Genomic DNA, 57,671 nt, shown 5'->3' with positions numbered 1-57,671 from the left:
ACGTGCTGAAATGAACGTGCAGCACTTACTGTCGCCTTTACCCAGTACTGCTTTGGCGCGGAATGAATTGGTAGAACGGGAAGTTGAGCGCGGCAATTATAACGCAGCCTACGGTTTATTACATACTTACGCATCGTTATCCTTAAAAGAAGGAACCATCGCCCGAACGCTAGACTTGCTGCAAAGTGCCCTTCAACATGCGCAAAAAACATCAAACACATCCGATGTAGCTGTTATTCAATATAATCTGGCCAACATTTATTTATACGACAAGAATATTCAACAGGCAGGTTATTTTCAAGAAGCTTACTATAAAACAGCTGTGCAGCAGAAAAGTATTATTGATCAGGCCAATTCCCTGTTGAAAATAGCACTTATTCAAGCACACGACAAAGATTACCGTTCTGCGGAGAACAACATCATCCGCAAGGCTATTCCATTGCTAAACCGGGCGAAAGCCTACGAACAAAAAATCATCGCTTGGCAAACCTTAGCCCGAATTTACCAGTTACAAAATAAACATACGGAAGCCCAGTGGTTTCTAATTCAGGCACGAGATCTGGCGAATAGCAAAAACTTCAGCGGAGAGCTTGCGGAAATTGAATATATGCTGGCATCCTCCAAATTTGTCCAAAAGAATTATAATGTTGCAAAAAAGGAATTTCTGCAAGCGGACGAACTGGCTAAATCAGAGGATAACAAACTGCTCCAGCTGGCTATTGCGGACAAGCTGGGCCAGATATACATGACGCAGAGCGACTTCAATAATGCCGAAGCCACACTGCATAGCTATCAGGATTTGCGGACGGAACTTTTTGGCAAAGGGCAGTAGCATGTCTCTTTGGCAATAAGGCATCTCAGTCTACATAATCGTTCACCTTAGGGCGGAGAAAATATAATTGGATCAGCAGCGCGATCAAGACAATTCCTGCGAGTGTGGCAAAATCTTTTCCTAAATGCCCCGCATCCGAAGATCGTCCGAGAAAATCCGTGATATATGCACCGGAGAAAACACCGACCATATTCATCAACCCATAGGCTGTTGCCCGATATTTTGAAGACACAAACTGGCATAAGATGGGCATATTATTCGCATCAAACATACCGAATCCTAAACCGAAACAAAGGGCTGCAGTGACAACATGAAAGAGCGAATGACCAAAACCTAACAGCAATAACGATGGAATCGTTAAAGCAATGCCGATAGCACTCGTATAAATTCTACCCTTTATATTGCGTTGTACCCATCTATCGGATAGAATCCCTCCACAAATAACCCCTATAAAGGACGAAACAGCAATTGTAATCGTCGACAATGGTCCCGCACTAGACATAGGAATATCTAGATTTTGTGCAAAAAGTGTCGGAAGCCAGTTTTTTGTTGCCCACCCAGGTAAGCTTGGCACGGCAAAATAAAAAAGTATAACCCAAAAGGAAATATTGGTAAACAATATAGCCAGTGCTTTAAAGGCAAACGGACGTTGTTTCTCCAACTTTTCTTGCGCAGTCTTTATACTATTAACAGCAGATTTAGCTTCTCGTAAGAAAAATATCAAGATAATAGCATATACTATTCCTATAAGCCCAAAGGCACGAAATGCGGTATGCCATGTAAACGCTTCTGCTACCGTCGCACCAAAACCTCCAAGTGCCTGCCCCATATATAGTCCCGTCATATGAATACCAACAGCTAGGGATCTCGTTTTTTCCTGATGAAAATCAGCTATGAGAGAAAGTCCAGCAGGAATATACAGTGCCTCGCTTACCCCCATGACAGCTCTTAACCAATAAAGCTGTTGAAAAGTATTCGCATACCCCATGGCAAAAGTTACACCAGACCAAACAAATAAACTCCCCACGATAAGCCATTTTCGATTGAATTTATCCGCTATACCTCCCGCGACAGGACTCATAAAACCATATATCCATAAGAAAATAGCCATTAAATGGCCAAAGTTTGTAGCCGATTGTAATTCAACAATGTCAGCTTCCATACTGGGTCGCATTGTAGCCAACATCTGTCTATCCATGTAATTGAGCAATGCAACAATCCACAAAAGGCCTACAACGACCCAAGGGTAATATTTTGAATTTTTCATCAGCGTATTTGTTTAATCGGCAATATGCCACCATTAGCGAATCGCCATGTACATGTGTCGCGAACGCACTTATTCAGAGGTTTTAATGGCTTCCGCGACAACAACTTTTGTTGTTCTCACCGAGGGCCTTATCTCACCACCAGGGATTATAGCTTTGTTATTCCATACCACTAATGGTGTAGTTACAGCTGCATCACTGGGTTGAACGCCAACCTCGGTCCAATTATTATATTTTGTACTGTACGACAAAACAGTTTTTGAAAATCCCTGATGTTTCTCCTTTTTTGGATTTATTCCAATCTGTGAACCGCTATCCCCACCAAAAACGACCAAGTTGCCGTTACCTACAGCAAAAGCCGGACTAGGCGCCGCAACGATCGCGTGTGGCAAATCGGCAATTCTTTCCCAGCCCCGCCCGACTGTGTACTTATAGGCATCTTTTAGATACTCACGATCACCATTCTTCAGGTGAGTGCCGCTAAATAGATAAATTGCGCCATTCTGTGCGCCCGCAATAGCAAGCATCCGCGAAGGTCCAGGCCAAGAGTCCAGCACTTTCCATGTTGTCGCAGATTTATTGAGGTCTAAAGACCAAAAATTGTTCTGCGTTTCCTTCGATGTAGGATCCAGCGTACCACCCAATACATATACCACATTATTCAGGATCACGCCTGTCGAATTGGCTACAGGCTTGGGTAAGTCAGGGAGATGTTTAAAGGTAACATTCTTCCCATCATATTGAAGCAATCGTACCTCAGCTATATGCTTTTCATGCGTGCTCCCACCGATTAAAATCAATCCTTTATCACATGTAATCGAGACACCGTACCCTAACGCAGTCGGTAAATTTCCGATAACTTTCCATTCACCGTCCGGGCTATCCAACGCAAAAATTTGATCATGCCATACTTTTTTGGAACCTGTCCAGGGAGCACCTCTATCAGGAAAGTTTGCTCCTCCTGCAACAATCAATGTATTATTCCATATTCCTGCAAAAGAACCCGCAAAACCGATATCGTCGGGCACATTTGCCAATGTGTCCCATTTAAAGGAAATATTTATCTGGGCATAAACCGATGTAACTGCCATATAGAAGATTATACTTATAAAATAAAAGAATTTCATCGCATTAATGATTTAGCACAGAAGCTGTCTCTCTGCATTGATCTACCTGCTTAAAAAAATCTTTTGCTTCCAAATCTTCCTTTAGTCTTTTTCTTTCTTCCGATGTTAGACCAATCAATGGTAAACGGCACGAACCTAGTTCAAAACCGCCCATATCTACGATGGCGCGCTGCGCTGGAATGGGCGAAAATTTACCCAGAGATTGCACCATTTTGATAGAAACCATTTGTAATCTACGGGCTTCTTCCATATTTCCATTTTCAAAGTTTTCAATAATCTTGTTATATAATGGTGCGGCAAATGTATATGTACTTCCCACCGCTCCTTTCGCCCCTACAGCCAATGCTCCTAAAAGCATTTCATCTAAACCATACAAGACATCATATTTACCATCTTTATAGTTCACGCAAGCCTCATATTCATGCAATGTAGACGCCGTATATTTCAGTCCCGCAAAGTTAGGGATCATCTCTTCCGCCAGCTTTATGAGTTCCAGCATATCCATGGATATGCCTGTCAAATGGGGAATATTGTAGTAATAAAAAGGTGTATTCGGGGCCGCAGAAGCAATTTCGGCTAAGCTTGTCACCAAAGCCTTCACTGACGCCGGTTTAAAGTAAAAAGCCGAGACCGAAGAGAAAGCATCTGCCCCCACCTGTTCTGCATGCGCAGCTAATTTACGCGCTTCTTTTATCGAACTATGCCCAACGTGAACGATCACTTTAATCCGCTTACTTGCCGCTTTCACATAGGCTTCAACGATTGCCTGTCTTTCCTCGACTGTCAGATTTGGCCCTTCCCCGTTTGTTCCACAGACAAACACGCCCGAGACGCCATCATCAATCAATTTTGCCACTATCTGCGGAATAATCGCCAAATTAACTTCACCATTTTCATTATAGGCCGCAAAAGTAGCCGCAACCAATCCTGTAATTTTTCCCATTATCATTCTATTTCGTTTGTTATTTCATACAGCGTTATATTATTTTACGCTTTTAGTAATTTTTGTTTTTATTTAAGGATATCTTTTAATTTAATAGCTTGGAAAACCATATCCGCTTGACTACTCTCATAAAGAATTCCAATTGTTTCATTATCTATACTCGTTAAGCAGGAATATCCTCGACTGTTAAATTCGTCCAACAACAGAGAGGAGTCGGCTCCAGACCACAGCATCCCATCGTCATAACTGTGTTTAATAGTCATGTTATGCCGCTTTGTCTTTGACGCAGGATTTGAAAATAAAAGGACAGATTTGTGCTTGCTGCCCGCTTTATAGTCATGCCGAATGATGCTTGCCATACAAACAGGTTCAATTAAAGCACGATGCGAAGTAGGATGTACAGACCAATTTTCACCTAAATCTTTGGTGACAGCAATAGCTCGTCCATTGGAATCATCTATTCGTCCTTTATTTGAATTCGCTCTCATATTCAACATAATCGATCCGTCGGAAAGCTCTACGGCCATACATTCAGTAGTCGACTCATTCACAGCGGGTTTGCTGGATTTCCAAGTTTTTCCACCGTCTTTACTATACGTGATATTTGAAAAGGCTTCGCCGGTTTCGTCTCTTCCTTGGGTTGGGAATACCAACGTACCATCTTTCAAGGTAATTCCTTGGCCCGGTGCCGGAGCCCACAACCACCATTCTTCCTTCTTCCCCATCTCCGTGATATTCATAGGATCCGACCAAGTTTTGCCGTCGTCGGTACTTTTTACAATCAGGAATTGCGAAGTTTGCTTCACCCCGAATCCTGGCTGAGAACCTTTCGTCCGCCACTGGTGATTCCACTCATCACTTTGTTCATTTAAATCCTCGACCCATTTACCCTCCGCATTGATCACTCCATGCATCCACAAACCAGCGATATAAATCGCATCGGAATTTTTATCTACGAGAATACACGCATCCGAAACCCCATTAAACTTCTCCGGCAAACCACCCCATTCCCCCATATCCATAACGATCTGTATGGGCTCCCATGTATTTCCATTGTCTTCACTTCGATGAATGCCAATGTCCATATGTCCCTGCAAATCACGACCACTGTCGTAACGGGCATCAAATATTGCTATCAACGTTCCCTTATTTGTTTGCGCCAAACCCGGAATTCTGGAGGTATGTACCGCATCTTGCTTATGCTTCCGAACGGCAACCCCAATTCGTTGCTTAATTCCATTATCCTTCTTATTGGCTCTCTTGTTTTTCCCATCAATTTGAACAGATAACAAGCTAGCGTCAACAAAATTTAAAATGTTTGCGTCGTCATTAAGTTCATAAGAAAGCCAGAAATAGTTGTTCCCTTTTTTTAAAAGTTGATCGCTTTCAAGCCTTAGCTCTCGGCCCACATTATGTGTGGTTGAAACCAATATCGCCTTCGTCGTTTCCATATTCCCAGGAAGAGTATCCTGCCCGTAATAGTAGACACGAGCTGCTTTGATATCTTTCAGATCTGTTGTCCCTTCTGTATCCAAGCGGATGCCTGTCAGCTTACGACCTTCCGAAGGGGAGACAATATTAATTCGGATGATGGGGTTATTTGCTTTCTTTTTTAATACCGGCAGTTGAAACTGATCGCTTGAGATTTTGAAATCAGCGGGAGCAAAAGCAAAAAGCGATAAGATAAAACAAGAAAACACTGCACTAACTAAAACACTAATCTTCATTTTTGTTGACTTAACTTATTTACTATTTATTTATTCCTTGGCTCCGCAGAACCGTTTAATACCCACGTCAAATTGAATTTGTGAAAATCAATCGAACGGTTACTAGTTTCCGAGCTTCCGGTATTTTCGTTAATTTCGATCAAAGCACCAATCTCATTATCTTTAGTCTTTACCATACTAGAATACCCGCCTTTCCCTTGGCTTTGTGCCTGTTGTTCGGTTAGGGAATCGTAAACTCGTCTATCAATAGGCCAAGTCTTACCTTCGTCATAACTTAACCTAATCAACATCCGACCTCTCGTTGTTGTACTCGCAGAATTCAAGAAAAGTATCCTATTTCGGTTCCATGTAAACCTCAGTATTGATGCCTGATTGGCCGGATCAGAAAGGGTTCCATCCGAAGTCCAGTTCGAAAAGTTCGATATCGTCCCAGTTGCTACCCTTCTTGTTTTGGAAAGCTCCCATTGGGTTCTGACCGGTCTATCGTTTCTAATTAAACCTCCATTGGCTTTTTCAATAATCGTTCCCTCACTCGTGCCCGAAGCCAAAAGCTGATATTTCCATGTCTGACCATGGTCATCACTGTAAATATTTCTACCTATCGCCGGAATAATCAATCTTCCTACGGCCTCCACCTGTGTTTTCTGAATTCCAATACCAGGTCCTATGGCATCCCATGTGTAATTACGGGGTAACAAGGTAGACGTTAAGTCCACAGGAGAAGACCAGCTATTGCCGTCGTTGTCACTATATGAAGCGAATACTTTTCGTTCTCCCCAACTATCGATTCTTTCAAAGCCATCCGTACCAGACTGATTATGATAACCACTATTCCAAGACATAAACAACCAAACGCGCCCGTTGGATTCATCCACTACCGCAGTCGGATTTCCCCAGGTACCATCCCCTTCGCTGACAACAGTTTTTAGAGCTGACCACGTTTTTCCATTGTCTTTAGAAGTTTTATATACTAAATCAATATTTCCATAATCGCGATTATTTCCTTTCCTTCCCTCAGCAAAAGCGATCAATGTACCCGTTGCTGTCCGGATAAGTGATGGTATCCGATAAGAATGATATTCCTCTGTTCCCCCGTCGAAGAGTTTCAACTGGGTGTGTGTAGGCGGAGCCTCCAACAAATCATTGTCCAGCGAATCACGGTTCGATGGAGTATCTGGTTTCTCCTTTGGTACACCTTCTTTTTCACAGGAAGAAAAGCCAGCCAACACGCCTATTAGGATCAAAAAAAACTGTATAGGTATTTTATTCATTATAATGTATCCCTGTTTAAAAGCAGTCCGGAAGCAAGAACTCCCGGACAAAGCTATCGTAGCTAAAAATTATAAAGAGCTGCTACCTCAGCCGCAGTTAACGCCTTATTATAAATCACCAAATCATCCAACATACCGTCAAAGTAGTTACTATCGCTCGTAGCCCCTCGTTGCATTCCTATCTTAAAGTCCCCACCATTGGATACGTTCTTAATTCCTTTAGTAGAAGTAACCTCTTTCGCTTTTACGCCATCAATGTAAACGGTTGTTTTCAAGCCACTCCGCGTCGCAACCACATGGTGCCATACATTATCATAGAGTTTACCTTTCTCTGCTTCACTCATACCGAGGAATGATCCCCCATTACTATCCTCCGTAGCAAATCCGACGAGCTGGCTAGTTGTGTTTGCACCTAGACGTAGCCACGTCTGATTATCTCCACTACCTTGATCACCACTTTCCTGCCAGATCATCATGCGCCTAGTCAACGTTGTTTTCACCCAGACAGAGACAGAATAATCATTCGTTCCAAAATTCATAGCTGCATGATCCGCCACAACCAATCCACTGCTTCCATTAAACACAGCTGCATTATTCTCATGTGTTTTTCTATCAATCCCGGCGCTCGTAACCGTGCCCTTTACGGTAGGGACGAACTTATGGGGTCCCACATCATTCAAACTACCTCCGAATGGGAAATAAGCAGCTAGTTGATCGCCGGGTACAACCGAAATGTATCCTTCTCTAACCTTCTCTTTCGTTACGGCGATATTCGTTCCGCTTAACTTCACTTTATATCTACCAGGCCGAGAATACGTAACGGTAGGATTTTCATCCGTACTAGTGGCTGGTGATCCGCCTTCAAACTCCCATAGCCAATTGTTTACTGACCCTACCGAAGAGGCTGTAAACGTTATGCTCTGACCCTCGTAGGTGCCCGTTGCGCTCGATGTGAAATCCACACTTAAATTGCTGGCGTCTAATACTTCGATAAAGTTCTCCTTAATTTCCACGTCCGAGAAATCAGGATTAGTTACTGTCAACTTTGCCTGATAGATGCCGACTTCATTAAAATGAAGTTTCGGATGCTGTTCGGTCGATGTCACTACGACACCTTCGGCCGAAGTAAATTCCCATTTCCAGTTTTCAATCAATCCGACCGATAAATCCGTAAAGCTAACCTCGTCGCCCTGTATAATTATGGTTTGATCAGCTTCAAATAAGGCCTCAACGCTGTTGTAACCAACAGCAATCTCTTTCGTAAGAAGTGAAGTCCCTCTACCATCCGATATTTCTAGCGATACCTCGTAATTCCCGGGTTGTTCGAACACCACCGTTGGGCTCGAAAGAACAGATTCTCCGATGTTACCACCTTCAAACTTCCAGTTCCACTTGGTAATTTTCCCTGTCGAGATATCTGAAAAAGTAACAGGCTCTCCCACCCGAATCACCTCCGATTCGGCTACGAAGTCCGCCTGCAATCGCTCTATATCATTTTCTTTCTTACAGGAATAAAATATTCCCAGTAATGCAATATAGATAACTAGTGAAAATTTAGTTGTCATAGTCTATAATTGTTAATTAGTACATTTATTACTTAAAGTCACTTAGTACCAACAGTTTAAACGCAATTCCTTCGTATGGTCTGCCGGTACCTCCTTCATAAACGAGCGCTAGGTTACCATCTTTTGTCCCCGTCATATCCGAGTAGGCTGAAGGGCCTGCGTGGACCTGTGTCTTTTTCGCCCAGCTTGAACCACCGTCAGTACTGAGTTTTACGGTCATATTTTTCCGTTCTACACTCGCTGCATTTGCAAAAAATAAATGGTGCTTACCATCGAAGAGATCGGAAAAGAGGCTTCCTTGACAAATAGCATCTACTAAAGAGTAGTCGGTTTTCATCTCACCCCAAGTTTCCCCACCATCGTCACTTATACAATATTTCCGCACATTTCCTGAACTAACTCTATGATTCATGATCAGCCGTCCATCCGACAGTTCAGCCACGGTGCATTCGCCTACTTTATCCGCTGTTGTCCGAGCGCCCGGCTTCCAGGTAAGCCCGTTGTCATCCGAATAAATGGCGTGAGAATAGTCCTTCCGTTGACCATCCACGCGTACGGTATAATAATTAGGCGCTACCAATCGCCCCTTGTAGGTCCCTTTTGTAATCTGGATACCATGGACAGGACCGGTTCCGTACCAGTCCCATTCAGGAGCTTTGACACTCGATGTAATTTCTACAGGCGCGCTCCAAGTCATTCCCTCATCGTCGGAAGACGTGTAATACGCCCTTCTAGTATCCTCACCCTGTCCGGTAGTCAGGTCACCCCAGTCATCACTACCATGGTTCCAAGTCATCAATAGATGGATCTTCCCCGTCACTTTGTCGACAATAGGAACCGGATTCCCACACGTATTCATACCATCATCCCAGATCGTGATCATATTTCCCCATGTTTTTCCGTTATCCTCCGATATCTTCAAAACCATATCAATATCACCCGTATCCCCGTTGCTTCGCAACTTTCTGGCTTCGGCGAAAACCAACAGCTTGCCGCTGTTTGTTTTGACAATAGCAGGAATACGATACACCTGAAAACCACCTGTATTCTCTTTGAAAATATAATTAAACGTATCTTCTGGATCGTCGTCGTCATCTTCCCCTTTGTTATCGCCTGGTTTGACGACAGGCTGAGGTGTTTCCGATTTACAAGCGACAAACGCTCCAACCATCGTTAAACAAAACAATAGAATAATAGTCGCTGCTAACTTTTTCCTTAAAATCATCTTTTTTTATTTTTATTTTTCGTAACCATCCGTCTGTTTCAACTCAGGGTTCCTATCAATCTGTATTTTCGGAATAGGAGAATATAAAGGAACGGTCGTCCCGCTCAAATTAGGAACCTCACCATATACATCGATCGTACCACCAAAATGAAATCGCAATAAATCAGGCCAACGCTTGAGCTCCAGATAGAATTCCCTAAACCGCTCCCGAAGAATAGCTCTCTCCACCGCAATCTTATCCGTTGCACCTGTATAATCTCCAATTTTGGCCCGGGCTCTTATTTTATCCAATTCGTCTATCGCTTCGCCGGTACGATTCAAGGCAGCCAAAGCTTCAGCCTTAAATAGGATCATCTCGGCCAAACGATAAACCACGATGTCCGAATCATAGTAGCGGTTTCCTGCATTTACACTTCCTCGCATCTTGTTATCAAACCAACCGATAGATACGTCGCCGGGCGCAACAGCTTCTATAATAGATTTTGACCGACGGATATCCGAGGCATATTCTTTAAAAACGCTCTGCAATTTCGGAGACGGTGCATATTGGCTGCGGGCTCCACTTCTGGCAAAAGCAATATCACCTACATTGACAGCATTCTGTACAAACACATCTCGTGGTTTCAACTGACTACTGTAATGATCACCTTTCTCATCCCGATGCATATAGATCGAAAAGATAATCTCTCTCCCATTTTTACTCTCATTGTCAAATATTTTTTCAAAATCTTCTTCCAAACTTGTTCCAACGCTTGCAGCATCCGCAGCCACAATTACCTCCAGTAGATCCGTATCCGTACCATTTAATACCTTCGCCTTCCACAATAGAACATCTGCTTTTAAGGCATAAGCAGCTGGTTTGGAAGCTCTGCTCTTATTTTTAAATCCGCTTTCCGGAAATAATTCAATCGCTCTGTTTATATCACTTAGCACCTGATCCATGACATCTTCCTTGGGTGCTCTGGGAAGTTGCGGCTTGCTGTCACTTTCTGTAGGTTCCAGTTCTAACGGTACATCCCCCCAGATACGCAGTAAACTAAAATAGGTATGCGCACGCATAAAGTAAGTTTCGGCTAAAATACGGTCCTTATCTGCCTGTATTCCGAAATTAATTTGTTCGGAATACTTCAATAATAAATTGCAATGTTGGATGACACCATAAAAACTAAGCCAGTTGGGAGCATTTTGGTCGGTCAGATTTTGATTCCAAGCATTTGAAGGACCGCCCTCCATACCGGGGACGAAAGAATCCCCTCGATCCTCAAAATAATTGGTATTATTGTTCACATTTCTAAATTGATCGTAGATTCCAAAGAGATAACTTTCCATATCCCCTTGGCTTTGCCAATAGTCATTGTTCGTAATATCAGAGACGGTATCCACCTCTAATAAGCTATCACAGCTGGAGCACACTAAAATGCCGATAATAAGCGTGTATATGTTAATGTAATGTCTCATTTCAGTTGAATTAAATTATTTGATTTTTAAAACGTAGCGCGCATTCCAAAGTTAATCTGTCTTGGTCTTGGATATGTACCATAATCAGCACCATCAAATATCTCCGGCATCATACCATCGTACTTCGTTATATAACCAAGATTATAAACCCCGCCAAAAACTTCTAACCCCTGCACTCTTGCTTTTTTCAAAAACTCATTTTTCATCCGGTAACTTAAAGACACTTCGCGAAAAGCGAGGTAATCTCCCTTGCCATAATAGCGACTGTTGTTGCTCCCCCCACTTGTATTTCCAAGCCCATTATCCCAACGCATATGATTCCTAAAGTTATAATCGTAGTCACTTTGCACCGTATACTTTGGGTACTTCGCATCATGCCCTTCTGTTTGCCAGCTTTCGGTCATCGCTTCCTTAAAAGCATTGTTATTGTTCCGGCTACTTCCCATGACGTTTCCTTTAAAACCGTTGTCGATAACGTGACCGACAGACCAGTCTATGACGAAACGTAACGACAACCCTTTATAAGAGAAATTATTGACCATACCTCCCATTTTATCCGGTCGGATATACCCCATAAAGACCATATCGTTGTTGTCTAATACACCATCACCATCCAAATCTTCGAAATTTGCGTCACCTGCTGTTTTCGTTCTTCCCGAAGCATTTCGATCCAGTGGCGCATTGGCAGCCTCCGCGTCCGTTTGATAAACGCCGAGGTAATGATACGCCCATCTTCCGCCGAAACGTTCCCCTTCCGCAAGACCACCTACCTTTTTATAGTCTCCTAAGACAGGGTCGTAAACGAAGTTACCGTTTATTCTATTTTTATCCTCTTCATTTTCAGGAAGTTTAATCACCGAAGCACGGTTAAAAGAGAACGTGGTACTCAAATCCCATGTAAAATTCTCATTTCGGATCGGAGTGGCCTGCAATTCCACTTCAAAACCACGATTACGGATAGATCCATAATTACTTTTGATAGAACCAAAACCGAGCTGCGATGAAAGTGGCTTATCAAATAGTCGATGATCGGTTACTTTATTATAGTAGTCTACCAAGACCGAAACTCTGTCACCAAACAAACCTACATCCAAACCTGCGTCAAAAGATGTTGTACGCTCCCATACTAAGGTATTATTCATCAGAATAGTATTCAATATGCCCACATTACCCATATAACTATATCCGGTCTGATAACGTCCACGAGAGTCTAAGGGATTGATATTATTGTTTCCAGTTCTTCCCCAGCTGCTGCGAAGCTTTAAGCGTGACACAGCTGTATTAGAAAGGGCTTGGAAGAAGTCTTCGCGATGCACGTTCCATGCGGCCGACATACCCGGGAAATAACCCCACAGTTTATCTTTGGCGAACCTAGAAGAACCGTCCATCCGCATACTAGCAGATAGTATATATTTGCGATCATAGTCATAGTTGACCCGGCCATAGTAACTCAACATGGCTTCGTATCCTTTGCTTGTAGTTACACGTTGTGTCAATTCCGAAGTCGCGTTTAATGTAGGAATATGGTCCGTCAATGCTTCTCGACCACTTCCAGTCATACGGTAGCTATAATCATGGTAATAACTTCCCCCTAAAATTGCACTGAAATTATGTAAACCAGCGAATTGTTTATCGTAAGATAGTAATCCATCCGCCTGAAGATGTCTGTCTAAGTTATGTCGCGCCGAAGCCGGTCTGTTTGTTACGGTCTCGTTGTACGCCTCGAAGTAGTTTTCGACACCTTCTGCGCTAAAATAATATACGGAAGGTTTAAATGAGAGTCCAGGGATGATATCCCAGTTGGCACCCACTTGAAAACTCGTTCGGTATACCTCGGCATCGTTATATTTCGTTTTATAATAGATCTCGTGCAGGCGATTTCTGAACGACGAAACACCTTCCCCTGGCGCCGGCAAACCATCCTCATAATAAAGGCGATAGGTAGGCGGCATCAATACACTTCTTGACAACACCCACTCATAGTTGTTAGGTGTATTGGCATCCCGCAGTTGATAAGTAAACTTCGTATTTACACTCCATTGGTCACTCAATTTAAAATCACCATTGAATAAAGCACTGTAATTTTTGTAATTGGTGCCCCGTACAATTCCGTCCTGATTTAAATACCCCAAACCAAAGTAATACCTTGCTTTCTCGGTACCCCCACTGATATCAAAATCGACTTCTTGCTTCCCTCCTACCTGAAAAGTAGCCTCTTGAAAATCGTTATTTTGAAAAATCAATTTCTTGCCCGTAGCGGGGTCAATCATCGTTTCCCAACCTTGATTACCTAATAAGTCCGCTACATAATCCTGACCGTAATTTTGAAGGTATACGTCCAGAAACTCCAATGTATTTTTTGAATTTCTCGGATTACCTGTTGACATGCCATACCGGCCACCGGTAAGATAGAAATCTGGATTTGATTTATTAAAATCCATCGTATTCTTACGCGTCAGATATACGTAGTCCCGCGCATTCAACAACGGTAAACGACTCAGCTGTTCTTCAATCCCGTGTGTATATCGCACATTAATTGTTGGCTTGCCAATTTTACCCGTTTTCGTCGTCACGATAATAATCCCATTTGCTGCTCGTGCACCGTAAATAGCCGTCGAGGCTGCATCTTTTAAGACAGTAATGGACTCAATATCATCCGGATTCAGGTCACTTATGCTACGGGTCCCCTGAGAGACCAGCCCATCCACAATAAATAAAGGAACATCACTTTCGGGAGACGTCGAACTACCACCTCGTATAAAGATCTGCGGGCTAGAACCAGGTTGACCATCAGAAACTTGCAAAGACAGGCCAGCGACTTTACCCTGAAGTTGAAGCATCGGGTTTTGCCCGGGTGCCTTGTCAAACTCTTCTTCGCTGATGCGAGTCACCGAAGTAGCCACCGTTTCCCGGCTCTGCACGCCATAACCGATTACGACAACCTCGTCTAAAGATTCCGATTCCGGCTCTAGCGATACGTCTACCCGACTCTCCTGAGTAACGGCTACTTCATAGGTATGGAAACCTATATAGGTAAAAATGAGCACGCCGCCATCTGATGGCACATCGATCGTATATTCTCCATTGCTATCGGTCGTCGAGCTCATCGACAGGTTTTTCAACCGAACACTGACTCCCGGTAACGCAAGCCCGCCATTCTTCGAAACGACTTTACCTGTAATCCTGAAATTAGTTTGTTGGCCAAATGCGACAGAAGAAAGCAAAAAAAACACAAGAAATAGGGTGCTTAAAACGTTTGTTTTCATCTTAATTTAGTTTATAATTTAATGTTTATATGTTCTACATATCAAATGTATGCATTTAAACCATAAAACAAAAAAAATTTTGATTAAATTTTCATTAAATAGTTAGTAATTGGTTTTTTGGACTTAAAAATCCCTTAAGCGATCAAGATGGGGAGCAAGATGTTCCAACATACCTTTATTGAAATCTTCTTTGGAACCATGCTTTAGTATTTCAACTAAATCTAAATGACTAACTTTGCCTCTAAGTGGCTTATCCTCCATGGCTGTGACATAACCAAAAATAGGGAGTAGCATAATCTGAAAACGCTTTAATGTTTCGTTCCCCGTAATTTCATAAAGCTTTCCATGAAAGGCTATTTCTTGTTTAATCCGAAAAGTGTTGTCCTCAATGTCTTGGGTTTTAGCAATTCTTTCGAGTTCTTTAATATCTTTATCTGTCCTTTTTAGATACAATAGTTCCGCGAGCCCCATTTCTAATACGAGCCGAAGTTCAAATATATCCTTCAGTGTGGTATGATCCATAATAATGGGGTCTAGTACCTTCTCGAAAGAACCCAAAATATCTGGATGCACAAATACCATCCCTCTCTTTTTCCGTGATTCGATCAAGCCAAGCATCTTCAAACGGCTAAGCCCTTCGCGAACTACATTTCGGCTCACGCCTAAAGCCTCGGCCATCTCAAGTTCTTTTGGCAAGGCATCGCCTGGCTGGAATGCTTTTTTCTTTAAAAATTCAATTAACTTAACCTCTACAATATCGGCCATGGTCGGCGTGGATATTTTTTGTAAATCGCTATTTAGACCTCTAGTACTCATCTTACAAATATATAGCAAAATTTTATATTGTTTATATGTAGAACAAGATAGATGAAAAATCGATATCCTGCCCGTGAGGGAAAGCACATAGAACAATCATAACGGTAGCGGACCGGATTCACGGGAGATTATTTTATAATTTTTAGAGGTTATAAAGAGTTTATATAGTGGTTTAATAGAGGGTTTATAGAGGTAAACCACTATTATCTCCCTATTTTATCTTTTTATAATTTTATTTTACCTACTTTAGTATTAGTTTTATCAATATATACGTTATACACATTTTACGAAGCATCACATAAAAAATACAGATATGGCAATTCTTAAAGATGGAATACATGGGCCTTTCTCAGGTAGAGTTGGAAATGTCGTGGGCTATGAATTAAATGGTCAAGCGATCGTCCGCAGCCTCCCATCCCGTCCTAAACGTAAGCCGACCAAATTGGCAGCGCTAAATCAACAACGGATGAAAGTGGTTTCACAATTTCTTCGTCCTATTAAACCGATTATCAATTGGGGATATAAGGATCTGGCTCCTTCTGGCAGTCGAATCGGCTCTTTTCAGCAAGCACAATCCTACATATTTAAAAATGCGTTGGATTATGATGCAGATAATGAAAACGCTCCGTACGTCAATCCGGAAAAGGTATTGCTCTTCCGTGGAGAACAAACACCCCCAAGGAACCCTCAGGTGAGGCGGGAGGGAAAAATATTGGTTTTTGAATGGGACTCGTCGTATACCGGCCTCCGTGACGAAATATTTGTCGCAGCCATTTACGATGGAAAAAATATATTCGATTTGTTGTCTTCAGGCCCTGATTTATCAGCTCGCTCCTATGCATGGGAACCGTTTGGCAACACGATGATGGGAAAAGTCCCATTTCACGTTTACGTGGGGTCCAAAAACACGCTAACCGATAAGTTGTCTGACTCGGTGTATCTGGGGGTAGTGTAAGAGTTAGATCCCGGGACACAAACAGGAAATTGAATGGACTTTGATTATGCGAGACTGCATAAAAAAAGTCCTTTTTTCTCAAAAAAGGACTTTTTTGGATTGTGGGAGATACTGGGTTCGAACCAGTGACCCCCTGCTTGTAAGGCAGGTGCTCTGAACCAGCTGAGCTAATCTCCCAAGGTTCTTATGTGGAGAATACTGGATTCGAACCAGTGACCCTCTGCTTGTAAGGCAGATGCTCTGAACCAGCTGAGCTAATTCTCCAAGCCTTTTGCTTATTGCGTGTGCAAATATAGGGGTAAAATCTGATTTGCAAAATTATTTTTTTAATTTTTTAAGTATGAAAGGGCAACCCGTTAATTGTTAAGACCTCGCGTCTTCCGTTGCATAGCAGCCATCGCAATCGACGCGCGTTTATACATCGGATCGACCAGCTCGATCAGCCGCCGATAGGATTCAAATACTTCCTTCGCAAAATCCAAGTTTCGCTGGTACATGTCAGACAACTCCCCATAGATCTCCAAAAAAAGCTGTTCCTCATCGTCCAGCGAAACGATATTAACCGAGAGCTCCTCATAGCGCGGGTACACATCGTCGAATATACCAAAATACCGACCATGCACCGGCCAATGCTCTTGGTATTCGTCGGCCGGATCGATCAGGTCTATTTCATTATTGTAGCGTTGGGTCATGTCATCCACTAAGGTATACAAATCCTGCACCCCTAGATTGTGCTTTTCTAGATCCTGAAACAAACCTGTCACGTCAATAGTAAATTCACCATTTATTTCAGGCAGATTCTTTCCATCGGATAAGCCCAGGCTGTCTTCCCCGAATGCCAGACTTTGATTTAAGCGGTGGGCTTCCATGTCGCTTTCGGCCGTTTGTTCCCGTACGGCCAACAGCCCTTTTGCCAAATACTCCAGGCGCTGCTTCAGATCCCAGACTACATCATGTGCTTCGTAGTAGCGTGCTAAAGCTTCTTTTTCGTAGTCTGGCTGCTCCTTGGCGTCATCAAATTCCAAGATAATATCTTTTAGCAGGTGTGGGCGAACAATTGTCTTTATATATGTTGTCTATTTATTTTCCAAAAAGTGGCTATCCCACTCCGAAGAGGACATCATATCCCGTGATGCAGGGATAGCCAAGATTACGTATCAACGTTTAAAACACGTACGAACGCACGACATCGCTATAGGTCATCTGCGGGTTCCTACCGATATAAGCGACACGGAACTCATACTCCTGTACCGGTTCCAGTCCGGTCATGGTCACTTTAGATCTGGAGCTTATCACCCTTGTCCATTCGGCGTCGCTGTTTTTCTTCCGGTATTCAAACTGATAGGCTAGCTTACCCTTCCAGTAGGCAGTCTTCAGCGTGGTTACCCCCGATATACGCGCATTGACTTCTACCGAAAGGAACTTTGGCTGTGGTGCCGGTTCGGGGCCGATGGTGCCTCGTGCTGACGGCTTAAAGCCTGCCGCTAAAATAATTGCTGCATCGCCGTTTGCCTGACGCTCTACATAGAGGTACAGGTGGTAGACCATGGTCTTCAACGCCGCAAAAGCCTGGTTTTTGAGAACGACAAAACGCTTGTCCCGATACGCCGCATCGGCCTGCGCCTGCTTGACTTTGGCCAGCGCCTGTTCCAGATCGGCAATGCTCGGATCTACATCCGTAAACAAATCTGCGTTTTCTGTTAATTTAACAATGATGTTTTCAACGAATCTAACAAACTGTGCTTCTCCGTTACTGGTTCCCCCAGTTTTTAATGTTACTTTACTCATGATACTTTTTTTTGTTAAAAATTAAACTTTTTGTAACCCTTTCGCAACATCATGTTTATTTATGGAATCCAACACGTTTTCATTGATATACGCCAATGCCTTATGGTACAGCCCCAGCCGGCTTCGTTCGTTTTGGTCTGCTTGACGATCTAATTGTCGACAGTATTCCTCCAGTAGCCGACAAACGTCCAACAAGAGTTCGCCCTTACCGCGGAAAGGAAGATATTCCGGTCTGCTGAGTCGATGCCACGCGTCCCGTAGACTATGGTTGATACTGATATCCGGCTCCCAATAAGCGTTCGTGTTGGGCGATTCGTTCGCGTAGGCTAAGCTCGCCAACATCGGAAACTCTTTGAGCAAATTGCCTACGGCATCGATTTTATAACCGATAAGCACGGCCCACTGCTTTCCCTGGTTCAGCAGCAACGGAACTTTTGTGTCGCTGTCGAAAAAGAGATACAGCGGTTATCGCTCAAAGGCAGGCTGTGGGGTAAATAAAGTTGGGAGCTGTTCATAAATTGGTACAATTGCCAGAAACTAATCTCACCCATAGCGGGGTCAACGCGAATTCCGTCTGGATCAATAGTTCCCTTTAATTCCAGAAGAACGCATTCTTCCAGTTCCATAAAAATGGCCTCTAGATTGTTACCTATACGATAATGATGGTTTAAGGGCAAAAAAAAAGGTAGCCGCCCCCGATCGTTCTTACTGACGGGCTGATATCCTGCCGGAAATCAAAGAATTTAGATTGGAGCATGAAAGGTTCTTCACTTGTTTAGTTACTAAAGATAACTAAACAAATGAAGAATAAGAAATTTTCTACAAAAAACCTTTTTTCATCAACGTAAGTGCGTAATCAACAGCTCTAGCTGTCAGTGCCATGTAAGTCAACGAGGGATTCTGTGTAGCAGTGGATGTCATACAAGCGCCATCAGTTACAAAGACATTTTCACAGCTGTGCAGTTGGTTCCATTTATTGAGCAATGAGGTTTTGGGGTCGTGCCCCATACGCGCTCCCCCCATCTCGTGGATATCATTTCCGGGGCGGCGATCGTCGTTTCTCGTTTTAACGTTCTGGAACCCGGCAGCCTCAAACATCGCTGTCATCTGCTCAAAATAGTCTGCTCGTATTTTCCAGTCATTGTCGTCATATGCTACATCGATATGCAGCAATGGAACTCCCCACTGATCCTTTTTTGCCGTATCGAGCCACACTTTGTTGTTTTCTTTAGGAATAGTTTCAGCCATCATATGCGAACCTACCCGCCAATTTCCCAGTTTTGGATGCAGTAATCGATCTTTCAGTGATGGACCGACACGGGAAGTATCCGTAGACGGGTTCCTGCTGGCATTAAATGTCGCTGCCCAGCCCCGTAAGAAATCGGTTTCCTGTCTGTAAACATTGCGGAATCGGGGTATGTATCCCCCTCCGGCTGGATTTCTCCCATCGGTACGGTATGCCAACTCACCATCGTATTCGCCGGTTATGACCGCCGTATAACTGTGGAATGCGATATACTTACCAAGCAATCCATTATCGTTGCCCAATCCATTAGGAAAACGGTTTGAAATCGAGTTAAGAAGAATCAGGTTGCTGTTCAAGGCGGAGGCATTGACGAAAATCACCCGGCTATAAAAATCGGTTGCTTCCTTGGTATTGGTGTCAATTACCCGCACCCCTACCGCCTTGCCCTTTTGCTCATCATATATGATGGATTCCACGACAGAAAACGGCCGAAGAGTCATATTACCCGTTTTCTCTGCCCAGGGCAACGTAGACGCGTTGCTACTAAAATATCCGCCAAAGGGGCAACCTCGCTGACAAAGGACACGATTTTGACACTGGACACGTCCCTGTTCTAGATGGATGGGTGCCGGCTGAGATAGATGGGCACATCTCGCGCTTATTACATGACGGTTATCGTATTTCGATGCTACGATACGCTTAAAATGATTTTCTACTGCGTTTAGCGGATAAGCGGGCAAAAAGTCCCCGTCAGGAAGCTCAGCCACACCATCCCGATTGCCTGCGACACCAATGAAGCGCTCTACATGATCATACCATGGGGCGAGATCGCGATAGCGTATCGGCCAATCCACAGCAAATCCATCTCTGGCCGGGCCTTCAAAATCAAAATCGCTCCACCGTTGCACCTGTCTCGCCCATAAAAGAGATTTTCCTCCTACTTGATATCCCCGAATCCAATCAAACTCTTTTTCCTGAATGTAGGGGTGTTCATCGTCCTTGACAAAAAAGTGTGCGGAATCTTCTCGATAAGCATAACAGCGATTGGCAATCGGATTCCTTTGCTTATCTTCATACGGCATTTCTAACCGATGCTCAAACTCATAAGGATACATATTGGTTGTAGGGTAGTCCTTTACATGCTTTACATCCCGTCCTCGTTCTAAAACCAGTGTTCGTAATCCCTTTTCACAGAGCTCCTTGGCCGCCCATCCGCCGCTAATTCCTGATCCGATGACAATAGCATCAAAAGTCCGTTCCTTTATGCTATCTATATTGATATTTGCCATTCCTTAAATTACGTCCTTTATATTTATTCAAACTTTTGCATATCCATTATAGCGTCCGGGAACTAATTCGTATATCAGCTTATTTTTCATTACATACGCCGAATTCAAATATCCCTGTATAGCTCTTCTTTTTGTCATCATAAAAAAGCCAGACAATGGATGTGCCTTATCTTTTTCGATATCCATCAGGTAAGATTGTCGTTGATCCGAGCTAGCAAGCAAAAAAGACTTTCCGACAGTATCGTTCATCTCCTGATCCCAATCCTTCAGTCCTTGAACAAAAACCTGCTGGTCTTCTTCGCTATGGCAATCGTCAATCATTTTTAGTACAAAAAGGTGTAGATGAAGTGTTCTTCCTCCCGGACTATCGGTTTCGGGTATAATGGATTCCACTATTTCGGCCAGGAGATTTTCTTGCTCCGCATTAATATGCAGTTTACGTAGGGCGATAGAAGCTTTATTCGCCCTTCCCCAACATGATGGAAACAGTACTATTCCGCCTGCTATGAAAAATAATTGCTTTAGAGCTGTTCTACGTTGCATATGTTGATTCTTTGAAAAACGCTACTTCTTTAATTCCAAAATTAGAAGACAATCATCCATCGCAGCTGGCGGATTGAATTCCACAGGCCCTTTTGATACTACTTTTTCTTCATGTTGTATCTCACCATGACGAGGATCAAACCAACTGACTTTATAAACGGTGTCGGCAGATAAGGACAAATTCAACACAATCACTTGATTAACTGGCGTGTAGACACATACACAGGACTTATCCGCATTCGTCGCTGCCCTGATGTGTGATGTCCCGTGCCGATTAATACCATAAATTAATGATTGATCCGGAATCTGGGTTGAAAAACCCCAACGTTCCATAAAAAACCGAAGATGCTTTATTTGTTCGGCGCCCGGCCTTGTGAGTGCTTCCTGCCAGGTATACAAACTAGGAATCACCCATTTCTTCCCTGTGCCTACAAATTGCCATACGGCGTTATTCCCGTAGCTAAATCCCATTGCCCCCGACAAAAGCCCCCAATATGCCTGTTGGCGCACGTCTTTATCAGTAAAAAATCCTGCCTCGAAATAATCCCTGTTTATGATTATTCCCGACGTATCGAATACCGACCCGATAAGTTCCTCTGGTGATCTTTTTGATAAGTATTCCCAGAACTTTATAGGAATATCTTCGTAGGCCGGTTCCGCGTCTAGAAACGGCTTTTGCGGATCTAACAGACGGTGTGCCTCTGCATATTGATAGCCGGGTATCGATCGGCGGGCATGGCCCGTTTGGTACATATTAAAATCCAGCCAAGTAGATTTATGAAACCAATAAGCAGAACTGCTTTCTCCAGCCGGATGATAACTTATCAATTGCTTGGCATCATTGCCTGCCCGGACTCCTTCCGCTAGCTTATCCCAAATAAGCCTTGCTTGATCATTATCCACATTACGGTCTCCTCCGAGTACCCAGATAATGGGTTTATCTTTATAGCGGTCACCAAGAAAGTTACCGTATTGATAGGCATTTTTAGGCGTGAAGATATAAGAACGGTTACCATCTCTTGCATTTTGAACATTATTCCCCCAGGTAGGTAATATCGCTAAACGAAGTCCCAAACTTTGTGCCTTGTTGATGACATAATCCACATGTTCAAAGTATCGAAGGTTAGGCTTAGCCGGATCCTGTCTGTACAATGGAACTTCACCATAGGCATTAGGTAGCGTTAATCCTTCATGTTCCGCTAATATTACCGTATAGATAACGGTGAATCCTTGTTTCATCCGCACCGTTAAATAATGATCTACCTCTTCTCTATTTAATTTATGAAATAATTCCCATGCTGTGTCGCCAATCCATATAAATGGTTTTCCTTCTGGCGTTTGTACATAGTTTTTCGATGGTGCGACAACGAGCTGTTGGGCACTACCCACCTGCACGTGGACAACGATCAGCATACATATCGTGATCCAAACCGGTTTAATTATTGCCATTCTCTTTTTGATCCTCTTTATTATACTTATGATTGCGGTTTAACGGGCCGCAATATATTTATCGGTACCTGCGGAATCAACGATTTACTTACTTTTTCCGTTATCTGCGATTTCGCTAAGCGGAATTTGCCATTTGCTACTATAGTATCGGAGGACACCGCTATCATCAAATCATAAACACCCTTTTCTGCCACCCAAGCAGAAGCGCCCGTATCAAACGAAGAAAGCATACGAGGGGTAATCTCAAAACGAAGCGTTTCGCGCTCACCGGGTTGCAACAATCTCGTTTTCGCAAAAGCTTTCAGTTCCTTTTCGGGATGTTCCAATTTACCTGAAGGTGCCGTTGCATATACCTGGACGACCTCTTTTCCCGGATATCGACCTGTATTCTCCACCGTAACCAGCAGTGTCGCACTTCCCCCTTTTCCTTTTTCAATTTTGAAATTAGTATAGGTAAAGGACGTATATGAAAGTCCAAAACCAAAGGGAAACGATGTTGGAACACGAAATGTATCATAATATCGGTAACCTACATAGATATCCTCTTCATAAACAACTTCTGTTGGATTCCCGATAGGGGTACCAGGGAAGTTTTTGGCAGAAGGAGCATCGGCATAGCGTACGGGAAATGTAGTGGGGAGTTTTCCCGAGGGGGTAAATTTACCACTGACTAAATCCGCAACAGCGTGCCCACCCTCCTGGCCAGATTGCCAGGTCAACAATATACCATCTACTTTATCCTTCCAAGATGCCGTTTCCACAACACCACCAACGTTCAGTAGAACAACTACTTTTTTACGTTGAGCATGGTATGCATCCGATACACGATCGATTAATGACAGCTCCTCGGTTGTTAAATTAAAATGATCGACATGACGGTCACCGCCCTCACCAAAGATGCGCATAATCGTGATAATGGCCATATCGGTTTCCTTGGCGCTTCTTTCAATTTCATGATTATCCCACGCTAATTCACTTAAAATGCTATCCCTTGGGGGCATGGCCGTTATGAGGCTATCTGCCTTATCCCGCAAGGGCTTTCCTTTTTCCAGATGGCTCGTATATTTTTTTTCTAAAACCGGATCTAGTTTAAATCCGGCCTCCTTCAATCCTTCCGCAACAGACACGGCATGCTCATAATTGACCGCTCCGCTCCCTGTTCCCCCGGGCAGATTTTTGTAGCTATAATTGCCAAACAAGCCTATTGATGTAGATCCGGCTTGGATAGGCAACGTCTGCTGTTCATTTTTCAACAAAACCATACTCTCCCGCGCTACCCGTCGTGCGACTTCCTTACTCTTTTCAAAATCGGGCTTCTCCGTATAGGGATAATCTTTTACCGTACCTGTTTTTAATGCTACGTTGAGTATATTTTCTATATTTTGGTCGATTACGTCCATACTAAGATTTCCGTTGCGCAATGCATCTGCAATCGTATCCGTCCATACTTGTAACCCCGGCATCAGCAAATCATTATGCGCTTTCATCTGTTCAACCGGATCGTCTCCCCCATACCAGTCCGTTAGCACAAAACCATTGAATCCCCATTCTTTTCTCAGGATATCGACGAGCAATTCTCTACTTTGCGGCGTATATACACCATTTATTTTATTGTAAGAGGACATGACTGTCCAAGGTTTTGCTTCTTGTACCACGATACGAAACCCTTCTAAATATATCTCCCGCAATGCGCGCTCGGATACGATGGTGTTGATATACCGTCTGCTCGTTTCCTGATTATTGGCTGCAAAATGTTTTATAGAGGCTCCTACGCCTTGGGATTGTATTCCTTGCACATATGATGACGCCATTTTACCTGTCAATAAGGGATCTTCGGAATAATATTCAAAACTCCTCCCGCCTAACGGATCCCGATGAATATTCATGGCAGGGGCCAGTAAGATATCCACGCCATATTCAAGCGCTTCGTGTCCCATGGCTTCCCCTATTTCCCTAGACAGCGAGGTATCCCATCCTGAAGCCACCAATGTGGCAACTGGAAAAGCCGTAGCGTAATACGTTTGGCTGTCACCTGAACGTCTTGGCGCAATACGTACACCCGCCGGCCCATCAGACAGATAAATGGGTGGTATCCCTAAACGCAGAAAAGGATAGGTATATCCACCTACTGCTACAATATTTTTCTGTTTTTTGCCCGGCAAGGCGGTTGGATAGACTTCCCGACGTTTTGCTCCCGTCACCATCAAAGCCTTCTCGTCTATCGTCATCGCCGCGATGACATCCTTTAAAGGGTCTATACCAAATTGCGGGTACTTTTGTTGGGGCAAAGCCTCTTGCATAGTACCGATTAGCCCAAACATGATAGCGATGAAATAAAATCCTATATTTTGATTATTCTTTTGCATAATTTAGTTTTCTTCTAAGTACTTCGTCGGTATCTTATCTTTTTAAAAGCTTAAAAATTTCATTTGCGATCAACTCATGCCCTAAGCGATTAGGATGGTTAACGTGCGACATGAGCGGTGCTATCGTTCCCTTGTCTTTAAATACGGATTCAAACGCCGTGTAAGAATCAACAACGGGCAATCCATATTTTACCGCTAACTTTCTAACTTGCTGGGCATGCTTGCTCAGCAGATTTCCCGTATTTCCCATATCTTGCCGCTGATCGGGCGACGGTGTGAGTAGCACAACCGATTTGTCTTGTGCTTTTGCCTCCCTAATCATTTGTTCCCAGGCCACATGCGCCCGTTCCAAACCCAATCCTAAATCATTCAGCGCGTAGTCAATAAATATCACATCCGGCCGATGAGGCAATACATCGGATGTGAACCTAGCAGCACCTTTTTCAGCATGTTCTCCACCAATCGATGTAGTAATGATGTTAATCACCGCTTTTGGGTATTCTTTCTTTAGCAGACTAAGTAGGATATAAGGATAAGAATCTAACGTATGCACTTCCTGATTCGACCAATAACCAGATGGAACGGAATGTCCATGGAAAACAAGATTTATCGTTCGGTTATGCGGAAAGACCTTCGTCAGCTCCTGTTTCAGTGCTGCGAGATTATCTATAGCGCCTTTTTGTGCATTGGCATTGATAGCCAAGCACATAAAGAAACAAAATGTATAAAAAAACACTTTCTTCAACATTGTGTATTCATTTAATCACCACGCGACGGTGACATGCCCCGTCACATCTTTGATTACAAAATGGTGTCCGTATTTCGGGTCCCCCAATTCAAACGTTTGCTGTCCCCTCTTCCACGGATAGCCTGCGTTGAGGTACGCTCTAAAATTTTCGGCAGTGATATTCTCTTCCGGATAGATTCGAAGTGTCGCGTTCTTCAATCCAGCTATCCGAATTCTCCTGCTGATTCCCAATTCGCCCGAATGCATCTCTTTGGATGATACGATTCCGCCTTCTTGCTCTACAAAAACACGAACCTCGTTGTGCCAAGCGGTCGGGAGTTGATATGTGGTCATACCATTTTCTATTTTGCTATCATACCCATGTAATATGGGAGCTCCTTGTGGAAATTTAAATTTTTGCACTACCGTTGTATTTGGAGCATATCCCGAAAAGAAAAAGCCATTGTGACTGCGCGCAATACTGAGCATGGGACTCTTGATGGAAATATCATCTTTTTCAAAGGAAAACAAATAATCAAACTCTTTCAAGGCGTGGCGTGCCAGTTTTGGACTAATCGCCCATTCTTCTGGATTGTCCGGCCTCAAAAGCATCCCTCCTTGGAAACTACTCGAATTTGTTCCTCGGATATACACCACTTTACCGCCTTTCCAATCCGGTAGTGATCTCGACCATACTTGATCTCGCTTCTCATTTCCTTGCGTAACATGTACCAAACGCTTCGTATAGAGATCTTTCGTATTGGCAATAGCGGTGCGCATACTACCGCCTGAGAATAGCGGATTGTGTTTAATATTCGTAGGGGTATCGCCCTGCACCTTATCGAGTTCGATATGGCTGGTTAAGCGAAAATTGCCTTCTAATCCGCTCATATTTTTAAGGTTCAACAGATCTTTAAAAGCGTCGCTGGCTCGATCCGCAGGTCCATATACCATAACTTGTCCGCCGTTTTTAATAAACTTTGTCAACACATGCTCCTGCTCGGAACCTGCATCAGGAACGATGGTCAGTATAATGGATTCTCGGTAATAGTCAGGATCCGATTTCAACAACTTCGCAAAATTGGTCGTCGACGTGATCGTGTTTAAAGGCAATCCGTGGTTGATCGCTTGCCTGATAAACCAATCGCCATAGTATATTTCCGGTAACAGCTCCTGCTGCTTTTTTGCCCAATCGTGATATTCGTCAAACGGATATACCCAGACCAAGGGTCCGGCAGCGGTGGGTGAGTCTTCCCGACCTCTTAAAATATGGGGAATTACTTCATTTGGAACGACATCCGGAATGTTTCCGAACGAATCATCAATCGTCAAAAAGTTCAAGGTAGTAGGAAGGCCAACTTGGCCTTTTTCGTCAATCCGAGCTACGGACATCGGCATGTAGATATCGTGCGGAAAACGCCCATACCTATCCAACCAAGGGCTATTCAGCCACCACGGATCGTGGGTATAAAACCGATAGACATAACGATCGTCCGGCAAATCGGCAATATGGGACATATACCCCACCATCTCCAGTCCAAAATCACCATCAATGGCTGCCCAAGGAGAATTTGGCGGCGGCAGGATATCGAATCCCGACTTGTATATGGCCCTCAAATCCACCCCATCCCGTGCCAGATCGATGCCAGTAGAAAGATTGGAGCCTCTGGTCTGGATTTCGAAATCAGGGCACTCCTTTCTGAATAGCGTCCAAAAATTAATAATCTTTTGGCGCGTATCTTCCAATTTTTCTTTTAAAAAGCCTTCTCCTGTAAAAACCGCTCCGGTAGAAGACCAAGGCTCTACACCAAATCCGAACCCATTGCTTAACCAAAGAAAATCAAAGTTCAAATCTTGTAGGAAATGCTGGCTTTGTTTACCAAAAAAAGTTCCAAATGGTGTTTGATCTGGTATTCCGTTGGGATACGCCGCGTACGAGACATCATCCGCATGTAACACCGCATAACAACTGACAAATGATTTGTGCCCCATGGCGTTGCCTTCCAATATTTCAGGATGCCTCACGTATTTAAATTCAGATTTAGCAAATTCAGGCCCGGGATCAAAGGTCGCACCTATTTTTATCTCTTTGCCCGTTAATTTTCTCCCCTTTTCACGCAAGATTTCGATAATCAACTTCAGATCTGCATAGGAAAAATCGGGCGGGTTGTCCATATAAAGATACGCCCGCTCGTGTAGGGAAAGTTCTTTCGGGCCAGCGCCTATTTCATGATTCGTGTTGGGATTTCCGATGTACTTCGCCCACTCTAGCGATTGATCGAGTTTACCGGTATATTCCAATATTTCTGAGCCATCGGATATCCATAGCATAACAGAAACGGTATCTGTATGAACCAATAAGTTCGCCCATTGCCTAAACATGTGTTCTGCTACCTGCTCGATATATGCTCGACCTTTCTGCTTAAATGGTTTCAACGATGTCTCCAACGTGATATTTTGAAACTTTACAGGCTTTTTGGGATACTTCTCCAACCAGGAAACAAATAGCATGTAGAGTGGAAATAGTATCAATGCCAGATAAATTTTTGAGCCCTTCATATTATCTTATTTTACAAAAACAGTTTCTATATTAAGGTATCTTCCGATCTTTAGGATGGTTTCTGCATGATGCCCTATACCCAATGCAAAATGATGTGTAGGCCCTTCAGCAACCCAATTTTTCAAAAATTGACGTATATCTTCTCCAAAGAATCCACGTGTATTGGTATTTCCGGTCGGCGGTATAGGCCCTGCAACAGATTCACCTTCCGCTACGATGAATTTGAACCGCCCATCAAATGTAGAGCTGATGCTTAACATGGTAATCGGCCCTTCTTTAATTTTAAATTCTACGCCTGCCCCAAACCCCGGTTTACCATGATATTTTTTTAGGCTTCTTAATATCGGCTTACCCTCTGCAATCGTAACATTGTGTGGCCCATCATGACCAACCAACACAAAATTTTCGTTGAAATCTACTGGATGAAATTCCGCAAAACTACCGCCAATACCCAGTCGATCCATCACCATCATGGCTATACAGGTTTTTAAATCAGATTCTCCACACATCGGAAACCCCGCTGCAGTAAGAAGAGAGTTTCCGACAATCAAGTTTGACATGACGAGTTGCTCCGTACTTTGTGCTGCACCTTCATAATAATAAGCCAGGCCATCTAGTTTCTTCGTCACCACAAAAGCTTTCAACGCTAACGATACTCTTGCTGCTACTTCCAGATCGGCAGGTTTAAGCTTATCCGATATCGGATCGGAAACCGGATCCGGGGTATCAAAGAAATCCAGTATAAATTCCTTTTCTCTTTCCAGATCAATCACATCGACCTCCTGATATTGCTGAATAATCTCATGCGATTCACATTGCACCACATGCAAGCCGAAGTGGGCGGTCAGCATGGTAGAGTCGGTGTGCATGTCCAACATCGCTTCTATAGGGTGTCCAATATGCCCGATCCTGGCATCCTTCAAGCTGTGCAATACATTAGCAATGCGACAGTATTTACCAATCTCATCCACGGCTTCTGCATCATCATATAACGTCCCGATAATAACATCGGGTACCGGACGCCCCAACCGCACGGCAACTCCCGTAAATTCAGGCAAGGAACAAATATCATCGTTAAAAAGCTGCTTATAGGTAGACGCCTGTTCGTAATTAAGTGCCTTATCAGGTTGTAGTGCTACCAAGATTAATGGTACTTGGATGTTCTTTACTATTGCTCCGAAGGTACTCGAAGTAGCATAAGTAAGCATATCGCAAAAAATAAGATCCAGATCGGCACCCAAGAGCCTGGGGACAAGATCATACGCCGATTGCGCATCATCTACCATACCGAAGTCGACGACTTCGACATCAAATTGCTCTACCATGCTCATAAACACGGCTTGTTTCTCCTGCATATCAGCAAGCAGTCCATCAAATTGTGCCCAATATTTAACATATCCTACACCAAAAACTCCGATACGCGCCTTGCCTACTTTCTTTGATAGTGGTTTATAGAAGGCCGTATTTGAATCCAATTTTATTTCCATAATTATAGTTTATACTTAACGCACTAAGTTATTTCACTTCAAACATAATCATTAAATGATTATTTCACAAAAAAAATCCAACTATTTTATTTCGTCTTTAAAACAATGCTTTAATCCGGGGGAGAAACACCAAAAAAAGGAGAAAACCTAGGGGATACATTAACCCTGCCGTGACCCATAATGGTGTATACGAATAGCGTGTCACGATTTCTCCGATAAACGGGTTTATCAACAAACTAGACAACGCACCCGCAGTGCCGGACAGCCCTACGACGGTCGATGTCGCTTTACTTCCGAAAATATCGGAAATAGCGGTAATATAGTTCGTAATCCAAAATCCATGTGCAAATAGTAACAACGTTAGTAAGGCTATGGCAAACTGATAAGACCCGACGAACGCGATAAAAGGTGCACAGAGTGTCAATCCCGCCGCTATTCCCATAACCCATTTCCTTGCTTTATTGATGGAAACACCTCGCTGTATTAATTTGTCAGATATCCAACCGCCAAAGATGTTCGAAATTCCGAGTGCCAAAAAGGGAATCCAGAACAAATCGCCGATACGTTCAAACGACATCCCTCGATATTCGCTTAGGTACTTAGGCACCCAAAACATTAAGAAATACAAAACCGGATCAAGCAAGAATCGTATACTGACAAAAACCCATAAATATTTGTTTTTCAAAATGCTTGCAAAAGAAACACTTGGAGATACGATCTTTTCTCTTTGCGTACCGATATATCTTTTCCAGGGAATCAGTAACCAGCCAACCACCCAAATCATCCCAACGATAGCCGGAATAATAAAGCTTGCTCTCCAACCAAAGCTAGAGGCTACATAGATGGTTAAAGGTGGCGCCAAAACGGCACCGATTGCTGACCCACCAATGGCAATACCGTTGGCCATTCCTCTTTTCTTTTCGTCGAACCATTCATAAACGACCTTCGCCGCTCCGGGGAAACACCCACCTTCTCCGAAGCCTAAGAGAAACCGGAAAGCAATTAACTGGTAGAAGTTCTGCATAACTCCGTGCAGAAAACAAGCGATAGACCAGATCAATACCGCCAGTCCCAGACCAATTTTTCCACCGACAGTATCGATAATACGTCCCCCTATGGTAAACATTAACGCATAACTGACCAGAAAACTCGTATTTATCCAACCATATTGTACATCTGTAATGTGGAATTCCTCCTGGATTTTAATTATTGTCATGGACAAGACTTGTCTATCCAAAAAATTTAATCCTGTTGCAATAAAGACCAGGACCAACACTAACCATGCTATTTTATTCTTCATCTTGTTAACGCATTAAGTTGCAGATCATCAAACATAGTGAACACATTTGTTACACAAACTAATTATTTTATATTTGTAGCAGAATCGTTTTATATTATATATGGATCCCAAATTTATTCTCATCAGCGAAGAAATCATCAAACGCATCAAAGAAGGCGATTTAGCGCCCGGCGATAAGGTTCCTTCGGAAAATGAGCTAATCAAAACCTTCAAAGTCAGCAACACAACGGCACGGAAGAGCCTCTTAAACTTAGAGACACTTGGTTGGGTACGCCGAATTAAAGGCAAAGGCACATTTGTACTTAATCGCACCGGTGACCACAAAATTGTTCGCACATTGGGTTCGGTCGAATCAACGCGGAGGGGGTTCAATGAAAGTTTATCACAAGAAGGGTTCGCGCCTAAAAATATTGTCATTGAAAAAACGATATTACAAGAGGGTATTTCTACCATGATTCAACATAAACAACTGACGCTCGAAGGTCCGGTTTTGAAGATCCGCATCCTTCGTTATGCTGATGACGATATCCTGAAAGACGAAACACGCTATATATCCCTTAAACAATGTCCCAAAATCGAGCGTGTCTCGCCCGAAATTTCTTTTTTCAAAACATACGAGCAAACCTATCATATCAAAATAAAAACGATAGAGCAAACGCTTAAGACAACGATATTTGACACCAACACGCCGGATAATTACTTTGAGAACGACAAACCTCTCCCTATTTTTATCCTGGATGGAGCTGTCATAGCAGAGGACGGAAACATCATTGAAATAGAACATTCTTTTTATAGCGGAGATAAATACCAGTTTGGCGTTATCGCGCACCCTAATTACTAAATCACTTCTCATTGACTTTCAAGTATTTTAAGAGTACTTTTAGCTGCGGACGATCTATCCCATCTCTTGGCTCTATCGCTAATTTGTACGTGTTCCACCAAGGTCCCGCAGCCCAGTATGTTCCATTCACGCCATTATCTTTGAGGTAGTTCAGCATATTATCAAGCGTCACCAACCAACGAGGATCATCATCGGGAACCCCGTATTCCCCGACAAAACCTTTTAAATTATTTTCTTTTAACCATTCTACAAACGGGCGTGCCCGAACAATACCTGTTTCTGGCGTTGTTCCTTCCTCGTCATAGGTGCCTTTATATGTTCCGGAAGCGTCTTTATCAAAATAGAGATGCCCTTCAAAAATCAGGTTAGTGGATGGATCTACCAAATCTTTCAGTTTGCCACTGGCTTGTTGCCAACGGTATGTCGAACTCCAACTATCGCCTCCTACCATAATCGGCGTATTCGTATCCATTTCCCGGATCTTAAAAATAGCCCGTTGTGCTATAGTAAACCAAGGTACCGAATCTAACATGCCATGGGGTTCGTTCATCAATCCGTATGCCCAGATATTTTCTTTCGTGCGAAATCGTTCGGCAAGTTTTCCCCAGACATCTGCGAAGTGTTTGATGGGCAGATTGGCTGAACCGATAATTTCCCGAGTACCATTTACAAATCGACGTCCATAATTATGCATATCCAAGATAACCCAGAGGTTTCTTTCCCGCGCGGCATCGACAAAAGCAGTCATTCTGGCAAGTTCCGCTTCATCCAAAGGGCCGTCCAACTCATGCTGTAGCCGCTCCCATAAAAATGGCAGGCGGAAAAGGGTTAATCCTTTTGATTTGAAGTAATCCAGTTCGGCAATGGTGGGATAGGTATAATCACGATTGTAAACGCCCGGTGTTTTCTGGTGCGCAAATTCAGCTCCCGCTAAGTTTACCCCAAAAGGAGCTTCATTACGATCCGGCATATTTAAGTCAGCCTTTACCAACCGAAAGCGGTGCGATTGCGGCTGATTAAACTGATATATTGTCTCCGGTAATGCTTTCGCCTGCTTTTCCAAATCCGTCTGGTGGGGTTTGTTTTTCAAATATGTCTCAAACAGGCTATGGAATGTTTCGTAGCGGGCATCTTTTGACACCTGTAAAAAAGAAAGGTATTCCGAAATAAATGTTTTAATCGGCTCAAGATCTCCACCCCATAGCTCTTTGGGAAGATAACTAAATTCTACAAATTTAATTTCTCTCAACTGCCGCTGTACATTACGATAAGCTACCGCTTCCTTCAAGACTTTTAATGCTTGTTGATACGGAGGTGTATTTTTTCTCTCCGCCAAGTTTATACCTTTCGCCAATTCCTCCTGTGTAAAATTGCTGATGAGGATATCATCAATCGTGAGCGCATACACGCCCTCCTCCAAATCTTTTACCTGTAGTAATTGTGTATTAAAATCGTCTGTAAAAGGGATAAGGGTCAATGCTTTTTCTGCTTCGGGAGGTACGGGAAAAGGCAGCCTTTCTTCCCGATAATCAAATGTCAGCTCGTCTTCCAGCATGTTTAAATTACTGACTGTACCATATTTAACATCCGTTATGCTACCTTTATCAATTGTAAGGGATGACACGTTATTGGGGGTATCCATCGCTTTAAGGAAAGTATAGGCCATCACAAAATGTCCCAGCGGGCCCGGATGAACCCTATCTTGACCGACGATGGTGGATTTAACATCCGTTTGTTGAAGATTAGCGTTAACTTCATTCATAATCGTCCAGTAGTCGATTACCAAGACCTTGTGTTTCTTTGCCAACTTATCGACGATTTTACCGCATCTTTCCAATGCATCATTTACGCCCACCAAGTTGACAGCAGTCAAATCTCCGGTTTGATCATAGATGCTCGGTTTCTGTAAGATTATATTCGTTTTTGTCCGTTTTAAACGCGTCAAAAACGAATCGTAATACGATTCAAAATCTTTCAACGCTCTCTCCTTCCGTTGCTGAATATCCGGCTCATTTTGTTTTTCCGGCGCGTACAAACCCCGATTGACATCGTTCATCCCCGCCATGACGATAGACCAGTCTGCTTTATGTGGCACGATATCGGCATCCATCCTACGCAGGAAACTATTGGCGTTGTCACCTTTAATCCCCAGATTGTAAAAAGTGACTTTCTTGTCTGGAAAACGGCTTGCATAATACAGCAGAATATAATGATGAAAATCGCCATTGTGGGTAATGCTGTTTCCGATAAACGCAATCTTATCTCCCGATTTGAATAGACTGTCCTCTTTCTTTTGTGCATAGACACTGCCGATAAGGGTTATCAACACCCATAAGAACATCATCTTAAAACCGTATTTTACATACACATGCTTCATCATTCAGGCACTATCGTAATTTCAAATTCCCGCACCACGGATTTGTAATCGTCGGCACTCGCATTCGAAGCCAAAAAAGCAACGTGATAGGTTCCCGGAGTCGTATATGTATAGGAATAATCCGAAAGAAGATTGGAACCTATATTTTGAATTGGAGTCCCTGTATCCGGCGGCACCTTTGTAAAATAGAGCGGCTTTGTAATCAGCCAATCTTCACTGGGATCCGCATTACGACCACCACCGATAATCACCACATCGGTTGCCCGGATGGTCCATACAGAAGCAGGGTTCAGCACATCAATGATGCTCCAACCGGCATTTACGCGGTCGGCCACTGGAATTTCTGAACCATCAGGAAGCTCCGTAACAGCCTGCAATTCGCGGACAATCCAATTTCCAGGTACGGTAATGGGATCTTTTTCGCCTACAAATTTGAACGCTATAAAAAAAGGCTTTTCGGTATCGACCCATGGCGACAAATCCAAGTAATCTGATTCGACAATTGTCGGATTTGTTGCGATATCAACCTGCGAAGTGACGTCTGTCCAGGTTGCCTGCGCAATTCCTTCCGCCGTAAGTTCTTCCAAATCATTACTCACCATTAATCGAAGCGATTCTAATTGATTCCCTCCCCCTCCATACTGCGTGATGACCTTGGCTTTAGGAATGCCGCCTTCCACCTGCGTACGTTCTCTGAACCTATAGTCGGCACCGGGCAAGCCGGAATAGAAAGTGATGTTATCGGGAGCTCCGAAAAATTCAAACCGAATAGTGTCTCCTACCTTATAGGTGGTCTTGCTCAACCTCACCTCAAAATCGGGCTGGTCTACTTGCAGATTCTTTTCACAGGATACCAAGCCAATAAAAAGAACCATGGACAGGATGTGATGTATATACTTCATAATTAAGTCTTAAAAAATTAATACCCTGGGTTTTGTGTCAACGCTTTATTTAAAGACATATCATACGTAGGAATAGGCAGCAACACGTTTCTGTCGGAGACATTTCGCGAACCGAGCACATGTCCCTCTACCCCCCCATTGGCCAATGCCCATGTGATGTATGCTTTCATATCTCCTACAAAATTTCCCCACCTGATCAAATCTGTGCGGCGCGATGCTTCGAAACAAAACTCCCTGGCTCGCTCATCTCTTATAGCCTGTCTAAACTCATCTTTTGATAGCCCAGATAAGTCGGCATTTACATTTGGGTTAGGCGGCTGAGGCAGTAGAAGCCCGTATGCGCGTCTTCTCACCTCGTTGATATAGGGATACGCATTAACCGGTCCGTTCAATTCATTTTCTGCTTCAGCAGCCATGAGCAAGATGTCTGCGTAACGTAAAATCGGAAAATTCTGAGGTGAGGTAGAAATATCTTTAGGTGACACTACCTCGTATTCGCGTCGCCATTTGCCCATGTTCCTTCTCCATCGATCGTTATTGGGTGTTTTTACGCCCGGCGTACCCACATAGGTATAAGGAGCCAAGTTCCAGTCACGTCTTAAATCATATGAATCTTTCAGCGGTACGGCTGTGCTATTAGGATCAAGCTCATACAGATCAAACAATTTACCGCTACCGTTGATCAAACCTCCACTACGGCCGAGCTCGGCATCCTGCGTCCGTATTCCCCCTCTCGCCCCTATATAGTAGGTATACTCTTGCATGGCACCCTGCGTATTTCCATAAAATTCAACTTCCCAAATACTCTCGCGTATATCGTATTCATCCTTTGCATATTTAATAAACACATCGGTATAATCGGGATTCAGGCTATGTAATCCTGAATTTTTTACTGCTAGTGCCCATCTTAGAGCATCAGCATACTTAGACTGATCCATCAACGGATACCCCGCCATCTTGAGATATACCCTCGCCAACACACCTTGTACAGCGGATCGCGATATCCTTCCGCCAAAATTTACAGTCTTCTCGGTAGTACCCCCCTCCACTTCATCCACCAATTGCTCGGCCTCCAGCATATCCGTCACAACCAAGTTATAAACTTCTTTCATAGGCGTTCTCGGTACATCCATTTCATTGATGGAGGGTTTGGCGCTTAAATACAAAGGAATATCACCGTAATTGCTTACTAACATGAAATAGTAATATGCCCGCAGAAACAAGGCCTGCCCCTTTATTCTGTTTTTAGAGTCCTCGTCCAAATCCGTACCGTCTACCACATCCAAGATAAGATTGGCGCGATATACACCTGTATACAAGGCTTTCCAAAAATCAGTCACGTTTGCTTCCGCCGGGCCGTATATATATACAGTAGCATTGGCAGACCCGGTATTGGTGTATTCGATATCGGTACTTACATTGAGCCAATAAGGCCACACATCGCCATAAAATGTCCTGTTTCCAAGGATGTCATACACGCCTGCTAGTGCCAGTTCGAAATCGTTGACCGTCTCATAGGACGGCGTCACAAAATCAGTGGGTTTTGTGTCAAGAAAATCGTTGCACGAAGATGTTCCTATCAACAGTGCAATTAAAATATAAGTGAATCTCATCATCTTTTACGTTAAAAAGTTGTGGTCAAACCAAAAGTTATCGTCCGGGCCAAAGGATATGCAGAGAAATCAAATCCGGGAGTCAACGCAGAATGCCGTACAGATACCTCTGGATTTGAACCTGAATAGGTTGTCCAAGTATGCAGATTTTGTGCCGAAGCATATAATCTAAGCGAGTTTACCTTCAAACGGCTTAACACATGATCTTGGAAAGTGTATCCCAAGGAGACCGTTTTGAGACGCAAGAATGAACCATCCTCTACCGTCCGGCTTGAGTAGTAGGTATCCCGTTGTCCACCGGTCCTAAAAAGTTCATTGCTTGGATTTTCAGGTGTCCATCGATTCTCATAACTCGCATATTGATTTAAAGAACGATGTCTCTTTGCATTTCCCTCGAAAATCAATCTATTCGCATTGAGAATATCATTTCCATAAGACCATTGAAAGAATATATTCAAGTCAAAACCCTTATAATCAAAACGGTTGGTAAAACCTCCCACGTGGATAGGCAATCCTCTTCCGATGACAGTAAAATCCATCTCGTTGACGACCAAATCACCATTTATATCTTTATATTTGATATCTCCAGGTTGAATATTCTCCCGTGGTTGACCATTTGTAGTAATATAATCCTTTAATACATAGTTTCCCAGCACTTGATCAAAGTCATGATATTGGTAGACGCCATCCCATACCAATCCGTACATCTGCGCTAAAGGGCCGTCTACAACAGAAATGTAAGGGAACACATTTCTAAAATCGGTATCAAATGCTACCGGGCTCAGTAACGCTGTTTGGTTTTCGTTGAGAGCGATAATTTTATTTTGGTTAAAACTGATATTGAAATTTGTACTCCACTTAAATCTGCCATTATCGATATTGGTTGTATTTAACGTCAGTTCCAATCCTTGATTGCGCAGCTCTCCAATGTTCTTGTAAGCCGTAGCCAAATTGGTGGCGCTGCTCGTCAAACCCGTGGCATATGGAAGTGTCGCGTCTAACAATAGATCTTTTGTATTTCTTCTATAGACATCTGCTACAAATTCAATTCGTCCTTCCCAAAAAGAGAGATCGAGACCGATATTGCTTTGAACGGTAGTTTCCCATGTTAGATCGGGATTACCATATTGCAGAAGCAATGCTCCACGTGTAGGAGCGGCATTATTAAAGGAATACCCTCCAAATCTAGGAACACTCAACTGGGTAATATACGGAAAATCTGATACCCGGTTATTCCCAGTAGCCCCATAACTCGTTCTTATTTTGGCATTATGCAAGAAAGAAACGTCTTTTAAAAAATCTTCTTCTGACACGGTCCAGGCAAATGCTGCTGACGGGAAAAAGGCCCAACGCTTACCCGGCGCAAATTTCGAGGAGCCGTCGTACCTAAAGGAAGAGGTTAATCTATATTTATTTTTATATCCATAGTTGAATCTTCCTAAAAACGACATCAAAGCCCATCTGGAAGATGATGAAAATCCAACATTCGTTCCCGCTTCATCCAAACCGTCTATCCCGAGTGATTCATTTAACACATTCAAACCCTGGAAACCGTAATCTCCACTATCGTATTGCTGCAAAGAAAAACCACCGACAGCACTGAGCGTATGTCCTTGTTTGAAGGACTTTTTGTAGGTAAGAATATTTTCATTCACCCAAGTCGTTCTCGGGCGAAACGCAATCGAGCCGTTTACGCCTTCGTTACGTCTTATGTTTCCGTTTGCCGTTAGGGAATTGAAAAACATATCTTGCCGAACCATCACATTGGTGTAAGCAGCCGAAGATCTGAAAACGAGATTTGGATGAAACGAATATTCACCGTATCCATTTAAAGTCAAGGTGTTCACAAAAGTTTCCCGAAGTTCATTTTGAGTAGACAAGATGGGGTTTACACGGAAGTCATTTTCGGGAGCCGTCGGATCAAACAGATCTTCCAGAAGCGATTCATTCAGACCTTTTACCGGCCGAAATCCCCACACCGAAGCAAGCAAGCTTAAACCACTATATGTAATGCGCATCGAAGGTTCTCCGACGATGATACCGTACGTTTTATTTGCGCTATAATTTGCGATCGTTCCGATCTTAAGTTTTTTACCCAATTGTTGGTCAAACTGAAATCGAAGCTGTTTTCTATCAAATCCCGAATTGGTGACCAATCCATTGTTTTTTAACAAATTTCCCGAAAGTGAATAGGTCGTACCTCCACTACCGCCCCGCACAGACAATTCATGGTTGTGCACAAATGCTTGTTTATAGATCTGATCCTGCAAATCTATACTAGGTTCGTCCCGATAACTTTCCAATGTACGCCCTGCCAAATAATAATCAGTCGTAAACTGAGGCTCGAGTTCATACTGATACTTTACGAATTCATAAGCCCCCATCAATTTAAGAGGTTTCGGGTTTTCGGCGAAACCACCGTATGCATTATAATTTACCACCGGTTTTCCAGCTACCCCTTTTTTCGTCGTGATCATAATCACACCGTTTGCACCTCGCGCTCCATATATTGCGGTTGCTGACGCATCTTTGAGTATTTCAATAGATTCAATATCTCCTGGGTTGATACTGTTACTATTGGCATCTTCTAAAGGGAATCCATCAACCACGTAAAGCGGTGCGGTGTTTTGCGTGATAGAACCTGAGCCACGTATGACGATGTTGGTATTTGATCCAGGTTGTCCGTCACTAGCCGTTACGGTTACACCTGCCACCCGACCGGCCAAGGCTTCATCAAAGGATTTAACAGGTGCCTGAGCGAGGTCTTTCATATTAACAGAGCCGACTGATCCCGTCACATCTCGTCGGGTCGTTTCTCCGTAACCGATGACCACCACATCATCCAGTGCGGTAGATTTGGTCGCTAGGATAATATTAAAAAAACGTTGCTTCCCTATCTTTATTTCGAGTCTATCATACCCCAATGAAGAAAATACTAAAACAGCCTCCTCGCTATCTACGGACAGGGAAAATAAGCCTGCTGCATCAGTTTTCGTAGCGGTAGTCTGATCTTTCACAGAAACACTTACTCCTGCCAATACTTCATTTTGTTGATTGACGACTTTTCCGGAAATCGGAATTGAACCTGACGTTTGCTGGGCATACGCCAAACTGTTGCACAACAGACCACAAAGCATCAGTTTGCAAATTATTAATGATATTATTTTCTTCATCATCTAGCTATATTTGGTGTAATAAATCTATTTATAATCTCATAGGTTAATGTCTTATACAAGTTAGTAGCCTTCATTTTGTCCTAATTCTGGATTGATATCAATCTCTCTACGTGGAATAGGAAATATCAATTCATGGTTTTGCACGGTAAAATTTAAGCCCTTGCCCACAAAAAATGCATTCATGGTTTCCTGGGTTTTTCCTGTCCGCAACAAATCGAACCAACGATGCCCCTCATACGCCAGTTCCAGTCTTCTTTCTTTCGCTATGGATTCACGCATATCTTCTTTATTACTGATTTCCACCCCTTCCAGATCTGCGCGGGAACGGACCATATTGAGATAAGCCTGTGCTCCATTTACATCATCATCTTCATTCAATGCTTCAGCATACATGAGGAGGACATCGGCATAGCGTAAAACGGTAAAATTAACGGAACCATCTCTCGGGTTTTCTGCATTTAGATCCACAAACTTCAACCCGTGTCGGCTGTACTCTTTCACCCCATTGGGTCTAATCGTATCGCCTACGGAAGCTTTTTTCCTAGCATCGCCTTCCTCGTAAGCGTCCATCAGATCAAGCGACGGTGTAATTCGTCCAGAACCTTGCTGATTATTCGCCAATAGTCCCGTTGAAGCTGGGGTGAATAATACCGAGTACTCGTTCCCTTGGTTAAAACCAGAGATAAATTTTAATTCGAAGAGGGACTCCTTGGTATTACCATTTCCAGGACTAAAAAGAGTTTTGTAATCCGGTTCTAAACTATATACGTTTCTTTCAATTAAACTCCCCAACGTATGTATTGCCTCCGTATACTGGTGACGTGTTAAATAGACTTTGCCTAACAATCCTTGTATGGCGCCCAAAGAAACCCTTCCTTTATCTTCTTGGGAATCATCAACTGCTAATTCTTCGGCCTCTTTCAAATCTTTGATGATCTCAGTATATACTTCTTCCAGAGACTTCAAGGACAAGTCGGCATTGGCTATATCTTCTGGACTCCGAAATTCTCCGTGTGTGATAGGAGATCGTCCAAAAATTTGAACCATCAAAAAATAGCTGTATGCACGGATAAATTTTGTTTCGCTCGCAATTCTTGCTTTGCTTTCCATACTTAAATCAGACTGCTCTAGCCGTACAAGTAGGATGTTTGCTCGCGCGATCGTAAATAAAACCTTCGTCCAAAACCCTTGAACAATCGTATTGGACGGTGTTATATTCATCTCGTCAAACTCCATTTCGGCAACGGAAGAGGAAGATATAGATACCTCAGCATTATCCGAAGTCAATTCGGCAAGATAGAAAATCTCATGCGTATATATCTCCCTAAAAGATGCATATACGCCGACCAGCGCATTTTCAAAATCAGCTTCCGTTTTATAGAAATTATTTTCATTGATTTGATGTTCGGGTGAAAGCGCTAGAAAATTGTTGCAGGAGCTCAAAAAAAGCACAGACAATGCAACACAAACAATATATTTTTTCATTTCAGTAAGATTATTGGGTTAACGGATATTCATTCTAATGCCTAATGTAAAGGTTCGAGGTAATGGATATGAAAAATAATCTATACCACTCGCAGCAATATTATCTCCCGTCGAACTACCTTCAGGATCATAACCGGGGTAATCCGTAAATGTATACACATTTGAGACATCAGCAAACATATCGATCGCGGGCAATTTGGAACGGAATATATTGGACGGCAACTTATATGCTAAATTGACATTCCGGATACGGACAAATGAGGCTTCGAACAGATATCTGGAATTAATACCAATCCCTCTAGCATAATCATTCCGTATCGCTCTCGGCACAAATCCATTACCAGGATTTTCTTCCGACCTCCAGCGATCATTGACCAACGCCAGTTGATTTTGAACACCTGCTGAATTCATAATAATCTCTGCGCCTTGAAAATACATTTTCTGACCATACGATCCCGTTAAGCTCACACCCAAAGAAAGGCTTTTATAGGTAAACTGATTATTGAATCCAAAAGTATATTTTGGCCACGGCGTGCCAACGAAGGTTTTATCATCGTCTGTAATCCGTCCATCACCGTTAGCATCATTAAATTTAAGATCGCCCGGTTGCGTGTTCGGATGCTGCAAAGGGCTAGCATGCACTTCATCCCAGTCTTTGAATACGCCTGTCGCTTCCAACAAAAAGAAACTTGAAATGGGCTGACCTACCTGTGTAGCTTGGTAGGCCGAACTTAATATCCTAGCAGATGAAGTATTTAAGGCCAGAACCTTATTTCTATTGAAACTTACATTAAAATCGGTATTCCACTGAAAAGATCCGCTCGCTATGTTCCGTGTATTTAATGCAATCTCCAAACCTTTATTTTCAAGCTCACCGATATTTTGCGTCACGGAACCAAACCCAGTAGCTGCGGGCAGTAACGTATTTAACAACAAATCCTTTTTCATATTGCGGTACGCATCCACTGTTAAGACTATACGATGATTAAATAGCGCCAGGTCGAGCCCAAAGTTGGTCTGTAAAGATCGCTCCCACGTTAGGTTTTCATTGGCGAGGGTTTGCGGTGTCACACCAAGCAATGGTTGCCCATTACCGACATAAGGAACAATACCTAACAGCCCGATATGGGCATAATTTCCTATTAAATTATTACCCGACGCGCCGTAACTCGCCCGCAGCTTCAGATCATCTATAAACGACAACGATTTCATAAACTCTTCATCTGATAACCTGTATCCTAAAGACGCGGAAGGGAAGGTACCCCAACGATTGTTAATCCCGAATCTCGAACTTCCATCCCGGCGTACAGTACCCGTTAATAACCATTTCCCCATAAAACTGTAGTTAGCCCGGGCTAGCCACGACAACATCGCCCATTCTGTGATATAATTCGTTCCAGCATTCACATTTCCACCGGCTAAATAAGGAATCAAATCCGTCGGAAAATCCATCGCCCCAGCCTGTAGCATATTTAAGCTTTCTTTCTGCGCTGTAAACCCTACAACGGCATCTATTTTATGATCCTCTCCAAAGTTCGTCGTATAGTTCACCGTATTTTCATTTAACCAATTTAATAAAGCACTGTTGTGGGCACCTGCAGTTGCCGGGCTCGTTTTAGCACCCCACTCACCAATCTGCGATGATTTCCAGAGGCGGGTCGACCCAGTCACATAATTCACCCCTATGGACGTTTTTATCGACAATCCGTCTAAAAGATTATACTGAAGATAATTATTGGTGAAAATATTCGCGGAATTCCGCTTATCACTGAATTCATCAAGGATTAAATAGGGATTCTCGACCGGTACACCTAATGGATCCAATAATTCTGAACTATAGGAACCATCGGCTTGGTAAATAGGCATCGCAGGCGAATTTGCCAGAGCAGCAGCAATTAACCCTCTTGTCCCCAAATGCCCTTCGGCACGTGCAAAATTCCCATGCGTATAGGAACCCGCCAAGGATACACCAAGAGACAACCGATTAGATAACCTAATATCTATATTGGAACGCATATTATATTTATTGAAATCGGACTTTTTGATTATCCCTTGTTGATTATAATAGCCTAAAGAAACCATATAATCTACCGACTCACCTCCGCCCGTCGTCGAAAGTTGATAATTCTGCAGTGGGGCCGTTCTAAAAATCTGATCCTGCCAATCTATATTCGTCGTTAATGATTCGGGATTACGAAACTCCGGGCGTACCCGCGTCCCCCCCGTTCTTACATCATTCGGATCTGACGCATTCCCTCCCGCATAAACCCACGCGTTGTCTCGTCCCTCCGCATGAAATTCTGCAAACTCCTGCGCATTCATCATTTTCAACTTATTGGCCACGTTTTGAAAACCTCCCGCCGCTTCTAAATGAACGGTAGGGCTTCCTCTTTTTCCCTTTTTCGTGGTAACGATAATCACACCGTTGGCTCCTCTCGATCCGTAAATAGCAGTCGCAGACGCATCCTTTAAAATTTCAATGGACGCAATATCAGAAGGATTGATACTACTCAACGGATTAATTTTAGAGGCGGTGTTATTGGCCATTCCTTCTGATGAATAGGAATTTCCATTAAAACTAGACACATCCGACCCACTTCCACCGGCACCAATGGCATAACCGTCAATTACATATAAAGGCTGGTTACCACCCGTAATCGAATTAATCCCCCGAATAACGATATTTACATTCCCTCCTGGAGCCCCTGTCGTCTGGGTAATTTGCGCTCCGGCTACTTTTCCCTGCATCATTTGATCGAAACTAGCCGCAGGTCCCGGTTGTAGGTCTTGTGGAGATAAACTAGTTACCGAGCCTGTTATGTCTCTTTTTCGCTGTGTACCATAGCCCACAACAACTACAGAATCCAGACTCTCGGTAGATCTAATTAACTTTACATCGTAAGCACTTTCTTTTCCAACAACAATTTCAACAGGGTCGTAACCCAAGAAATTAAACCGTAACAAATCGCCCGTCTTTGCTTCTATCGAATATTCTCCCAAATTATTCGTACTCGCTGCCTGGCCACCGCCCGCAACTTTAATGGTTACACCCTGCAAAGGAGTTAACATATCGGCATCTACCACTTTCCCTGTAATTGTCTGCAACTGTGCTTTCGCAGCAAAACTAGAAAGAACACATATTAAGAGGCATCCAAACAGCGATTTGACAAAATATTTTTTTTCCATAACAATTTTATAACATGAATAGGTTTACGCACTATCTAGATTAAAATTATATTTTAAGCTATCTTTTAAAGTTTCTGAAAGTTTATAATTATATAGTAACAAGGCGTTAATAACACAACAACTTAACGCACTATGTTAACTTAGAACAAACATATACTTTTTTTTTAGAAAACAAAAATTTTTTAAAAAATATAATTTTAGATCGTAGGAAACGAGTTAAATATGACAAACATATACTTTTCCCTAACGCGTTATCAAGAAATTGAAAAAGAAAACTTAATAAGAGGAAATAGAAGGGGGGCTAATCATAAAACTTCCAGGATACCCCGAACCGCAGGTTCGCGTCCTGCATAGGATAGCGTCGTACGGTATAATATCCTTTGGGATACACGAATTGGTTCGCGAAGTTATAGGAGATAAATAAATTCACGCGGTCTATATTACCGGTAAACCAAAAATCCACGATCGGGTAGGTGGAATATTCTATCCCGACGTTGTCGTTGTAAAATTGCCCTACGTTGATGGCATAGGACGGGGAGCGGAACGGTGTATTGAAGCGCACATCGGTTCCCAATCGAAAATCCATCACGTTATATAATTTATTGGCATAATAGAAGCTATGCCAAGTGTACAACTCTGGGATGGCCAATATATTTTGAGCGTCCGTTTTCTGATATACACCCATATTATCAAAATGGAAGCGCCCTAGCCGAAACTTCTGGCTGATTGACACTTTCAACAGATTCATACTTCCAGATTGATCTGGGGTTATCTGTCTAAGATACAGTTCGTCATTATCGGGGTTATCGACCTCGCGAAAATAAAGGTACTTATCCATTAAGAAGTACTCCGCCTTACCTGAAAACCCAAGTTTGTTGTTCGTATAAGCAAAGGAGAGGTTTTGTGTCTTGGTTTTTTCCCAACTATGATCCCATTGATGATATGTGTAGTTCATCAGATCGAAGACCATTTCTGGTGATTTATTTTGCGAGTAGGCTCCTAGCCGTACACTGCCCACATTTTCGCTCAGCAAAATATCAGCGTTCGCTTCATACAGAAAGTCTCCCGCGTGACGCCCTACAACAATCTGGTTTACATTCCCCTGCAATTGAACACGGTCGCTAAATTGATAACCTAACGTCCCCTTTAGCATACTGTTTTGGAAAAATTCGTTCGTCAGACTATCCTTATACCAGATCAAATCGTTCTGAAAGCCCAGATCGAGCTTTGCCTCATTTTTAAACACGCCCTTACCGCGCAAATAGAAGCTATAGGTGAACTCGTTGGTAATATTCGTAACGACCGTGGTGTCTTCTACGCGGGTAAAATCGCCATAAGGGAATGCCCCTTCTGGATCCGCTTCATTTTTGAAAAAAGTGAACGTTCGTTGACGCAGCGAAGAATTATGCGCGACCGTATTCGTAGGGCGCACCTCCATCTCCGGCGTTCCGCGATTTACGGTATCTAATCTTCCTAGATAGTAGGACTGCCGTAAAAAGACACCATTGTCCTTCCATTTATGATGAGGCCGGTTTGCCTGCTGTCCTCGCAACCTAACGGGATATCCCATGTTCGACATATCGGAAGTGTCTTTAAAGACATCCTGCATGTACACGTTCCGATCCACAACGGAGCCATTTTCCGGGGAGTTCAGGTTATTGAACGTGGCATTCATCAACAGGTTATAGCGTAAGCTTTTTGATTCGTACCAAGTAAAGACAGCTGCCTTTCGATCATTATAAGCTTGATTGACATAGTATCCATCTGTATTTGTTGCGTAGTATTCCGCACCGATATTCCATTGCGGATTAATATTTTGAGCCAACCGTGCCCGAAAAACCTGATCGTTGAAAAAGAATCCCACGGCATATAATTCAGAATAACGTGCCCTGGCCCGAAAATATTGAATAGAATCCGGTTGCAACAGATATCTTTCTAAGGCATGGAACCCCGGTTGAAATCCAATCGTCTTATTCGGATTGAACAAAAGATCTCGGGAAGCCAACCCATAAGAACCTAAGTTTATCGTCGGATTCCACGGCAGGTTTTGCTTATTGTAATATTGAAAATTGATGTGCGTCGTATCGATCTGTACGGTGCGTGTACTCTGCTTCAGCATAGCTAAGGTTGCATAGCGTACATATCTCGCGGTAAAGACGACAGAGTCTGTTTTATTGTCTTCTTTGGCTCGAGCTGAATCCAACGCACTGCTAAATTCCTCCTCTACCTGCGCAGAAACATACGACGCACCTACGAAGATAAAAACACAAAAAAGTAGGAGTTGCCTCAAGTACCTATCCATCAATGCCAGTTTGCTCTGGATTAAAAATAAAAAATAAACCGCAAAAACAAAAAAGAGACTTTAACAGTCTCTTTTTTGTGGGAAATACTGGGTTCGAACCAGTGACCCCTACCTTGTCGAGGTAGTGCTCTAAACCAGCTGAGCTAATTTCCCATTATCGACATACCGTTCGAGCGGCTCAAATATACCAATGTAAAGTGAAAAAGAAAAGGCTAAACAAAAAATATAACAAACTATATTTGAATAGTACGCCTCTCTCGTGGAAGCTTTCCTGGCGAAGTGACCCACAACAAGAGGAATGTCGTCAATCCATTATAAACAATCAACTCAAAACCAATACGATAGCTGGTATTCGGCATGATATAGTAGGTATTTACCAGATACCATATAATCGGCGACAGGATACAGAAGTAAGGCACCAAATTATCGTTTGCTCTATTTCGGGTTAGGATACCGAAGGCGAATAAACCTAACAAGGGCCCGTAAGTATAACTGGCTGCCGTAAAGATGGCCGTCACGACGGAATCATCGTTCAGCAGTCGGAAGACCAAGATAACCAGTAGCATCACGATACTAAATGCAAAGTGCACGATATTTCTCTTCCTAACCAGTGCTTTTGCATTCGGATCCTTTGCCTTGTTAAAACCTAAAAAGTCTACACAATACGATGTGGTCAATGCGGTAAGCGCAGAGTCAGTCGTCGCGAAGGTTGCCGCAGTCAGTCCCATCATAAAGATGACCCCCGCTGCGATAGACAGGTGGTTCAGCGCTATCTCCGGATAGAGATAGTCCGGTGTACGAAGCATGCTGATATCAATTCCTTTTTCCGCCACATAAATATAGAGCAAGGCGCCCACGGCCAAGAAGAATAAGTTGATCACAACAAATATCCCTGTAAAAGTAAGCATGTTTTTCTGTGCTTCGCCGATTGTTTTCATGCTTAGGTTTTTCTGCATGAGATCCTGATCAAGTCCGGTCATAGCAATCGTTACAAATGCTCCACCGATAATGTGCTTCCAGAAATGGTTTCGATCCCCCAATAAATCTTCCCACACGACGATCTGCGAATACGAACTTTCTTTTACCCGCTCAAATGCATCTAAAACAGAGATACCTAACCCATCGGCCATAAAATAAATCGATAGGATTACCGCCAATAGCAGACAGAATGTCTGGAGCATATCGGTGATAATAATTGTTTTGAGGCCGCCTTTGTTTGTATATAACCATATCAGTATCAGGCAGCCCGCGACCGTCATCCCGAAGGGTACATTCCAGGCATCAAAGACGAACTTCTGCAAGATGATGGCCACCAGATATAATCGAAAAGCTGATCCAATTGTCCTGGAAACCAAGAAAATCATGGCCCCAGTTTTATAGCTTTTATGCCCCAATCTTTCTTCTAAATAGGTGTAGATGGAAGTGAGGTTCATCCGATAATAAAGGGGTAACAAAACGTAGGCAATAACCAAAAAACCCAACGCATTGCCCAGAACAAACTGAAAATAGCTAAAGTTAGAAACACCTACCGCTCCTGGGACGGAAATGAAGGTAACCCCCGATAATGCCGTCCCAATCATTCCAAAGGCGACCATATACCACTTGGAATTTCTATTTGCCACAAAAAACGTCGCGTTATCTGCCGTCTTACGGGATGTGAAATAAGATACGCTCAGTAGTATACCGAAGTATACAAATAAAAATGTCAATAGTGTAATTGGCGACATATGGGAGTGTTAAGATTTTAAGATTTGATGGATTGATAACTTTCTATAGCCTTGCGCACGTTGCCATAACGTTCCAACAGCGTCGAGGCGGCATCTTGGTCGAGGCCGGTTTCTTCCATAACCATCCGTACTCCCCTAGCGACTAATTTTATATTCGACAGCTGCATATCAACCATTTTATTTCCTTTTACCCGTCCTAGTTGAATCATGACGGAAGTACTCAGCATATTGAGCACCAGTTTTTGTGCTGTGCCTGATTTCAGACGGGTGGAACCCGTGACAAACTCTGGGCCGACAATAACTTCCACGGGGTATTGTGCTTCCTCCGCGATGGGCGAGTTACTGTTGCAAACTATGCACCCCGTCACCAGTCCCTCAGCGTTTGCTCGTCTCAACCCACCGATAACATAAGGTGTTGTGCCGGAGGCGGCAATACCTATTATCACATCATTCTTGTCAATATCATACTCTTCCATATCTTTCCAAGCCTGTTCCATATCATCTTCAGCAAACTCCACAGCTTTACGAATGGCCGTATCTCCACCGGCTATCAACCCGATTACCCAATCGAACGGAACCCCGAAAGTTGGCGGACACTCCGAAGCATCTAAAATTCCTAAACGGCCGCTAGTTCCTGCGCCTATATAAAATAAGCGTCCTCCTATTTTCATCTTCTCGACCGTAACTTTTACCAATGCTTCCAGTTGAGGAATCGCTTTCTCTACAGCTAACGGCACGGTTCTATCTTCTTTATTCATGTTAGTCAATAGCTCGTTGACCGACATTTTGTCCAAGTCTTGGTAGTTCGACTCCTTTTCCGTAACTCTTACCATTTAAATTATTCTATTACTTCCAACACAAAAATGCAAATTTTAATCCAAAACATGCATAAACATGCATAAATACTTTAAAAATATCCCATTTTGTCTATGTTTTTTTATCTCTTGTTGAGGTAAAGTTTTAATGTCATACCATCCATCGTCGAGATAATGAGATGGTTAGATCCCAAAACAAAGATAGGATTTATCATCGCATTTGAACATTTATACTGCCATAAAACTTCACCAGTCTTCACGTCAATTCCGGAAAGAAGTCCCGAATGGCTTGGCACAAATACTTGTTTACCGTTGGTCGCGATGGCAGAGGGCGTTAGCTCGTAAGGCAACTGTAACGTTGAACGCCAGGCAACATCCATATTATCCGCAGTCGTGGATATACCAAGCAGGTTTCCATCCATCGTTTTTACATATACATAACGCCCATCTTCTGAAAGCCCCATCGACTCACGAACACGAATAGTATCTATTTTTTCCCGCCAAATTACCTCTCCTGTCACAGCATTCAAACAGGTCATATAACGATCTGGTGCAACGATAAAAACACGGCCATTCGTTGCTACCGGATAGCACGCTGCAGCCGAGAACATGCGGTTTTTATGTCCATTATCCCAAGACCATTGTAACATACCAGTCTTTTTGGACAACGCATAGAACCCGTTCCCCCAATCGCCAAATAACACGTTATCCTGATACAACGTCGGTTTACCAGAAACATATCCTCGAAGTTTATCGAAAGTCCATTTGACCTTTCCTTTTTTTATATCTATTGCAAGGAATGACCCATCTGAACCACCTACAAAAGCCACGCCCCTTTCAACTACCGCACTGCCCAGCACCGCCTTATCCGTTTTTATCTGCCATTTCAAGTGCCCGTCTTTTGCATTCAGACCATATATCGTTCCATCTGAAGAACCAACAACCACCGTATTCTTCCAAACCGCGGGCGTAGCATACACTTTACCTCCCGTTTGATAAGACCACACTCTCTTTCCTGTGTTTACATCGAGTGCAAAAACTTGTCCGGCAGTATTGCCTGTTAAGATCAAATTTCCATAGCTCGCCAGTCCCGCTCCCAAATCAGCATCATCTTGGAACCGCCACACCTCTTGTACACGATCAACATACTTATCATTTACAGAAAAATCCGGCCTTTTATAAGAAACGTTACCTGAATCGAAGTGGTGATTTTTCAAGGGTACTTTTGTCCAACTTGCCTCGGTTTTCCATAATGGTCTACGCACCGTATAGGTTGCCGTCCCATTTTCGATGGAAATAATATTGTAACCACCGACGGAATCCTTTGCACGCAAATTGGAACGCCCCATAACGCCCGGTATGCCTTCCCAATCATACACGTTGTTGTTATGCCCATGCCCACACATCGCCAGCTGGACGTTTCTTTGTTTCAAACGGTCGATCGCCTCATACCAGTTATTCAAGGAGGAATCTAATGGATAATGATTGATAAATACCAACGGGGTCTCGGTATCCGGATTCGCCTTAAACACGGAGTCCATCCATACTAAATTTTCTCGCGGTATTTGCCCTGGACTCATGCGCATATTTGGTCCTGATGTCGTTCCCATAAACAGATAGCCTTTATGGCGGAAGAAGAACGTCTCATCGCCAAATACTTTTCGGAATGAGTTGGCTCCACTTTCTGACCAATTACTGTCGTGGTTGCCGGGTAATACGTATAAAGGCAGGGAAAGGCTATCTAAAATCTGCTTTGCCAAGGCAAATTCATCATCCGATCCAAATTCGGTTACGTCTCCCGATAGGATAACAAAATCGATATCACTTTGCTGGTTAAGATCCCGAACGGTGCGCCTTAAATCCTCGGCACCAGTTGCGCCACCCACGTGGGTATCGGTTACCTGCGCGAACTTGAAGGGTTGTTGGCCGTAAACAAGGGCAACAAAGCATATTATGTTGATTAAACAAAATAGGAACTTTTTCAAATTGTCATGCTTTTCACCTACCAATATAGGTATTCTTTCCTCAATTCTTTTCGACCAGATCAGACGGTTTCGATTCTTGATGGTCGCTACCTAATGTTGCGACCGAATAACCGCCCTTCTTATCGACTGGTATTGTATGCTCTTCGGTAATGGCTAGTACTTCTCCTTTTCTATCGGCTCCTGAAGCAGCTACCGGAAAATAATAGACAACAGATTTTACATTCCCAGATGTGCTCCATTTCAACTGATTTCCTTCTATACGTACAGTAGCTGCTGGTGTGGGTGCTGCACTATTCGAGCGACCAAGAAATGGCATTACACCCGGTTTTTCGTATAACGTGCTTAATTTATCGGTAATACCAATTTTATTATCTAACACATATTTCGCGCTGTACATCGCACTCCCGACCACCTTACGATTCTTCTTCGCCATATTAATCTGCTTTTCCAGCTCGGCCGTCGATTGGAAGGCCTCAGGTTGTGCAGAATCACCAAACTTATAGAATCCATGGCCGATTACGACAGGAACGTCATAAGCAAATTGCGTCCATATACCTAAGTTGGTCTGGAAATCATTATAGCTATTTCCAATCTCTTGATAAAGTTGGGGTATTAACAGATCTAACCATCCTTGTTGGCACCATTTCGCAACATCGGCATACAGAGTATTGTAATTGTAATCTTTATTTGCCGCCGGGGATATGGAAAATACCACTCCTGGTTTTGTAGCTACAATGGCATTATGGATACCTTCTATCGCCTTGTCTACATTTGCACGACGCCACGCCTGAATCGTACTGAAACCCGATCCGTAAGTTTCGTAATCAGCTTGATCAGAAATCATGACACCCGCAGAAGATGGATCAGGGTAGAAATAATCATCCAAATGCACACCGTCTACATCGTACTTACTGATCAGTTCTTTCACAATATCCGCTATGCGTTTTCTTACTTCTTCCCTCGCGGGATTGTAAATCTGAATTTTTTCGTGACTCACCACCCAACTTGGGTCGATAGAGCTATGTAACGGTGGATAAGCCGTACCATTATTCGCCCTTGTAGCAATCCGGTAGGGATTCATCCAAGCATGGAATTCGATTCCTCGCGCATGCGCTTCTTCAATCAAGAATTCTAAAATATCGTAGCCTGGATCTTTTCCTCTTGTACCTGTAATCGAGGTTGCCCAAGGTTCGTAGTCGGAACCATAATAAGCATCTCCCATCGCTCTCACTTGAAAGAATATCGTATTGATATTCATTTCCTTAAATTTATCCAAGTAGGCGAGATACTTTTGTCGCTGCCCCGCGACTGTATAGTCACCCATCGGCCAATCCAGCCCCCAGGCGGTGGTCAGCCATACGGCGCGCATTTCTTTAACGGGAAAAACCAGTCCATTTGGATCCGGGCCCGGTGGTTCGGGTTCAGGCGTATCTCCGGGTGAGTCTTTGGAACAGCTGTAGATAGAGAATATCAAGGATAATCCCAACATTAATTTTGTGATATGCTTTATCATTCGACCAATCTTTTAAATTTATTTTTTCTAATAATCCATCCAGGAGTCACTCTAACTCCCGGATGGATCAGCTTAATCTTCTTCTATATTTACCGGGAACTCAATGATGGCAAAGCCCCCATCTGTCACCGCTCCATAAAGCATGAGCTTCTCATCGTTTCCTTCTCCATCTTTCACAATGTGAAAACCGGTTTGCGATGCCGGAGCAATATTCGTTACACCATTGATTAAGTATTGATATACCGGCTCTTTATTGGTACGTTGGGAAAAACTAGTCAACGCAGCAACAATATCCCGACCGACCGTAATATTATATACTTGCAACATGCCCACTTGGTCGCCCGTGCGCGGCACAGTTACGACTAACAAGTAACGTTCTCCGTTGAAATCAATAACTCGAGCATCAGTAGCATTTGTAGGTAGCGCCGCTGCCGGCATGGTGTAAGAAACTGATCCTGAAGAATTAACAACTGCAATTGGCTTATCTAGCCCCGTTACGAGACTAAACTCGCTATTTGCTGCTTGTAAATACGACGACCATTGCCCATACGCCACAGCTGTATTGATTACTCGTTGATCGACAACATCTGTATAATTTTGAATCTGTATACGAATAACCTCCGTTCCCATACTAATCCAGTAAGCGTAGCCATTGCCCTGGTCATCCAAACTAATCGAGAAATTATCACCATGTCTTGCACCCGCCCCGGACAGGTTGGACGGGAGAATATTTGCAATCACTTCCGGTTCCTGAGATGGATTTGTCCAATGATATAATCTAACTGGTTGAGCCGCGCTCGTCGAAAGGTTAACTACATACGTATGACCATTGACCTGCGCCCCCATATTCCAAAGAAAAGTTCCCGCATTCATACCGGCGGTATTAACAGGTATCCGGTTAATCGTATTGTTTTTAAGGTCGTCTACATCCAATAAGTGCACACCTGTACCTCCCCGACTGACAATCAAAACATGTTCTCCATCAAAACCTGTACCTCGTGTCACCATTCCCGTAAACGCCTCATACGTGGGATTCCCCATTTCATTTGCGGAGTAATCATACACCGCTGGTTTGGTAAAATCAGCTCCATAAACTGGAACTTTCAATCTTAACGTTGCTAAATATTCTCGGAAACGAGGCTCATGCACCACTTTCAAGACGATAGTGGTTTCCGACTCTCCTTCTTCAAACTTCACGTCAAATATTTCTTTTTCTAATCTCGCACCATCGGACACCTCAACTTCAAATGTTAAGTTTTCAAAGTTGGTTAAGGTATCAATTCTCGGAAACGAAACCCGCTTTGTTTCTTCATCTACCATTCCCTCTACTACTACATCTCCATTTTCACCCGTATTTATTATCCTGACCGATTCTAAAACGGTATAGTTGGCAGACGAGTCTATTGCTCCCGGCAAATCATCTTCGCAAGCAGTCATTCCAAGTAGGCATACGAAAAGTATTAATAAGCCCCCTTTAGACCATATATCTGTTCTTTTCATGATAAATTCATTTTTTGCATATAAAAACATATTAGTTCTCCGGCCATCCCTCTGTCTGCTCTAACACATAACCGCGTATGGCGTATTCATCAATCTGCTGTCGCCCAATAGGAGTTAAATACGGATTGATATTTGGCTGATTCAGAAATGGTAAACGCGGACCATTGCTTGTTCTTCTATAAAACCCGATCATTTCATCCCCATTAGCACCATTATAAATTATTTCATTACCATCTAAATCCACCACGGCCAACAGATCGATATTACCTCCACTTAGCTGAGTAGGAAGTTGTTGGGGAAAATTCACCCATCCTCCAGAAAGCAAATCGCTATTCAAGTCGTTATCCATATACTCAACTTTACCCCATCTTCTCAAATCCAATAATCTTGATGTCTCAAAAGCAAATTCCATTCGACGCTCCCTTCTGATTTCCCACAACAATGGCGAAACATCCTGATCCCGATCTGGATCAGATGAAATAGCAGCAAGCTGCAAATGAGCCGTTTTCTGCACACCTTTGGCTTCCGCTTCGGGAGCTAATGGTCTATCGCGGATTTTATTTATTGACCGATCGATTTCATCTTGTGTGACGGGCGCACCACCAATCTCAGCCAATTCCACTTTTGCTTCAATCCAATTTAACAACACTTCGGCATAACGTAATACGGGCGCGTCCGTTTCGTTTCTACTGCCTGTAAATTCGGCCGGCATAGCCCCCCCATCTTCTTTCACTAGCTTTTCTACCTCTCTTGGCAAAAACTTCGTAATGTAATATAAGCTCCCTCTATTTAAGGGTTCAGGCTTAGAATAAAAAGTGGCTTCAAATCGGGAGTCACGTGTTTTAATCAAATTATCTAAATGAAATTCATCCGCACCATTCAAACCTGATTCCTGCCAAGGTCTACCATCCGCACATAAATAGGCTTTAATCAGATCCGTAGAGGGTCCATTATTCGTCGATTCTGCTAAATTTCCGTAAGAAGCAATAGAATGCGTGATACCTACTGCGGCGTCGTAATTACGATATAACACCATGTCTTGGTTACCTCGAAGCTCATCCGAGGCAAAGAGAGATTTATAGTCGGTCACGATATTGTACCGTCCACTGGACATGACCATTTGTGCTGCTTCCACAGCCAACTCTAGAAACTTCTTAGCCTGCTCATTATTATTATAATAATACTTTTGCCATGTACCTTCATACAAAGCCAATCTGGATACAAAACCAGCCACCACATAACGATCAACTGTGAGCGCTCTATCACCATCCGTTAATCTAACGTTGTCTAATGCATAGCGCCAATCATCGTAAACAGCATTCATAACTTCGTTTCGCGGGGTCCTAGGTTTATACAGATCATCCGGGTCTGTATCAGATACGACATGATCGTAGTAAGGCACATCTCCATAAGATCTGACAAGGTCAGCGTATTCAAAGCCACGGAAGAATCGACCTATCCCTATCCAATGTGCTTTATCTTCCTCTTCCAGCACACCTCCCATACGGGTTTCAATACGGTCTAACATGAGATTTAACGAACGAATAGTCGTGTAGCTCCATATCCCGCTGTTTGGAACCGCCCGTGTAAAATTTGGCTGGTTGCCCTGTATAACCATGTCGTCACTATTCGTATAGCCTACTAGCGGAGCACCACCTGTACTTGTTCCGGTATTATACCCAGTAAAAAAACTGGTATAGTATTTATTGGCATATAAGCGTAGTTTTTCTTCAGAATCCCAAGCTGTATCATCGTTTTCTGAAGTCAGCGGCGGTCTATCTAAGAATTTATCACACGCGGAAAACGCCAGAACCCCGACGACTAATAATATTTTAGTTACAATTTTCATTTCTTTTCCCTTTTAAGATTAAAAACCTATAGATACTCCCATGGAAGCAGATTTAAACGGTGGATTCGACGTACCTGTCCGACCCAAGTTATAATTCCCACCTTCTCTTAACATCGAATGCCCTGAAATAGCTTCCGGATCAATCGGAAGTCCTCTTAAATTATCAAATGTGATAAAATTCTCTAAAGACACATAAATACGAGCACTAGCTATATTAGCCTTGTTCAACATCGATGTAGGTAGATTGTAACCTACCGTGATGTTTTTGATTTTCAAGTAGGACATGTCCAACATATATTTAGACTGTGGACGCATAACGTAATTAGAGTTGGATCCATTCATGTTCCACGCTCTTGGATAAAAAGCATCCGTCCGATCTGATTTCCAATAGTCACCTGCGATAGCCTGTGGCATCGCACCCTCTTTGGAAAAATAACCCGGAATCGCCAACTGACCATCCCCCCAGATACTACGCTTGCCAACTCCTTGTAGAAAAACAGATAGATCAAACCCTTTCCAATCGGCACCTACGCGAAACCCAAAATCATAACGCGGTGTAATGTTACCTATAACAACACGATCACCTGAATTTCCATTCGTCGAGTTTCCAGCATCGATATAACCATCCCCATTGATATCCACAAACTTTACATCGCCAGGACTGATCAATAAAATCTGATTGCCATCTTCAAAGTATGTTTGGTAGACTGGGTTATCGCCTGCTAGCATATTCGTCCGCTTGCTGGTCCCTTGCCAGACGATATCTGTCTGTACAAAATTCCCATTGTCATCGTACACAAAATCCTCCGCCTGAAAAAGTCTGTCTGTTACAAACCCAAATACATCACCATATCGACGACCGGTAGAGTACGTTGTACCTAAACTGCGATCTTCCCATGGCAATTGCCAGTCTGCACCTTTTGTAATAAAGGTAACGGCATCCGCGACGTTGGCATGGAATGTAAGTCCCAGTCCATTATCAAATCGATGGTTAAAATCAGCTGCAATTTCCCAACCCCGTGTACGCAGGTTTCCATAATTTCCCGCAGGGACACCAGTTCCAAATGTGGCCGGCAAGAAGTCGCCTCCCACAATCATGTTCTTCGTATAGCGCTGAAACCATTCTGCCGTCAAACCTAGCTTATTATTAAAAAATCGAAAATCTAACCCTACATTCAGGTGTTCAATATCTTGC

General features: G+C 43.1%; 38 protein-coding genes and 3 tRNA genes (2 of these 41 running past the window's edge). 3 read left to right on the top strand and 38 right to left on the bottom strand.

Going from position 1 to position 57,671, the window contains the following annotated elements:
* On the top strand, positions 1 to 832 hold the 3' portion of the coding sequence (locus G5B43_RS11930; RefSeq protein ID WP_240904854.1) for a tetratricopeptide repeat protein. The gene continues 293 nt to the left of window position 1, outside the view; only the last 832 of its 1,125 coding nucleotides appear in the window; its start codon lies beyond the left edge, outside the window; the stop codon is at positions 830 to 832.
* Positions 833 to 857: 25 nt separating this feature from the next.
* Here G5B43_RS11930 and G5B43_RS11925 read toward each other — a convergent pair whose 3' ends face one another.
* From G5B43_RS11925 to G5B43_RS11880, 10 genes are all read right to left on the bottom strand, one after another.
* Positions 858 to 2,099: an MFS transporter gene (locus G5B43_RS11925; protein WP_165294971.1), complete on the bottom strand. Its 1,242-nt coding sequence runs from the start codon at positions 2,097 to 2,099 to the stop codon at positions 858 to 860.
* Positions 2,100 to 2,168: 69 nt separating this feature from the next.
* Entirely contained in the window at positions 2,169 to 3,188 is a 1,020-nt protein-coding gene (locus tag G5B43_RS11920) for a kelch repeat-containing protein (protein ID WP_165294970.1), read from the bottom strand.
* Between the two features lie 40 nt (positions 3,189 to 3,228).
* On the bottom strand, positions 3,229 to 4,167 hold the full coding sequence (locus G5B43_RS11915) for a dihydrodipicolinate synthase family protein (protein ID WP_165294969.1): 939 nt from the start codon (positions 4,165 to 4,167) through the stop codon (positions 3,229 to 3,231).
* Between the two features lie 68 nt (positions 4,168 to 4,235).
* Positions 4,236 to 5,894 (bottom strand): sialidase family protein, encoded by a 1,659-nt coding sequence (locus G5B43_RS11910; protein WP_165294968.1) that lies wholly within the window; start codon positions 5,892 to 5,894, stop codon positions 4,236 to 4,238.
* Positions 5,895 to 5,920: 26 nt separating this feature from the next.
* Positions 5,921 to 7,165 (bottom strand): sialidase family protein, encoded by a 1,245-nt coding sequence (locus tag G5B43_RS11905; RefSeq protein WP_165294967.1) that lies wholly within the window; start codon positions 7,163 to 7,165, stop codon positions 5,921 to 5,923.
* 62 nt (positions 7,166 to 7,227) lie between these two features.
* Positions 7,228 to 8,730 carry a PKD domain-containing protein gene (locus tag G5B43_RS11900; RefSeq protein ID WP_165294966.1) on the bottom strand — a complete coding sequence of 501 codons (1,503 nt, stop codon included), beginning with the start codon at positions 8,728 to 8,730 and terminating at the stop codon, positions 7,228 to 7,230.
* Positions 8,731 to 8,758: 28 nt separating this feature from the next.
* Positions 8,759 to 9,955 carry a sialidase family protein gene (locus tag G5B43_RS11895; protein ID WP_165294965.1) on the bottom strand — a complete coding sequence of 399 codons (1,197 nt, stop codon included), beginning with the start codon at positions 9,953 to 9,955 and terminating at the stop codon, positions 8,759 to 8,761.
* A gap of 12 nt (positions 9,956 to 9,967) precedes the next feature.
* Positions 9,968 to 11,413, bottom strand: coding sequence for a RagB/SusD family nutrient uptake outer membrane protein (locus tag G5B43_RS11890; RefSeq protein WP_165294964.1), 1,446 nt, complete (start codon positions 11,411 to 11,413; stop codon positions 9,968 to 9,970).
* A 26-nt stretch (positions 11,414 to 11,439) separates the two neighbouring features.
* Positions 11,440 to 14,679: a SusC/RagA family TonB-linked outer membrane protein gene (locus tag G5B43_RS11885; RefSeq protein ID WP_165294963.1), complete on the bottom strand. Its 3,240-nt coding sequence runs from the start codon at positions 14,677 to 14,679 to the stop codon at positions 11,440 to 11,442.
* A 123-nt stretch (positions 14,680 to 14,802) separates the two neighbouring features.
* On the bottom strand, positions 14,803 to 15,495 hold the full coding sequence (locus tag G5B43_RS11880; RefSeq protein WP_165294962.1) for a FadR/GntR family transcriptional regulator: 693 nt from the start codon (positions 15,493 to 15,495) through the stop codon (positions 14,803 to 14,805).
* Between the two features lie 313 nt (positions 15,496 to 15,808).
* Here G5B43_RS11880 and G5B43_RS11875 point away from each other — a divergent pair, with 313 nt between their 5' ends.
* Complete coding sequence (locus G5B43_RS11875; protein WP_165294961.1) at positions 15,809 to 16,450, top strand: DUF6266 family protein; 642 nt, start codon at positions 15,809 to 15,811, stop codon at positions 16,448 to 16,450.
* Between the two features lie 102 nt (positions 16,451 to 16,552).
* On the opposite strand, the gene G5B43_RS11870 is transcribed toward G5B43_RS11875, so the two are convergent.
* The 13 genes from G5B43_RS11870 to G5B43_RS11810 all read right to left on the bottom strand — a co-directional run bounded on the left by G5B43_RS11870 (position 16,553) and on the right by G5B43_RS11810 (position 31,205).
* Positions 16,553 to 16,627, bottom strand: a tRNA-Val gene (locus G5B43_RS11870).
* Positions 16,628 to 16,639: 12 nt separating this feature from the next.
* Positions 16,640 to 16,714, bottom strand: a tRNA-Val gene (locus tag G5B43_RS11865).
* A gap of 92 nt (positions 16,715 to 16,806) precedes the next feature.
* A complete protein-coding gene (locus tag G5B43_RS11860; RefSeq protein ID WP_165294960.1) occupies positions 16,807 to 17,475 on the bottom strand; it encodes a hypothetical protein in 669 nt (222 codons plus the stop codon).
* A gap of 139 nt (positions 17,476 to 17,614) precedes the next feature.
* Positions 17,615 to 18,238 (bottom strand): fibronectin type III domain-containing protein, encoded by a 624-nt coding sequence (locus G5B43_RS11855; protein WP_165294959.1) that lies wholly within the window; start codon positions 18,236 to 18,238, stop codon positions 17,615 to 17,617.
* Between the two features lie 21 nt (positions 18,239 to 18,259).
* Entirely contained in the window at positions 18,260 to 18,664 is a 405-nt protein-coding gene (locus tag G5B43_RS11850; protein WP_165294958.1) for a hypothetical protein, read from the bottom strand.
* A gap of 393 nt (positions 18,665 to 19,057) precedes the next feature.
* The gene (locus G5B43_RS11845) at positions 19,058 to 20,773 is read right to left on the bottom strand and encodes a GMC oxidoreductase (RefSeq protein WP_165294957.1); all 1,716 of its coding nucleotides are present in this window, start codon (positions 20,771 to 20,773) and stop codon (positions 19,058 to 19,060) included.
* A 27-nt stretch (positions 20,774 to 20,800) separates the two neighbouring features.
* Entirely contained in the window at positions 20,801 to 21,316 is a 516-nt protein-coding gene (locus tag G5B43_RS11840; protein ID WP_105718320.1) for a gluconate 2-dehydrogenase subunit 3 family protein, read from the bottom strand.
* Between the two features lie 21 nt (positions 21,317 to 21,337).
* Complete coding sequence (locus tag G5B43_RS11835; RefSeq protein ID WP_165294956.1) at positions 21,338 to 22,765, bottom strand: glycoside hydrolase family 140 protein; 1,428 nt, start codon at positions 22,763 to 22,765, stop codon at positions 21,338 to 21,340.
* Positions 22,766 to 22,791: 26 nt separating this feature from the next.
* On the bottom strand, positions 22,792 to 25,131 hold the full coding sequence (locus G5B43_RS11830) for a glycoside hydrolase family 3 C-terminal domain-containing protein (RefSeq protein ID WP_206367333.1): 2,340 nt from the start codon (positions 25,129 to 25,131) through the stop codon (positions 22,792 to 22,794).
* Positions 25,132 to 25,165: 34 nt separating this feature from the next.
* Complete coding sequence (locus tag G5B43_RS11825; protein ID WP_165294955.1) at positions 25,166 to 25,879, bottom strand: SGNH/GDSL hydrolase family protein; 714 nt, start codon at positions 25,877 to 25,879, stop codon at positions 25,166 to 25,168.
* Positions 25,880 to 25,894: 15 nt separating this feature from the next.
* Positions 25,895 to 28,417 carry a hypothetical protein gene (locus G5B43_RS11820; RefSeq protein ID WP_165294954.1) on the bottom strand — a complete coding sequence of 841 codons (2,523 nt, stop codon included), beginning with the start codon at positions 28,415 to 28,417 and terminating at the stop codon, positions 25,895 to 25,897.
* Positions 28,418 to 28,423: 6 nt separating this feature from the next.
* Positions 28,424 to 29,905 carry an L-fucose/L-arabinose isomerase family protein gene (locus G5B43_RS11815; RefSeq protein WP_165294953.1) on the bottom strand — a complete coding sequence of 494 codons (1,482 nt, stop codon included), beginning with the start codon at positions 29,903 to 29,905 and terminating at the stop codon, positions 28,424 to 28,426.
* 97 nt (positions 29,906 to 30,002) lie between these two features.
* Positions 30,003 to 31,205 (bottom strand): MFS transporter, encoded by a 1,203-nt coding sequence (locus tag G5B43_RS11810; RefSeq protein ID WP_165294952.1) that lies wholly within the window; start codon positions 31,203 to 31,205, stop codon positions 30,003 to 30,005.
* A gap of 100 nt (positions 31,206 to 31,305) precedes the next feature.
* Between G5B43_RS11810 and G5B43_RS11805 the strand changes: the two genes are divergently transcribed.
* Positions 31,306 to 32,046 (top strand): GntR family transcriptional regulator, encoded by a 741-nt coding sequence (locus G5B43_RS11805; RefSeq protein ID WP_105718314.1) that lies wholly within the window; start codon positions 31,306 to 31,308, stop codon positions 32,044 to 32,046.
* A gap of 1 nt (position 32,047) precedes the next feature.
* On the opposite strand, the gene G5B43_RS11800 is transcribed toward G5B43_RS11805, so the two are convergent.
* The 15 genes from G5B43_RS11800 to G5B43_RS11730 form a co-directional block, all read right to left on the bottom strand.
* Positions 32,048 to 34,426: a cellulase family glycosylhydrolase gene (locus G5B43_RS11800; RefSeq protein ID WP_165294951.1), complete on the bottom strand. Its 2,379-nt coding sequence runs from the start codon at positions 34,424 to 34,426 to the stop codon at positions 32,048 to 32,050.
* Positions 34,423 to 35,325: a DUF5017 domain-containing protein gene (locus G5B43_RS11795; protein ID WP_148908029.1), complete on the bottom strand. Its 903-nt coding sequence runs from the start codon at positions 35,323 to 35,325 to the stop codon at positions 34,423 to 34,425. Before G5B43_RS11795 ends, G5B43_RS11800 begins: the two co-directional genes overlap by 4 nt.
* Before the next feature lie 17 nt (positions 35,326 to 35,342).
* The gene (locus G5B43_RS11790) at positions 35,343 to 36,941 is read right to left on the bottom strand and encodes a RagB/SusD family nutrient uptake outer membrane protein (RefSeq protein ID WP_165294950.1); all 1,599 of its coding nucleotides are present in this window, start codon (positions 36,939 to 36,941) and stop codon (positions 35,343 to 35,345) included.
* Positions 36,942 to 36,949: 8 nt separating this feature from the next.
* On the bottom strand, positions 36,950 to 40,114 hold the full coding sequence (locus G5B43_RS11785) for a SusC/RagA family TonB-linked outer membrane protein (protein ID WP_165294949.1): 3,165 nt from the start codon (positions 40,112 to 40,114) through the stop codon (positions 36,950 to 36,952).
* Positions 40,115 to 40,174: 60 nt separating this feature from the next.
* Positions 40,175 to 41,599, bottom strand: a complete 1,425-nt coding sequence (locus G5B43_RS11780) for a RagB/SusD family nutrient uptake outer membrane protein (protein ID WP_165294948.1) — start codon at positions 41,597 to 41,599, stop codon at positions 40,175 to 40,177.
* Between the two features lie 18 nt (positions 41,600 to 41,617).
* A complete protein-coding gene (locus G5B43_RS11775) occupies positions 41,618 to 44,785 on the bottom strand; it encodes a SusC/RagA family TonB-linked outer membrane protein (protein WP_165294947.1) in 3,168 nt (1,055 codons plus the stop codon).
* Between the two features lie 301 nt (positions 44,786 to 45,086).
* Positions 45,087 to 47,087, bottom strand: a complete 2,001-nt coding sequence (locus G5B43_RS11770) for a putative porin (RefSeq protein ID WP_165294946.1) — start codon at positions 47,085 to 47,087, stop codon at positions 45,087 to 45,089.
* Between the two features lie 78 nt (positions 47,088 to 47,165).
* Positions 47,166 to 47,240 (bottom strand) — tRNA-Val (locus G5B43_RS11765).
* Positions 47,241 to 47,320: 80 nt separating this feature from the next.
* On the bottom strand, positions 47,321 to 48,814 hold the full coding sequence (locus G5B43_RS11760; protein WP_165294945.1) for a sodium:solute symporter: 1,494 nt from the start codon (positions 48,812 to 48,814) through the stop codon (positions 47,321 to 47,323).
* 17 nt (positions 48,815 to 48,831) lie between these two features.
* Positions 48,832 to 49,647: an N-acetylmuramic acid 6-phosphate etherase gene (gene murQ / locus G5B43_RS11755; RefSeq protein ID WP_165294944.1), complete on the bottom strand. Its 816-nt coding sequence runs from the start codon at positions 49,645 to 49,647 to the stop codon at positions 48,832 to 48,834.
* A gap of 104 nt (positions 49,648 to 49,751) precedes the next feature.
* Positions 49,752 to 51,614, bottom strand: a complete 1,863-nt coding sequence (locus G5B43_RS11750) for a PQQ-binding-like beta-propeller repeat protein (RefSeq protein WP_165294943.1) — start codon at positions 51,612 to 51,614, stop codon at positions 49,752 to 49,754.
* Between the two features lie 40 nt (positions 51,615 to 51,654).
* Positions 51,655 to 53,127, bottom strand: a complete 1,473-nt coding sequence (locus G5B43_RS11745) for a glycoside hydrolase family 10 protein (protein ID WP_240904853.1) — start codon at positions 53,125 to 53,127, stop codon at positions 51,655 to 51,657.
* Positions 53,128 to 53,199: 72 nt separating this feature from the next.
* Complete coding sequence (locus tag G5B43_RS11740) at positions 53,200 to 54,627, bottom strand: DUF4623 domain-containing protein (protein ID WP_165294942.1); 1,428 nt, start codon at positions 54,625 to 54,627, stop codon at positions 53,200 to 53,202.
* Between the two features lie 31 nt (positions 54,628 to 54,658).
* Complete coding sequence (locus tag G5B43_RS11735; RefSeq protein WP_165294941.1) at positions 54,659 to 56,476, bottom strand: RagB/SusD family nutrient uptake outer membrane protein; 1,818 nt, start codon at positions 56,474 to 56,476, stop codon at positions 54,659 to 54,661.
* A gap of 18 nt (positions 56,477 to 56,494) precedes the next feature.
* Positions 56,495 to 57,671, bottom strand: partial view of a SusC/RagA family TonB-linked outer membrane protein gene (locus tag G5B43_RS11730; protein ID WP_165294940.1) — the end only. 2,276 nt of this gene lie beyond the right edge of the window; 1,177 of the gene's 3,453 nt are visible here — the last part of the coding sequence; its start codon lies beyond the right edge, outside the window — the gene reads right to left on this strand; its stop codon occupies positions 56,495 to 56,497.

The organism is Sphingobacterium sp. SGR-19 (assembly GCF_011043555.1).
In the GTDB taxonomy this organism is placed as follows: domain Bacteria; phylum Bacteroidota; class Bacteroidia; order Sphingobacteriales; family Sphingobacteriaceae; genus Sphingobacterium.
This window is presented reverse-complemented; position numbering and strand designations above follow the sequence as displayed.

Coding starts and splice junctions, on each gene's coding strand:
- G5B43_RS11925 (WP_165294971.1), bottom strand. CDS start 2,099: ATGAAAAATTCAAAATATTACCCTTGGGTCGTTGTAGGCCTTTTGTGG.
- G5B43_RS11920 (WP_165294970.1), bottom strand. CDS start 3,188: ATGGCAGTTACATCGGTTTATGCCCAGATAAATATTTCCTTTAAATGG.
- G5B43_RS11915 (WP_165294969.1), bottom strand. CDS start 4,167: ATGGGAAAAATTACAGGATTGGTTGCGGCTACTTTTGCGGCCTATAAT.
- G5B43_RS11910 (WP_165294968.1), bottom strand. CDS start 5,894: ATGAAGATTAGTGTTTTAGTTAGTGCAGTGTTTTCTTGTTTTATCTTA.
- G5B43_RS11905 (WP_165294967.1), bottom strand. CDS start 7,165: ATGAATAAAATACCTATACAGTTTTTTTTGATCCTAATAGGCGTGTTG.
- G5B43_RS11900 (WP_165294966.1), bottom strand. CDS start 8,730: ATGACAACTAAATTTTCACTAGTTATCTATATTGCATTACTGGGAATA.
- G5B43_RS11895 (WP_165294965.1), bottom strand. CDS start 9,955: ATGATTTTAAGGAAAAAGTTAGCAGCGACTATTATTCTATTGTTTTGT.
- G5B43_RS11890 (WP_165294964.1), bottom strand. CDS start 11,413: ATGAGACATTACATTAACATATACACGCTTATTATCGGCATTTTAGTG.
- G5B43_RS11885 (WP_165294963.1), bottom strand. CDS start 14,679: ATGAAAACAAACGTTTTAAGCACCCTATTTCTTGTGTTTTTTTTGCTT.
- G5B43_RS11880 (WP_165294962.1), bottom strand. CDS start 15,495: ATGAGTACTAGAGGTCTAAATAGCGATTTACAAAAAATATCCACGCCG.
- G5B43_RS11875 (WP_165294961.1), top strand. CDS start 15,809: ATGGCAATTCTTAAAGATGGAATACATGGGCCTTTCTCAGGTAGAGTT.
- G5B43_RS11855 (WP_165294959.1), bottom strand. CDS start 18,238: ATGAGTAAAGTAACATTAAAAACTGGGGGAACCAGTAACGGAGAAGCA.
- G5B43_RS11845 (WP_165294957.1), bottom strand. CDS start 20,773: ATGGCAAATATCAATATAGATAGCATAAAGGAACGGACTTTTGATGCT.
- G5B43_RS11840 (WP_105718320.1), bottom strand. CDS start 21,316: ATGCAACGTAGAACAGCTCTAAAGCAATTATTTTTCATAGCAGGCGGA.
- G5B43_RS11835 (WP_165294956.1), bottom strand. CDS start 22,765: ATGGCAATAATTAAACCGGTTTGGATCACGATATGTATGCTGATCGTT.
- G5B43_RS11830 (WP_206367333.1), bottom strand. CDS start 25,131: ATGCAAAAGAATAATCAAAATATAGGATTTTATTTCATCGCTATCATG.
- G5B43_RS11825 (WP_165294955.1), bottom strand. CDS start 25,879: ATGTTGAAGAAAGTGTTTTTTTATACATTTTGTTTCTTTATGTGCTTG.
- G5B43_RS11820 (WP_165294954.1), bottom strand. CDS start 28,417: ATGAAGGGCTCAAAAATTTATCTGGCATTGATACTATTTCCACTCTAC.
- G5B43_RS11815 (WP_165294953.1), bottom strand. CDS start 29,905: ATGGAAATAAAATTGGATTCAAATACGGCCTTCTATAAACCACTATCA.
- G5B43_RS11810 (WP_165294952.1), bottom strand. CDS start 31,205: ATGAAGAATAAAATAGCATGGTTAGTGTTGGTCCTGGTCTTTATTGCA.
- G5B43_RS11805 (WP_105718314.1), top strand. CDS start 31,306: ATGGATCCCAAATTTATTCTCATCAGCGAAGAAATCATCAAACGCATC.
- G5B43_RS11800 (WP_165294951.1), bottom strand. CDS start 34,426: ATGATGAAGCATGTGTATGTAAAATACGGTTTTAAGATGATGTTCTTA.
- G5B43_RS11795 (WP_148908029.1), bottom strand. CDS start 35,325: ATGAAGTATATACATCACATCCTGTCCATGGTTCTTTTTATTGGCTTG.
- G5B43_RS11790 (WP_165294950.1), bottom strand. CDS start 36,941: ATGATGAGATTCACTTATATTTTAATTGCACTGTTGATAGGAACATCT.
- G5B43_RS11785 (WP_165294949.1), bottom strand. CDS start 40,114: ATGATGAAGAAAATAATATCATTAATAATTTGCAAACTGATGCTTTGT.
- G5B43_RS11780 (WP_165294948.1), bottom strand. CDS start 41,599: ATGAAAAAATATATTGTTTGTGTTGCATTGTCTGTGCTTTTTTTGAGC.
- G5B43_RS11775 (WP_165294947.1), bottom strand. CDS start 44,785: ATGGAAAAAAAATATTTTGTCAAATCGCTGTTTGGATGCCTCTTAATA.
- G5B43_RS11770 (WP_165294946.1), bottom strand. CDS start 47,087: ATGGATAGGTACTTGAGGCAACTCCTACTTTTTTGTGTTTTTATCTTC.
- G5B43_RS11760 (WP_165294945.1), bottom strand. CDS start 48,814: ATGTCGCCAATTACACTATTGACATTTTTATTTGTATACTTCGGTATA.
- murQ (WP_165294944.1), bottom strand. CDS start 49,647: ATGGTAAGAGTTACGGAAAAGGAGTCGAACTACCAAGACTTGGACAAA.
- G5B43_RS11745 (WP_240904853.1), bottom strand. CDS start 53,127: ATGATAAAGCATATCACAAAATTAATGTTGGGATTATCCTTGATATTC.
- G5B43_RS11740 (WP_165294942.1), bottom strand. CDS start 54,627: ATGAAAAGAACAGATATATGGTCTAAAGGGGGCTTATTAATACTTTTC.
- G5B43_RS11735 (WP_165294941.1), bottom strand. CDS start 56,476: ATGAAAATTGTAACTAAAATATTATTAGTCGTCGGGGTTCTGGCGTTT.